We start from the raw sequence: 56796 nt of genomic DNA, 5'->3' as shown, positions 1-56796 counted from the left end.
GACCCGGCGGCGGTCGACATGTACTACTTCGCTCCACAGAAGTGCTTCGCGGCCGACGGCGGTCTGTGGATCGCGTGCTGCTCACCGGCGGCGGTGGAACGGATCGAACAGATCGCGGCGTCGGACCGTTGGATCCCCGCCGGGCTGGACCTGGGGATCGCACTGGAGAACTCACGCAAGAACCAGACCTACAACACACCGGCGCTCGCGACGATCTTCCTGACCGTGAACCAGATCGAGTGGATGCTCGACAACGGTGGGCTCGAGTTCGCGACCGGTCGCTGTGACGCCTCGGCCGCGAACCTCTACGGCTGGGCGGAACGGACCGCCTACGCGACCCCGTTCGTCACGGATCCGACGAGCCGCAGCCACGTCGTCGGCACCATCGACTTCGACGACTCGGTGGACGCCGCCACGGTCGCCGCGGTGTTGCGGGCCAACGGTGTCGTCGACACCGAGCCGTACCGCAAGCTCGGTCGCAACCAGCTGCGCATCGCGATGTTCCCTGCGATCGACCCCGATGACGTCGCCGCTCTGTGCGCCTGCGTCGACCACATCGTCGCCGAGCTGTGAGCGGCGAGGGGGACCTGCGCGGACGCCTCCTCGTCGCGACCCCGCTCATCGCGGATCCGAACTTCGCACGGACGGTCGTCCTGGTGCTCGAACATGACGCCGCCGACGGCGCGATCGCGGTCGTGGTCAACAGACCCAGTGACCTGGAGGTGGCCGAGGCACTCGCCGACTGGCGAGACGTCGTCACCGAGCCCCGGGTCGTCTTCTTCGGCGGACCCGTGTCGCAGGGCTCGGCCATCGCGCTCGCGGAGGCTCCCGGTGTGCACGCCGACTGGTTCAGCCCGGTGGTCGGCCCGCTCGGAATGGTCGACCTCGACGTCGAACCAACCGTGGTCGGACCCTCCGTGACCCGGGCACGGGTCTTCTCGGGCTACGCCGGCTGGGGCACAGGCCAGCTCGAAGCCGAGATCGACGAGGGCTCGTGGTTCGTGGTCGACCCGTCCCCGGACGACGCCCTGGGCACGCGGCGCGACGGGTTGTGGCACGAGGTGCTGCGGCGCCAGCGCGGACGCGTCGCGTGGTTCAGCCAATACCCCGACGACGTCTCGGCCAACTGACGCTGACTTCGAGGCGCGCTAGACGCCTGTTCCCACCGCTGTGCCTATCGCATAGGTCACGACGGCGGCGCCGGAGGCGATCAGGACCTGGCGGCCCGACGACCAGAAGACCGAGCGGCCGGTGAAACGTGCCAGGGCGGCGCCTACCCCGGCGGCGCCGATCACGGCGAGCACGATCGACGCGACGACCGCACCGCCACCACCGCCGAAGAACCACGGGAACAGCGGCAGGAGCGCTCCGACGCAGAAGGCCAGGAACGACGAGACGGCGGCGAGCCACGGCGAGCCGAGTTCGTTGGGGTCGATGCCCATCTCCTCGCGCGCATGGACCTCGAGCGCCTGTTCGGGATCCTCCATCAGGCCTTCGGCCATCTCCCGGGCGACGTCGGCGTCGACGCCTCGCTGCTCGTAGGTCTTCGCGAGCTCCGCGATCTCGTGGTGGGGGTTCCGGCGGTGCTCGCGGCGTTCGACTTCGAGCTCACGTTCGACGAGCTCGCGCTGGGCCCTCATGGACACGTACTCACCCGCGGCCATCGAGACCGCACCGGCGATCAGCCCGGCGACCCCGGCGAGGCGCACGAATCCCTGTGCATCGTCCGCGCCGGCGATTCCCAGCACGAGCGAGGCGTTGGAGACCAACCCGTCGGACACCCCGAACACGGCGGCACGCGCCATCCCCGAGTTGAGGTTGCGGTGGTCGTCGTGGTGGACGTGCGCGCCCTGTCCCTCACCTGCGCCTCCTGCTGCGGCCTGATCCCGGGTCTCGTCGCTCATCGTGTGACAAACCTACCCAGCCCCGCCGACGGTCGGCGGACCGGCGGGTCCGCCAGTGCCGGCCTCAGACGAGGAGCTCGATGCGCGCGACTGTCACCGCCGATCCGACGAGCTCCACCCGTTCCCCCAGCTCACGCACCAGGAGACGCCCACCGCGGGCCGATGCCTGGTGGGCCCGGATCTCCCCCCGCCCCAGACGGCGCGCCCAGAACGGACCTATGACGCAGTGCGCCGAACCGGTGACCGGATCCTCGTCCACGCCGACCGCCGGCCCGAAGAAGCGCGACGTCACGTCGGCCTCGACGCCACCCTCGGCGGAGACGATGACGCCACGCGGTACGCGGCCCGCCACGGTGAGGCGGCCGAGGGCTGCGATGTCGGGGGCGAGAGCCGTGACCGTCGAGGCGTCGGCGAGGACGACGAAGAGATCGTCACCACCGGTGTGGACCTCTACAGGGTCCACGCCGAGCGCATCGACGAGACCCGCCGGTGGTTCGATCTCCACCGCAGGAAGCGCGGGGAAGTCCAGGACGATCCCTGCCGCCTCGCGCCGGGCCCTCAGCTCGCCGCTGCGGGTGGCGAATCGCAAGGTGTCGGCGTCGTGGCCGAGCTCGTTCCACAGCACATGGGCCGCGGCGAGCGTGGCGTGTCCACAGAGGTCCACCTCGGTCGCAGGCGTGAACCACCGCAGCGAGGCGACCCCGTCAGCGGCCGTGCCCGGCACCACGAAAGCCGTCTCCGAGAGATTCATCTCCGAGGCGATCGCCTGTCGCATCACGTCATCGACGTCGAGAGCTCCGACGGCCACCGCCGCCGGGTTCCCCGCGAAAGGTCGGTCACAGAACGCGTCGACCTGCCAGAGTTCGATCATCGCCTCATTGTGGCCGGTCAGCGACGACGGTGGCGGGGGGTTCTTCTCCGACGCCGGCCGCGGCCGGCCTCACGGTCACGTTCGACGATCGCCTCGGCCTGTTCGGCGAGTTCATCGCGCAGAGCCCGGAACCGGTCGACCCTGCCGGCGTCGAGTTCGCCGGACTCGACCGCGGCGCGCACGGCGCACCCGGGTTCGGTCTCGTGGCCGCAGTCGCGGAAGCGACACGCGGCGGCCACCCCGCTGACATCGTCGTAGACGGTGTGGAGAGCCGCCTCGGCGTCCCAGAGGCCCACGGCACGGATCCCGGGCGTATCGACCACGACACCACCCGACGGCACCACCACGAGATCACGCGTCGTCGTGGTGTGGCGGCCCTTGGCATCGACATCGCGGACGTCAGCCGTGTCCTGGATGTCCTCGCCGACGAGGCGGTTCACCAGGGTCGACTTCCCCACGCCGGAGGGGCCCAGCAGCGCCATCGTGCGCGCCGGGGCGAGGAGACGGTGCAACTGCTCCAACCCCCCGTCGTGGCCCTGACCCACGGCGATGACGGTGTCCGCCACCCCCTCGAGGGACGCCACGAGCGACTCGAGGTCGTCGACGAGGTCGGTCTTGGTCAACACGACCATCTGCTCGGCGTCGGCATCGGCCGCGATGACGAGGAAACGTTCGATGCGCCCCAGGCTGATGGGACGGTCGAGGCCGTGCACCACTCCGACGACGTCGACGTTCGCGGCGAGAACCTGCTCGGTCACGGCCTCAGCCGGGTCCCGCCGCACCAGTGCCCTGCGGCGGGGCAGGATGGTGTCGACCACGGCGCCCATGTCGGGATCGTCGCTGACGATCACCCAGTCCCCTGTCACGGGCGCGACCGCATCCTGGGAGCGCAACTCGTCCGACGCCGCCGTGACGGTGCCACCCTGTGTCACGACCACGCACTCGCCGCGCTCGACCCGACCGACCCGCCCGACCGTGCCCGACCCGTCACCGTGGGAGGCGGCGAGAGCCGCCCACTCGTCGTCATAGCCGAGGGTGGTGAGGTCGATCGGCGTCATCGCCCTGCGACGGTAGTCGGGAACCTCGCGACGGTGGTCGGGAACCATGCGGCCGTCCCCGGCGTTGATCCACTACGAACCACACCACGGTCGTGCGCCCCGCGACGGCCGATCCGACACCGGGACCCACCAGATGACCACCGTCACCGCACAACCGACCGACACCGAACCTGGCGCCTCGCCCCCGCCGAGCAGACTCGACCGGCCGCTCGCGGCCGTCGCCGGGATTCTCGGTGCGGGCGTCGCACTCTCCGTCGGTGAGCTGTTCTCGGGGTTCTCGGAGAGCGTGCCGTCGCTCGTGGTCGGTGTGGCAGAGGCCGTGGTGGACTCGAAGAACGTCCCCACCTGGGTCCGCCGGTGGAGTATCGACACTCTCGGGACCTCTCAGAAGCCGGCGCTGATCGCAGGCGTGACGGTGGTCTCGGTCCTGCTCGGCGCGGTGGTCGGCATCCTCGCCCGGAAACCGGCACGCCGCTGGATCGTGCCCGTCGTCTTCGCCCTGTTCGCGCTCATCGGCGCGATCGCGTCGTCGGACAACCCGCTCATCTCCGACGGGTGGGCCTGGACCACTGCGATCGTCGCCGCCGTGGCGGGGGCAGCCACCCTGCACCTGCTCCTCGAGGCCCTCGCCCGGCGCTCCCCCACGTGGGGCGACACGAAGGGCATCGCGGCGGCCGTGTCGGAACGCCGCTGGTTCCTGGGCCTCGCCGGGGGCACCGCCCTCACCGCCCTGTTCGCCTCCGGCCTCGGCTCACTGCTGCGCGGACGTGGCGATGTCGGCGCCGCCCGCCAGGAGGTCGCCGCCCGACTCGGTTCGTCCACCGACGTCGCATCCGCACCGCTGCCCGGAAGCTTCGACGACCTCGACGGGATCTCGACGCTCGTAACCCCCAACGACGACTTCTACCGGATCGACACGGCACTGAGCGTGCCGCAGGTCGACCCGGCCAACTGGCGTCTGTCGATCACAGGGATGGTGGAGGAGCCCTTCGAGATCAGCTTCGACGAGCTGGTGGCGATGGACTTCGTGACGGAACCGGTGACCCTGTCGTGCGTCTCGAACGAGGTGGGCGGTCGCCTCGTCGGGAACGCCGTGTGGCAGGGCGTCCCCCTGGCGGACCTCTTGGACCGCGCCGGCGTCCGCGACGGGGCCACGCAGGTGGTCGGGCGGTCGGTGGACGGCTGGACCGCCGGGTTCCCGACGGAGGTCGCCACCGACGGACGGGTCGCGATGGTCGCTGTGACCATGAACGGCGAACCCCTCCCCGTGAAGCACGGGTTCCCGGCCCGCCTCGTCGTCGCAGGGCTCTACGGCTACGTCTCGGCGACGAAGTGGCTGAGCGAGATCGAACTGACGACCCTCGAGGACTTCGACGGCTACTGGGTGCCACGCGGCTGGTCCAAGTTCGGGCCGATCAAGACCCAGTCACGGATCGACGTGCCCCGCAACGGGCGCGATCTCGTGGCCGGGGCCCAGCCGATCGCCGGTGTGGCCTGGGCGCCGAGTCGCTCCGTCGAGAAGGTCGAGGTCCAGGTGGACGACGGGCCGTGGCGCGAGGCGGAACTGTCCGAAGAGCTGTCGGACAACTCGTGGCGCCAGTGGATGCTGGCCTGGGACGCGACGCCGGGCGACCACCGCATCCGGGTGCGCGCCACCGACGGCGACGGCGACACCCAGATCGAGGATCGTTCCAGCCCCGCCCCGGACGGCGCGACCGGCTGGCACACCGTCTCGGTCAGCGTCGCCTGAGCGCCGGTCAGTCCCCCAGGTCCACCTCGACGTCGAGGGTGATGGAGATCGCGTTGCCCACCACGACGGCGCCGGCGGTGCCCGGAGCCGGGACCTGGTACTGATCGACACCGAAGTCACGGCGGTCGACAGTGGCGGTCGCCTCGAAGGTCGCCTTGCGCATCCCACCGAAGGGGTGCTCTGCGGCACCGACGAACCGCGTGGCCAGGTCCACCGGCCGCGTCACGCCCCGGATGGTGAGGTCACCGGTGATCGTCCAAAGGTCCGCCTCCCCGGGCGCCACCGCCGTGGACGTGAACGTGATGGTCGGGAAGTCCTCGACACCGAGCATCTCCCGGGCCGCCTCGTCGGTCCCCGGATGGCCGGTGCGAACGGTGGCCGCCGGAATGGTGATGGTGGCGCTCGACCCGGTGGGATCCTCGGCGATGACGACGGTGCCCTCCACGTCGGCGAAGTCGCCCCGCATCCGGGTCAACAGCCGCCGCACCACGAAGGCCACACGCGTGAAACCGGGATCTATCTCCCACCGACCGGGCGCGGGTACCGGCCGGCCGTCGACCACTCTCGTGAGGGCGGCCTCGTCGCTCATTTGGGTGGAAACCGCAGAGCCGCGTCCAGACGGATGCACTCGCCGTTGAGATAGGCGTTCTCCGCGATCTGGCGCACGAGCAGACCGTACTCAGCAGGCTCCCCGAAGCGCTTCGGGTGCACGACGTTGGCCACGAGTCCGGCCCGCACTTCTTCGCTCGCGGTCATCATGAGATCGGTGTTCATGATCCCCGGCGCGATGCAGTTGACCCTGATCCCGATCGGCGCCAGATCCCGGGCCATCGGCAGGCTCATCCCGATGATCGCCGCCTTGGACGACGAGTAGGCGATCTGACCGGTCTGGCCCTCGTAGCCCGCCACCGACGCCGTATTGACGATGACGCCGCGTTCGCCACCGTCGTCGGGGTCGTTGGCCGCCATGCGGGCCGCGCCGAGACGTGCGACGTTGAAGGTTCCGATCTGGTTCACCTCGATCACCTGGCGGTAGCGATCGAGGTCGTGGGGGTGACCGTCGCGGTTCACGGTCCGCTCGGCCCAGCCGATGCCCACGACGTTCACGACCAGCGAGAGCGTCCCCAGCGCCTCGGCCGCGTCGCACGCGGCGCCCACATCTTCGTCGGCGCCGACGTCTCCGGCCACGGCGACCGCAGCGGACCCGATCTCGGAGACCAGGGCCGCGGACCGCTCCGTGTCACGGTCGAAGACCACGACGGACATCCCGGCCGAGACGAGTTCACGAACCGCGGCGGCGCCGAGACCGCCTGCGCCACCCGAGACCAGCGCGCTGCGCCCTGCGAGTTCCATCCCCGATCACACCCCTCTCCGCACCGCGTCCCGGTGCGACCTTCGTGGGTGCAGAGTGTGGCAGGTCAGCGGATGTGGCTGCTCATCAGCCGCACCTCGGAACCCTTGCCCCACCGGCGGCGGATGGCGACCAGACTGCGCAACATGGCCATGCCGTCGCGCACGGGGCGTACCTTCGACTCACCCCGGTGGTGCCACGTGACCGGGACCTCGATCACCTTGTGGCCATAGAGTTCCGCGACCCGCAGGACCTCGACGTCGAACGCGAAACCTTCTGACTTGACGTGCGGGAATATCTGGGCTGCCGCCATCCGCCGGAAGATCTTCATCCCACACTGCGTGTCACTCATGGACGCGAGGCCCATCGACCGGGCGGCGAGGTTGAAGCATCGGCCGAGGGTGCGGCGTAGCACGGGCTGGGGGTCGGGAAGTTCGGAGTCGGGGTGGCGACGTGAACCGACCGCTATCGGCGCTCCTGCGGACTCCATCATCGACATCGCGCGGGCGAGGTCCTCGAAGGTGACCGCGAGGTCCGCGTCGAGAAACGCGACGAAGTCGCCGGTCGCCTGACGCATCCCCGTCGCAACGGCGGCGCCCTTCCCACGGTTGTGATCATGGGAGATGACGCGGTGTGGCACCTCGCAGTCGACAAGGCCACCGTCGAGCATGCGGACCGTGCGGTCCGTGGAGCCGTCATCGACGAGGATCAGTTCGGCCGCACCGAAGGGGGTGTCCCAACGACGGGCCGCGTCGCAGAGCGCGGGAACCCTGCGCTCCTCGTTGTACAGCGGGACCACGACGCTCAGCGCCGGGGCCACCGGACGTTTCGCCGGCGGCGGTGTCAGGCTCTCGTCCCCGGTGGAGACCGGCCAGTCGAGCGGCAGCGTCATCGCCATAGTTCTCAATCGGCATCGTGCCGCCCGCATTTAGTGCCCATGAGTCGCCCGACTCAACTTGAATCGCGGGGCCGTGGGGCCGATTGGAGCGTCATGACGACGACGAGTCTTCCCGTGAAGACGCGCCCCGCACTCACCGCGCAGAGACTCGGCGCCTTTGCGATCGGCACCCTCGTGGTCGGGATGTCGCTGCGCCCCACGGTCGACCCCGACCTCTGGTGGCATCTCCCGACGGGAGAGCTGATCCTCTCGGGCGGCTGGCCCGACAGCGACGTCTTCTCCCACAGCGTGCCCGGCCGCGAATGGGTCACCCACGAATGGCTGTCGCAGGTCGTGATGGAACTCGTGCACCGCGCGGGGGGATTCGTCGGGCTGATGGTCTTCTTCGGCATCATCGGCCTTGCGATCTGCGGCATCGTCTACCGCACGAGCCGCATGGTCGGGGCGGGGCCGCTCATGGCGGCGGCGTTCACCTACCTCGTCGCCCGCACCTCGCTGGTCGCCTGGGGGGCCCGTCCGCAGTTGTTCAACGTGTTGCTCGCCGCCACGACGGTGTGGTTGATCGAGTCGGTACGGCGTGGGCGCGTGCCCGCTTCGCGGCTGACGCTGCTCGTCCCGCTCGCCGTCGTCTGGGCGAATCTCCACAGCGGCTTCTACGCCGGCGTGGCGATCGTGGGCACGTACGCCATCGGGGATCTCATCGACGCGCGCTTCGCCGCCACGGGCTCCCGATTCGACATAGCGACAGCGAAACGTCTGCTCGGCATCGCCGGGGCCATGCTCGTCGTCGCCGTCGTCAATCCCAGCGGTCCGCGTCTGTGGCTCTACCCGTTCGAGACGCTCGGGAGCGACGCTCAGCAGGAACTGATCAGGGAGTGGCTCGCGCCAGACCTCGGCGAGAGAATGTGGTGGCCCTTCGCGCTGATGCTCGTGGCCGGACTCGTCGGCTTCGCCTACAGCAGCCTGCGGGTGACGGCGACCGACCTGTTCCTCTTCGTCGGGACGGCCGCCGCGGGCCTCACCTCGCTGCGCCACATCTCGCTGTTCGCAGTGATCGCGGCACCAGCCGTCCTGCGGCACCTCGTGTCGGCGCTGGAACGGACCCCCGCCGGCCCGACGGCGACAGGCGAGCGCGACCTCACCTTCCGGTCGCGGGGTCTCGTCGTCATCCTGGTGGCCGGATTGTGCGCCGCGACGGCCATCTCCGTCGTCCGGAACGTCGCAGCCAACGACGACGCCATCGACGCCAACCTTCCGGTGACCGCCGTGGACGTCGCCGTCGCCACCGGACTCGACTCGGGCAACGTCTTCAACACCTACAGCTACGGCGGATACCTCGTGTGGCGCGACATCGACGTCTTCATCGACGGCCGGGCCGACGTGTACGGGGCCGACATGTTGAGGGCCCACCACGAGGTGTCCGCCGGCGGGTCCTCGTGGGCCACGATCCTCGACGACTTCGACATCTCGTGGACCCTCGTGAAACCCGACACCGCCGTCGTCAGTCTGCTGGACCTCTCCGGAGACTGGGAACGCGTCTACACCGACGACATCGCCGTCATCCACCAGCGGGTGGACTGATCCCCGCCGCGGGTCGGGCCTGCGCTCTCACGGCCCCCGGTCTTCGAGGTCCTCGATCGTCGTCGGCCAGTCGTCCTTCAACAGCCGTGAGAGCGACCGGTCGGCGAGGATCCGCCCCTCGGTCTGACACGCCGGGCAGTAGTTGACCTCGTTGCTGGCGTAGACGATCCGCTGGACCGTCGTCCCGCACAGCCCGCACGGCTCACCGTGACGACCGTGGACCGCCATCTCGGGTCGGAAGGCGGTCACCTTCGAGGGGAAACCCTCGCCGACCTCGGCGCGCAGGCGATCGGTCCACTCCTCGAGGGTGGCGACCACCGCGCCGTGGAGCCGGGCAGCCTCGGCGTCGTCGAGTTGACCCGTGCGACGCACCGGTGACAGGCCGGCCCGCACGAGGATCTCGTCGGAGTAGGCGTTGCCTATCCCCGAGAAGATCGTCGGATCGGTCAGAGCCCGCTTCAGGGTGCGGTTCCGGGCACGGAGCACCTCTGCGAACGTCGTCGCGTCGACCTCGAGTGGCTCTGCGCCGCCCCGGTCGTGGTCCGCGGCGAGCTGGTCGGATCCGGCCACGACCCAGATCGACGCCCGCTTCTTCTTCGACGCCTCCGTCAGGACGAGTGACCCCGTGGCGAAGTCGAACACGGCGAGGCCGTTGCGGCCGGCCTTCGCGCCCCTGTCCCGCCAGTGGAGGCGACCCGAGACCATGAGATGGATGACACAGAAGAGGTCGTCACCGAAGTCGAACACGAGCCGCTTCCCCAACCGACGGGTCCCCGCGACGACCCGGCCCTCGATGGCTCCCAACGGCGGATCGAAGGACTTCAGAGCCGAGATGCCGCTCACCCGCACCTTGTCCAGGGTGTGCCCGACGACATGGCGCTCGAGGGCTTCCAGGTAGACGACGACGTCGGGCAGTTCGGGCACCGCCCCATTGTCGCAGCGATCGGCGATGCGCCCCGACGCCGCGGAGCGGACTAGATGGCAGCGCCGCCGGCGAGGGCCGTACGGGCCGCCTCGATGGCCATGGGTACGACGCTGTCGACGAGAACCGAGGTCGCAACGGCGTCGGTCGTCAGCACGCGCATCGCGACGACCATCCGGTCGATGAGAATCCGTACCTCGGCGACCGAGTCGACAAGGTGGATCTCGCCGTCGATCCGGCCGGGGGTGTCGGAGCGGAAGACGGCGATCTCGACGTCGTCAGGAACCGCGACCCCGACCTCGGCGCGGGTCAGGACCACGTCGTCGTACACGAGACCCTCGATCTGGGCTTCGTCGATCTCATAGGTGACGAGGTAGAGATTGCGCACACACGTCATCGCCGTGGCGCTCGACTCGGTCACGAACCAGGCCGCCGCCGCGGTGGGCGTGTCGAAGAGTCGGGTCCAGATCTGCACGTTGGACGTCTGGCGCTGGTCGCCGTACCAGGCACCCGCGAGGGCCACATGGTCGCTCTCCTTGGTGAGGTCGACGAGCACCCGACACGACCTGATGGTGTCGTAGCTCCGGACGGTGCCGTCCACCTCTGACGCGGGGTCGAACGACGACGTCCACCAGTCCTCGCCCAGATCGACGGCGGCCGGGAGGGCCGTGGCGACGATGCTCCCGTCGCGAAGGGCCCGCTGCTGTTCGGTGAGGTCGTCCGTCCCGTCGCGCGATGTGCCGTCGACCGCTGCGTCCCCGAGGCCGTCGACGGAATCGTCACCCGTCGGTCCCGAGCCGCGGTCGCCCTCGGCGGGCGCGGCGATGCCGTTCGCCTCGAGAACGGCCTGGCGCCGCTCGTGGCTGTCGCTGAACGACGCGAGTTGTTCGTCGAGGTCGTCGGGGTATCCCCCCGAGCACGCCGCGGCCGCGATGGCGACGACCAGCGCCACCACGACAGCCGTCCTGGATCTGGTCGAGCTGGTCCTCACCTTGTCAACTGTCGGCCGATTCGGGTCGGTCTTTGAGCGATTCCTGCCTCCGACGGCCGTCATGGGGGACCTCGGACCGGTTCGCGACTCACGGTTCGGGCGAAGTTGCCGATACTGCAGAGGTGACTCGAAGTCGCCGGATGTTCCTGTCGGTCGCGATCGTCGCCGTGGCGGCGGCGTACTCCGTCCTCGCGCTCCAACTCCTGGGCGACGACTCCCCCGGCGCCGAGATCCCGTACTCGGTGTTCCGTGAGGAGGTTGCCAGCGGCAACGTGGTTCGCGTCGAGACCAGCGGCGACAGCGTCAGCGGCGTATTCGTCTCGCCCGTCGACGCCGGGGACGACGGGACGGTCCTCGAGTTCACCACCGTGCGTCCCAGCTTCGCCGACGACGACCTCCTGGGTGATCTGGTGGACCAGGGCGTCGAGGTCGAGGCCCGGGTTCCCTCGAACCGCAACCCCCTGTGGCAACAGCTCCTGTTGACGCTCGTCCCCGTCGTTCTGCTCGTGTCCGTGCTCGTCTGGATCTTCAGCCGCTCCTCGATGGGGATGCGCTTCGGGCGATCCGACGCCCAGGCATGGGACGGACGCGGCCGATCCACCACGTTCGACGACGTCGCCGGCATCGACGAGGCGAAGGCCGAGCTCGTAGAGCTCGTCGACTTCCTCCGCAACCCTGAGCGCTACAGCCGGCTCGGCGCCGACGTCCCGCGTGGGGTGCTGCTGTCGGGCCCACCTGGCACCGGCAAGACCCTCCTCGCGCGTGCCGTCGCAGGCGAGGCCGGCGTGCCCTTCTTCTCGATGTCCGCGTCGGAGTTCACCGAGATGCTGGTCGGCGTGGGAGCGAGCCGGGTCCGCAGCCTGTTCCGAAAGGCCAAGGAGGCTGCTCCGGCGATCATCTTCATCGACGAACTCGACGCCATCGGCCGCGCCCGCGCGGCCCAGGGCTCCTCCGGTGAACGTGAGGGTGAGACGACGCTCAACCAGATCCTGACCGAGATGGACGGCTTCTCGAACACCGACGGCGTGATCGTCATCGGCGCCACGAACCGTCCCGACGTGCTGGACAGCGCGTTGCGGCGGCCCGGCCGCTTCGATCGCCACGTCGTCGTCAGCCCACCGGACCTCGCCGGGCGCAGGGCGATTCTCGAGCTCCACACCCGCGAGGTGCCACTGGCCGCCGACGTGGATCTCCAACGTGTCGCAGCGACGACCCCCGGCATGGCGGGGGCCGATCTGCGCAATCTCGTGAACGAGGCTGCCATCACCGCGGCCCGCGACGACCGCGACCGGGTCCGCGGCGACGACTTCCTGCGCTCCCTCGAGAAGATCGTCCTCGGTACCGAACGCGCCGTGGTCATCACCCCCGTGGAACGACGCCGCACCGCCTACCACGAGGCCGGGCACGCCCTCGTGGGGATGCTGCAACCGGGTGCCGACCCCGTCCGCAAGATCTCCATCATCCCCCGCGGTCGCTCCCTGGGAGTGACCTACCAGAGCCCCGACAGCGACCGCTACGTCTTCACGGAGGCCTACCTCCGCGGTCGGATGATGGGCCTCCTCGGTGGGCGGGCGGCCGAGCAACTCGTCTTCGACGAGGTGACGACCGGCGCCGAGGACGATCTCGAACACGTCACCCGTCTCGCCCGGATGATGGTGGCACGGTGGGGCATGTCGAGTGAGATCGGGCCGGTCAGCCACCCGGTCGACGCGGAGCTCTCCGACCCGGCCACGGCTGCCGTGAGGCGCATCATCACCGAGTGCTACGAGGCGGCCCATGGCCTGTTGGCGCGGAACCGCGACCGCCTCGACCGGCTGGCTGAAGCTCTCCTCGCGGCGGAGACCCTCGACCAGGACGCCGCCTACGAGGTGGCCGGCGTGGTCGACGAGATCCCCGACGATGCGATGGTCGTCGTCGTCGACCCCTGACCCGCTGGCGACGATTGCCCTCTCGGTACCGCGTGGCTCCCGTTAGGGTGCGGGTGTGATCAGTGAAGAACGACTTGCCGTGTACCTCGACTACGAGAACCTCGCGATCGGTGCGCGCGAGAACCTCGGCCGTGCTTTCGACTACGGGCCCGTGGCCGACGCGATGGCCGAACGTGGCCGGGTGGTGGTGCGGCGGGCCTACGCCGACTGGTCCTATTTCAGCGAGGACCGCCGGGCGCTGACCCGCCAGCACGTCGAACTGCTCGAGATCCCCCAGAAGATGGGTGGCGCCCGCAAGAACGCCGCCGACATCAAGCTCGCGGTGGATGCCCTCGAGCTGGCATTCGAGCGTTCCTACGTGACCACCTTCGTGATCGGCACCGGCGACAGCGACTTCACCCCCCTGGTGCACAAGCTGCGTGAGCTCGACAAGCGGGTGATCGGCTTCGGCATCTCGGGTTCGACCTCGAAACTGCTTCCACCGGCGTGTGACGAGTTCCTGTTCTACGAGCGCCTGATAGGCGACGACGGCGGCGGCCGCGAACGCGCCAGCCGGTCCAAGGACCAGGGCGACGGCGAGGAGACGACGACCCGGGCCGAGCCGGCCGACGTCGCGGTGCAGGTCGTCCGCACCCTCACGGGTCTGGTCCAGGCGAGCGACGGCAGCACCATCCGGTCCTCCTCGCTCAAGCGTGCGCTCCTCCGCAAGGACCCGACGTTCTCCGAGGCCGACCACGGGTACCGGGCGTTCGGCGAGCTCCTGCGCGCGCTCGAGAGCGAGGGCGTGGTCGAACTCGACGGCTCCGGGGACCCGCTCGTTCGTCTGCCCGACACCAGCGACGCGGAGGCCTCGGCGATGGCTCTCCTCGCCGAGGTGGTCGCGGAGTCCGGGTCGGCGCAGCTCTCGGGACTCAAGGACATCCTCAAGAGCCGGGACCGCAGCTTCGACGAGCGCCGGCTCGGCTACGGGGGCTTCCTGCAGTTCACCAAGGCGGCCCGCTCCCGTGGGCTGATCGAGCTCGAGTGGGACGACGACGCGTCGGACTACATCCTCACGGTCAACGGCTGACCGGGGACGCGGCGCCGTCCCGTCGGCTCAGAAGATCAGCGACTGCACCGACGCCGACGCGGCGACCGCACCGGTACCCGTGTCGATGCGTTCGACCCAGATCTCGCCGGACCGGGACCCCTCTCCCGTCACCTCGTAGCGGGTGACGTCGAGCCACAGGGCATCAGGGTCGGTCAGGATGAAGCTGGCGTCCTCGCACTCGAGCGGAGGCGCACACGGCTCGTAGGTGACCGCCACCTCGCCCGACGCGGGGTCGACCCGCAACAGTGCGCCGTTGTCCTGGCGGTCGACGATCCACACGGCACCGTCGAAGGCCGCGATCTCGGAGTCGCCGACGTCGACGCTGTTCTCCTCGAAAAAGTAGTCACCGTCGCCGATCGTGGGGATCACCGCGGTCACGGTTCCGTCGGTGACGTCGAAGCCGACCAGCGCCTCAGCCAGCACCGTGTCGCCCGCCGACGTCGACAACACGCCGTCGATGCTCACCCAGAACACGCCGTCACCGAGGGTCGTGCCGTTGATGGAACCCCCGTCGACGGCGAGGCTGCGGGCGACGAAGTCCAGATCCTCCGCCGCCGGTGCGGCCCCGGAGCGGCTGATGACCAGCGACCCCAGGTCGACATCCGGTGCGGCTTCGGCGATGACGACACCGGTCGGCACTAGGACCGACGTGGAACCGGTCGCGGGGTCGATCACGGTGAGGCCCGACTCGGTCCAGACGTAGATCATCTCGCCGTCGGTGTGCAGCGCCTGCGGGCGCGACAGCGTCACGCTCGCGACCGGGCCGTCCGGTGAGTCGGGGGACAGACGCAGCAATTCGCCGGTCGACTCGCCGAAGACCTGCGAGTAGACCCATACCTCTCCGTCGATCGCGACCATCGGCCCGTACTCGGTCAGCTCCTCGGCGTCATCGGACTCACGGTCCACCCCGATGCGGGCGACGGTCGAGGTCTCGCCCGTCGCGAGATCGACGCGACCGACGAACGCCTCCGCAGCGAACGACTGGCCTTCCAGAGTCCGGAAGGTCAACACGTATGCCCCTTCACCGTCGGTCACCGGTTCGGTGCCCACGCTCACGCCGTCCATGTCGGCGAACTCGATGGGCGTCCCCTCCGTGGCGTCGGCGCTGACGCCGTACGATCCGAGCCCCGAGACGATGATGACCGCCCCGTCGACAGCTCCGCCGGACGCACCGTCGCCGGCTCCCTGTCCCTGCGTGGACCCGTCGTCGTCGCCGGCCGCGACGTCACCATCGACACCGTCGGCACCGGCGTCGGCTGTGCCGTCGGCCCCTTCTGGTTCGGCGTCGTCGTCGCCCCCACCGCATGCGGCGGCGACGAGGGCCACAGCGAGGAGCATGGCTGTCAGAATTCGGGTCATCGGGGGTCTCCTTGTTCCGGTCGCGGGGCCTGGTCGGGGCGCACGGCCATCGTCATCAGTGTGACGGCACACAGCCGTCCCTCGTCGTCGCTCATGTCGACGTTCCACACGAGGGTAGTTCGCCCACGGTGTCGCAGGGTCCCCAACGCATGTATCGATCCGACAGATATCGGCCGCAGGAGGTTCGTGCTGTAGCCCGCACCGAAGGCATGCAGACCATCGGGATACACCAACCGGGCGGTGGCGACCGACGCGACCGTCTCGGCGATGAGTCCGTACACCCCACCGTGTACGAGTGCCATCGGTTGGCGGATCCGGTCGGTCACCGGCACGACGGCGCGGATCGTCTCGTCGTCGACGGGCTCGAGTTCGATCCCCAGGACCGAAAGGATCGACTTCTCCGGATCCAGCCGCGGCGCCATGTGGCCGAGGCCGAGCGCGTTCCAGTCATCGGTGTTCACGGTGATCGATCCTGCCACAGCGTCGGAGCATCCTCGGACGCGGGAGAGGGGAAGGGCTCGGGGAACCGCGTGCTCTCCGAATACCAGGTCCGGCGCGGCATGTTGACCGGTCGCCGCGCCACCAACCTCACGACGAGTGCAGTCATGCCCTCGAGAAGCCAGAACAGCCCCAGGAAGACCGCCGTCGCCAGCGCCACGGGGAGCACGAAGGCGAAGGTCGGCACGGCGATGACCACGAAGGCCAGCGCAGACGCCGGCCCGCATCGCAGCGGTTCGGTCCAGCGCACTCTGACCCCGCCGAGTCGCACGGCCGCCCACATGATCCAGCGTTGCAGGAAGGGCACACCCAACTCGTTCATCGATCGGCGGAAGATGCCGTCCGCGTCACAGCGGCTGATCCGGCCGGCGTCGGCGAGACCCCAGAGGTGGTCGTGGAGCACGGTCGAACGGGTGAACCGGCCATAGCGGGGGACGAGCCACCACAGCGGCCTCGGAACCGACGCGAAGTCGGTCGTGAATCCGGCGGGGACGCGGAAGGTGTCTGACCGACCGTGGTAGACGAGCTCACGCTCGAGTCGCCAACGGTTGTCATCGACCTGGCTGACGGTGAGTCGGGTGTCGTCGTCGAAGGGCACGGGCCGCCTCCTCGGTCGGGTTCCCACAGTTTCCCCCGACGACGACGGGGGTACGATCCGCGCGTCGCGACACGTGTCGCGTCCGCCGAGTCGACCCGGGCCCCGCAGCCTGGCAACCTGGTCGAACGGAGACGTCAACGACGAGGAGGTCACGTCTTGGGATCGGAAGGTCTGCACGAAGAGCGTTCCGGGCTCCCCGAGACCGTGATCGATCGCCACCGGGCGATCGTTTCACTCATGGAGGAACTCGAGGCGGTCGACTGGTACGACCAGCGGGTCGCCGCCACCGCGGACCCCGCTCTGGCCGAGATCCTCGCCCACAACCGTGACGAGGAGAAGGAACACGCCGCGATGAACCTCGAGTGGCTGCGGCGCAACGATGCCGGCTTCGACGAGGTCCTCCGCACGTATCTGTTCACCGATCGCCCCGTCACCGAGGTCGAGGACCACGCCACCGGCGGCGCTGACGCTGACGGCGACGGTGACGGCGACGGACATGACGAGGCAGACGCACCCCGCGCTGACCTCGGTATCGGAAGCCTGCGAGGAGAGGAGTCACTGTGAACTGGCTGCTACGAGAGAGAGCCCCCATCGACGACGAGGCCTGGGGGGCGGTCGACGAAGAAGTGAGTTCGGCTCTGAGGCTCTTCCTCAGCGCCCGCCGCCTCGTCTCGTTCTCGGGCCCACACGGCTGGGACCACGCCGCCGTCGGCACCGGTCGGGTCTCGCCGCTGGGCGGATCGCCGGTGGAGGGCGTGACCGTTTCGTCGCGCGACGTCCAACGGATGGTCGAGCTACGCGCCGCATTCAGCCTCCAGCTCACCGAGCTCGAAGCCATCTCCCGGGGAGCGATCGCGCCGGATCTGGCCCCGGCCCAGAAGGCCGCCCGACTGATCGCAGAGGCCGAAGACCGGCTCGTCTACGACGGATCCGACGACGCGGGCATCGCCGGTCTGGTCACCGCTTCACCCCACGAGCCCATCACCCTCGACGACGACTTCGGGGCATACCCGAACAAGGTCGCCCTGGCCGTGGCCGCAATGCGTGAGGCCGGCGTCGACGGCCCCTACGGCATCGCACTCGGCCCGCGCTGTCACCGCGGCGTGATCGCAACGACCCAGCACGGCGGCTATCCGGTGCTCGAACACATCAAGTTGATCCTCGGCGGCCCGGTCGTGTGGGCCCCGATGGTCGACGGCGCGGTGGTCGTCGCGATGGACGGCGACCAGAAGATCGTCTGCGGCCAGGACCATTCGGTCGGCTTCGGTGGGCACACGTCCGACAGCGTCGAGCTGTACATCACCGAGTCCCTCACCGTCGTCAACCCCGCACCGGAGCAGGCGATCGCCCTGCGCTACGACGACTGAAATGCCGGCGTCGACCGCTCGCGAGGTGGTGGACCGGTTTCTCGGGGCCGTGGAGTCGCGCGACGTGGACGCGGTGGCGGAGTGCTTCGCCCCCGACGCGACGTACCAGAACGTCCCCCATCCGCCCTACGAGGGCCGTGAGGCCATCCGCGAGCTATTCGGCCGCGCGCTCGGCCGGTGCGACAAGGTCCGCTGGGACATCGTCACCGAATCCGACGGCGAGGACCGGGTGTGGCTCGAACGCGTCGACCGGTTCTGGGTGGCCGGGGTCGAGTACGCGATCGAGTGCAACGGCGTGTGGGATGTCGACGTCGCCACGTCGTCGATCACAGCGGTGCGCGACTACCTCGACTACCACGTGTGGCTCGAGCGATCCGCTCCGATGCGCAACGCCTGAAGTCGCCGGGGCTCAGCTGAACAGGACCGGGTAGCGCCCCCACCACTTGCGGGTGGTGGTCTCGTCCTGGGTGGGAGGATCCTGAGGATCACGGCGCGCACCGCGCTGCAACAGCCCTTCGACGATGAGGGCGACGCTGCCCAACAGGACCGACTTGGCACCGTCGGGGTCCGGCGGAATCCCGCCGTCGAGCTCCATGCCGATGCAGGCGTGACGCCCACCGCCGAAGCTGTGACCCCACGGCTGCACGTCATCACGGAAGCTCCGGTCGGGGTTGAACGCCGCAGCGTCCTCACCGAACACCGCTGTGTCGCGATTCCCCGACATCAGGTCCAGGGTCACCGTGTCCCCCGGCTCGAGGTGCAGTCCCCACGAGAAGTCGATGGGCTCGATCGCCTCACGCATCGCGACCGGGCTGGCCGGATGGAGCCGCATGGACTCGTGCACGCACCGTTGCAGCAGCAACTCGTCGCCGAGGAGCTGGTCGGCCCGCCCGGGATCGGCATCGAGCCACTCGAAGATCTCGTGGACGGCGTGGGTCGAGGCGGCCGCAGTGGAATGCATCCCGGCCAGCATGTAGAACGCGACCTCGCGGCGGATCACGTCACGGCTCAGGTCGAGGTTGTCCTGATTGCGCATCAGGATCATCAACACGTCCGGCGGCAGATCGCTCTCCGCCACCTCGCCGGCCTCCAGGCCCTCCAGCAGGCGCTCGCGCCGGGCTATCGACGGCGCCAGGAACTCCTCGTCCCACGCCTCGAGTGCGGTCGCGACCTCGGCTGTGAGCTCCTCGGGGTCCCGGGTGCTGTGAACCGCGGTGGCCCCCTCGGAGAACTTCACCGCATACCGGAAGATCCGGTCGGTCTCTTCGGGCGTACCCTCCACCCGGTCCACTCCGGCCGCCATCGCCGTCAGGTTCACGACGATCCGTCGGGAGAGCGGCACGACGTCTCCTTCACCCTGGGCCTGCGCGGGATCGAGCACCTCCTTGATCGCGCCGGGCATGAGCTCGCTCTCGTAGAACTCGAACGTCTCACGCCGGAACAGGCGATTCTCGAGGCGCCGGCGCTGCCGGTGGTCGTCGCCCCACAGCGTGAGGAGCGTGTCGGCCATCACCACGCCCCCGGCGTCGTAGAGCGCCTGCTTCAGGGCCTTCTGGCGGTAGGCCTCGCGGATGTGGTCGTACTCGGTGAGAACATGGTCGGCCATCGGTCTCTCCCCCAGGTCGGCCCGGTCGACCTAGCGTTGCACAGCGCAACACGTCGAAGGTCCGTCTCCATCTTGGCAGAGGACAGCGACGACCGACAGACCGCGACGACCGACAGACAGCGAACCCAGGAGGCACCAGTGCTCGATCCGACCGGCCGGGTGGCGATGATCTCGGGCGCGAACCGGGGGCTCGGGTTGGCAATCAGCCGCCGTCTGTCAGCCGAGGGCTACCTCCTCAGCCTGGGAGCCCGGGACCTCGACGCGTTGGCGGCGGCGACAGCCGATTTCGACGACGAACGCACGATCCGGCACCGCTACGACGCCCACGACCGCTCGTGTCCCGCGAGCTGGGTCGCGGCGACCGTGGACCGCTTCGGGAGCCTCTCGGCGGTCGTCAACAACGCCGGCGCCGCGGTGGTCGCGCCCCTGGAGGAGACGACGGAGGACCAGCTCGACGAGATGTGGGAAGTGAACGTGAAGGCGCCGCTGCGCACGATCCAGGCGGCGCTCCCCCACCTGCGCGCCGACGGTGAGGGTCGGATCGTGAACGTCGCCTCGATGTCGGGGAAGCGGGTGAAGTCCGGGCGCGCGACCGCCTACGAGATGTCGAAGTTCGCCATGATGGCCCTGTCCGCTTCGGCGCGGTTCGCGGGCTGGGACGACGGCGTCCGCGTGACGGCCCTGTGCCCTTCGTGGATGGCGACGGGAATGGGTGAGGGCTTCGGCATCGACCCCGCGACGATGAGCCAGCCCGAAGACGTCTCCGCGCTGGTGGCGACGGTTCTCAGCCTGCCCAACACCTCCACCGTCCCCGAACTCCTGGTCAACTGCCGCCTGGAACCCTGAGGCCGGACCGTGAGGTCCCAGCACCCGACCGACTGATAGCGTCGCCTCGTGACCACGGGGGATCCAACGGGCTCAGCACTGCGTATCGCGGCGCTCGTCGAGCACGCGCCCGAGGTGGACCAGAACCTGGGAGCATTCCGCGCCGCGGCGACGGCGACGGTTCCGCGGCGGATCGCCGAGCTCTGTCGCCTCCGCATCGCCATGCTCCACGACTGCGCCGCTGAACTCGCCGCCGGCTCCGACGCCGTCTCCTCCGACGAGATGGCCGCGCTCGGCGACTGGCCCGGCTCGGATCACTTCGACGAACGCGACCGGGCCTGTCTCGCCCTAGCCGAGCAGTTCGTGATCGACGTATCGACGACCAACGACGATCAGGTGGCCGCTGTGGCAGCACACATGAACCCCGGTGAGCTCTACGGGTTCATCCACGCACTACTCGCACTCGACGAGTCCCAGAGGCTCCGGGTCGCCACGGAACGCCTCTTCGGGCCCGACCCGGCCACCTCCGGAGGTCCCCCATGACCAGCGCCCGCATCCCTGTCCCCGAGGGTTTCTCGAAACGGACCCTGGGCGCCGCGTACCAACCCGAGATGACCGAGGCGCTCGACCACTACCAGGCGGCGGTCGTGCGCCTACGCGCCATCGACCCCGCGATGACCGAGCTCGTCCGCCTGCGCTGCGCCCGTTATCACGACTGTCACCTCTGAATGTCCATCCGCCTGGCGGTCGCCAGGCACAGCGGACTGAGCGAGGACGAGGTCGCGACGGTGCAGCGTCGCGGTGAGTCCGGCCTCGACGCACGCACAGACGTCGCGCTACGTCTCGCCGACCGGTTCCTCAGCCGACCGGCGGACATCGACGACGAACTGCGAGCGGAGGTGTTCGGCCACTTCACTCCGGCCGAGGTGGTCGAGCTGCTCTGTGACATCGCCAAGTGGAGCACGCAGAAGGCCCACGTCACCCTGCGCGTCGACGACGATCTCTCCCGCGACGGCGAACCGATCTTCTTCGACTTCGACGACGACGGCGAGGTCGCCTGGATGGCTCCCGAGCTCCGCTGACCGGCCCACGACCCCGCCGGGCACATGCGCCGGAGGGCACCGGCGCGTCGGTAGCCTCAGCCTGTGTCCGATGACCCTCACGCCCCGGGCGGCGGCGTGACCCGAGCCGAGCCGGAACCCGGCACGTGGTACAAGCGGCGGTTCACCTGGGAGTGGCTCGGCGAGCTGTGGGCCGCACGCCCGCTGACAGGTTCGCTGGTACGCCGCGAGTTCCAGTCCCGCTACCACCAGACCCGGCTCGGGCTCCTGTGGGCCGTCATCACCCCGGTCCTGCTCCTCGTCGTGTTCGTCTTCGTGTTCAACCGGGTCACGGGCCTAGGCGGGGACTCCGACGCCGACTACGCCGTCTCGACCTACCTCGGACTGCTTCCGTGGACGTTCTTCGCCTCGTCGGTCTCCCGCGGCGGTCAGTCACTCGTCCTCGAGGCGGCGTCGGTCAACAAGGTGCGGGCTCCCCGCGAAGTGTTCCCCCTCACCTACATCGCCATCGCGCTCGTCGACTTCGCGATCGCAGTGGCCCTGCTGCCACTCCTGTTCATCCTGAGCGGCAACTCCCCCGCTCCGGAGAGCTACTGGGTGCTCGTCGCACTGGTCGTCCAGATCGTCTTCACGGTCGGAGTCACCCTGATCGTCGCCGGGGTGGTCGTCTTCATCCGCGACCTCGGTCAGGCACTTCCGCTCATCATCCAGATGGGCCTGTTCGCGACGCCGGTCGCCTACCCGATCGACCTGTCACCGGGCTGGGAGAAGGTCTATTCCGCGGTGAATCCCCTGGTTGCCGTAATCGATACCTATCGTGCCGCCGTCCTCGGAGGCGAAGCCCCGGACTGGGGCCTCCTGTCGATTGCGTCCGCATCGTCGCTGATCCTTCTCACCGGCGGGTACCTCATCTTCAAGCGCCTCGAGCCGGAGATGGCCGATGTCGCGTGAGGGCACGGTACGCATCGACCGACTGTGGAAACGGTTTCGCAAGGATCGACGGTCCGGCAGCCTCATCTACGAGGGCCTCGGCGCCATCCGCGACGCCCGCGGCCGGGGTTACCGCTGGGCGCTGCGCGACATCGACCTCACGTTCGAACCCGGTGAGTCGGTAGGCCTCATCGGACCGAACGGCTCGGGAAAGTCGACCCTGCTCAAGATCATCCACGGTTCGATGTTCCCGACCGCGGGGACCGCGAGGATGTGGGGTCGACCGGGGGCGCTGATCGAGATCCATGCGGGTATCCATCCCCATCTGACCGGACGGGACAACATCTACTTCGCCGGCGCCCTGGTCGGAATGCGCCGCCAGGAGGTCGCGTCGCGTTTCGACGAGATCGTCGAGTTCGCCCAGATCGGCGATGCCCTGGATCGATTCACCAAGCACTACTCCTCGGGCATGCGCATGCGTCTCGGTTTCGCCGCCGCCACCGCGCTTCAGCCTGATGTCCTCCTCGTCGACGAGGTTCTGGCCGTCGGCGACGAGTGGTTCCAACGCCGCAGCATCGACCGCATGCGACGGATGCACAGAGACGGCACGACGATCGTCTACGTGAGCCACGACCTCGACTCCGTCGCCCGCTTCTGCGATCGCACGATTCGACTCGGCGACGGTGTGGTCGTCGACGACGGCCCAACCACCGATGTCATCGAGCGCTACCGCCACGAGGTGTCCGCGGCGGATGCGTCCCCGGTGGACGGTGAAGGCGTGGCAAATGTGACCGTCTCGATCGCGTCGCTCGACGGCGCGCCGCCTCGCTCGAACGGCGCGGCGGTCATGAGGGTCACGATGGTCTCCGACATGGCCCGAGACGCTGCTCTCACGATCGGCTTCGGTCGCGGTGGATCGGAACCGACCGTGGCCCTGAACCACATGGTCCGTCTCGATGCGGGCGACAACGTGCTCACGGCCACCATCGCCTCGCTCCCGCTGGCGGGCGGCGACTACTCGGTCTGGGTCGCCGTCAGTGCCGACGACGAACCCCTACTCACCGGGCGGCCCGTCGGCTGGGTCGGCGTCACCGGGGACCCACCGGTGCAGATGCTCAACGCTCAACCGGCGCCCGTGTCGATCGACGTCCACTGGGACGACGGGAGATGACGACACCGCCCCGGTGACCTCGACTGAACGACAGCGGCCCGCCTCTGTCGAGACGGGCCGGTGTCATGGTGTGCAGAAGGTCAGTGCGGGTCCGTAGGACCCGGCGGACTACTCGTTGCGGTTGACCGCCGCGAGCTGGTAGCGACGGGCGCCGAGGGCGAGCACCGCACCGAAGGCGATGAGCACGACTGCGATCAGCGCAGTCGGGAGGCTGTCGGAACCGGTGAACGCGAGATCCGGTGCGACCTGCACGGACAGCACCACTGCGAGGACGTCGCCGCAGCCGGTGACGAGAACGGTGGCGTCACCTTCGATGCCGGCCGGCACGTTGAAGACGATCTCGCCGGTGCCGTCGGAGTCGGCGGTTGCTGTGCCGACCTCGGAACCGTCGATGGTCGCCACGAGCGTGGCACCGGCCTCACAGCCCGTGACCGTGATCGTCACGGGATCTCCGGCACCGGGGGTGGAATCATCCACGGTGATCGTCGAGTCGGTCACATAGTCACCGTCGGTCTGAGCAGACGCCGGGGCAACGGCCAAGAGGCCGAGCGCCATCACCGTCGCCGCCACGATTGCGATGATCTTCTTCACAAGTATCTCCTGCCACCTGATTGACCGTCCGAACAACGGTAACAGTATCGGACTCTCACTTCAGAACCTTGAATATGAACACTATCACCATCCGCGGGCGGCGCCAGTACCGATCAGTAGGCGCCACGGCCCCGCAGAACGGCTCCGACGGTGCGGATCATGATCTGGGCGTCGAGAACCGGGGTCCAGTTTTCGACATAGGTGAGGTCGAGGCGAACCGACTGCTCCCATGTGAGATCCGACCGACCCGAGACCTGCCACAGCCCGGTCATTCCGGGCTTGACGAGGAGTCGACGGTGCACGCCCTCGTCGGCGCCCTCCTCGGTGAGCTGTTCCACCTCGCGCGGGAGCTGGGGACGCGGCCCCACCAGCGACATCGAACCGGTGAGCACGTTCACGAGCTGCGGCAACTCGTCGAGCGAGAAACGCCGCAACACCCGCCCCACACGCGTGACGCGCGGATCATCCCGGACCTTGAACAACACCCCCGCACCCTCGTCGTGTGCCTCCAACTCGTCGCGTCGCTGGTCAGCGTCGACGACCATCGTGCGGAACTTCACCATCGTGAACTCCCGACCGAGGAGGCCCACCCGCCTCTGGCGGTAGAAGACCGGACCACCGCTCGAGAATGCGACTGCGACGCTGATCGCAAGCAGTACGGGAGCGGCCGCCGCGATGAAGAAGGCCGCAAGAAGGCGGTCATAGGCGGCCTTGGTCACGGCAGCGGCACCGACGAAGGCCGGTTCGTCCACATAGAGCATGGGCAGACCGGCCACGGGTGTGACAGAGATCCGTGGCCCCGCGACGTCGGTGACCGACGGCGCCACCAACATCTCGATACCGGTCCCCTCGAGTTGCCAACCGAGGTGCCGCATCGACTTGTCGCCTAGGACGTCCGCGTCGACGACGGCGATTGTGTCGGCCCCGTACTCCTCGACGGCCTCCAGTAGGTCGGTCGGCATCGGTCGAACCGGGTGGGAACGGTCACCGACCATGACGTCGCCGGCTACAGCCTCGGCTTCGGGTACCACAGCTGCGACGACGAGGTACCCGACGTAGGGCGTCGCCGCGAAGTGCCCGATGAGACGTTCGACCCCGGCGCGGGTCCCCACGAGAAGTATCCGGCGGTTGAACCGGCCGTCGACGCGCCGTCGGTGGACCCACTTCCGCGCGAGGTGGCGCACAACAAGCGACAGTCCCGCCGCCAGGACGAACACGAGCACGATCGCCAACCGGTCGATGTTCCGCCTGAAGAAGAAGGCACCGGTCGACGTCGCCGCCACCGACACCAACACGGCGCCGCCGACGGCCGCGTACTCGCGGGTTCCGACACCGACCGTGCGGCGGTGATAGCCCCCGAGCCAGGCGACGGCCACCACCCAGACGAGGACGAGCCCCAGGCCTGTACCCGCCTGCTCGACGTTGCTCACCGCCTGGTAGTGGAAGTCACGAAGGAGCGAGACGACGATGAGGGCGATCCCTGCGACGACGTAGTCCGTCAGGAAAAGTCCCGCGCTGTATGTGCGTTCCCACACGGGCCGCTCGACGTTACGCATCCGCGCGATTGCAGCCGAAGGCCCGCGACATGTCCAACAGTGGACCCCTGGGCCCCACAACCGCCCAACTAGGATCACAGTGATGGCGTGCCCGATCGACCCGACCGGCCCCGGTCGACCTGGTTGCTGATGGTCGACCGTGAGGCTCGCTGCGAGACCGCCGAACCGCAGGCGCCGGAGGGCGGGGCACCACGTGTCGTCGCGATCGGCGCCGACGCATTCACCGACCGCCCGGGCGGCCTGGGCCGCTACGCACAGGACCTCACCGCCGCCAGTTCGACCATCACGCTGATCGTTCTCGGGCGGGGAGACCCGCCCGCGGGAATCATCGGCGTCTCGAGGCCCGACGCGCCCCTCGTGGACCGGATCACTCGAGTGACGCGCGAAGTCCTGCGCGCCGATCCCGACGTCGTCGACGTCCACTTCGCCCTCTACGGGCTGCTGCCCGTCCTGTTGAGACCGCGACGGCCTGTCGTCGCACATCACCAGGGACCGTGGGCCGAGGAGAGCCACTCCGGACGCGGCTCCCCCTCCAGATACGGCGCACGCGACCTGATCGAACGGTTCGTCCTGCGTCGGGCCCACACGGTGGTGACGCTGAGCGACGCGTTCAGGGACCACGTCATCGACCGGCACGGACTGTTTCCCGCGCGGGTGGTCACAGTCCCCCCGGGCGTGACATGCCCGCCGGCCGGGGATCCCCACCGCGCGCGCAGCCTCATCGGCGTCGACGACGGGACCCCCGTCGTCGTCGTCGCACGCCGCCTGGTCGCGCGCACGGGAGTCGACATCCTCCTGCGGGCGTGGGTCGGCGTCGTCGAGAGCGAGCCGGCGGCGCACCTCGTCGTGGTGGGTGAGGGGCCCGAGGAGAAGTCGCTGCGCGACCTCGCTGCCGAGCTGGGCGTGGAGGCCACGGTGACCTTCGCAGGCCGGGTCAGTGACGCGGTGCTGGCCGATCTCTGGGCCGCCGCCGAGGTGGCAGTCGTACCGACACGAGCACTCGAAGGCTTCGGGCTCGTGCTCCTCGAGGCGGGCTGCCACGGCACCGCGTCCGTCGTGACCGACGTCGGCGGACTGCCCGAGGTGGTCGGTCGGCTCAGTCCCGATCTCGTCGTCCGCGCGGACCCCCGGTCCCTGGCCGTGCGCCTGCGTGGCGTCCTCGACGGTTCGTCCCCACCACCCGAACGCGGAATCGTCCGGGCGTGGGCACGGTCCTATGACTGGAGCAGCGTCGCCCTTCGACATTCCGAGATCTACCGCCAGGCTGTGAATCCAACCGCCAGGCCGAGGGCTGTCATCGTAAGCCATTCCGCGGCAGCCGGAGGTGCCGAGATCGCTCTGTCCCGGACCTTGGCGGCCGTGCGCGCGAATGGCCTGCCCCTCGACGTGCATGTGATCGCCTTCGAAGACGGCCCCCTCCTCCGTTCACTCGACGCCATGGGCATCTCCAACGAAGTCGTCGAGGTCGAGCGACGAGCTCTGGACCTGGATCGCAGCGCGGCGGATTCGGCCACAGCGGCGGCTCTGGGGCCCGCCCTCGCGACGGGAGGACTCCGCCTACTCCGTCGCCTCCGCTCCCTATGCCCCGATGTCGTCGCAGCGAACGGCTTCAAGTCCGGGGGCCTCGTGATTCCTGCTGCGGCGCTGATGCGCCTCCCCGTCGTGTGGCACCTCCACGTCGATCTCGAGGACCCCTCGATGCACCCCACAGGTCGCCGCGTCCTGCGCTCGCTCGCCGCGCTCACCACGGCCACCATCGCGAACTCGGATTTCACGCGAATGTCCTGGGGACTCGATCGCGACGTCGACGTTGTCGTGCACCCGGTCCACGGGCGGACCCGGTCAGCCGTGCCCGAACCGATCGGGCGGCCGACCATCGCGATGGTCGGCCGGATATCTCCGTGGAAGGGTCAACTCGTCCTCCTCGAGGCCCTCGCTCGCGCCTTCCCCCGCGACGACGGCGAGGGACCTCGCGCCGCGATCGTAGGAGCGCCGCTGTTCGGAGAGGACCCCTACCTCGACGCAGTCCGCGCACGCGCATCGGAACCGGATCTTGCCGGGCGCGTCACGATCACGGGCTTCGTAGACGACGTCGACGCCGTCTACGACGCAGCTTCGATCGTCGTCCACGCATCCACCGACCCGGAGCCCTTCGGTCAGGTGGTCATCGAGGCGATGGCCGCCCGACGTGCAGTGATATCGACTGCCCACGGAGGCGTTCCGGAGATCATCACCGACGGCATCGACGGGACCCTCGTCGACCCCGGAGATGTCAACGCACTGGCAGACGCCCTGCGTCGCCTCGTCAACGACCAGCAACTGCGAATGCGCCTAGCCGCCGCCGGCGAGCGGCGAGCGGCCGACTTCGCGCCCGGCTCGAACGCGGGCGCTGTCGTCGAGGTCTACCGGCGCGCTGCGGAGTCGAGAAGACGACGGTAGAGATCGGCTGTCGCGTCGGCCATCGCCGTGTGGTCGAAGCGGTTCTGGAACCTCACCACACCGGCAGCTCCCATCCGGGTCCGCTGCGCTGGGCTCGACAAAAGGCCGGCTACCACCTCCGACAGCCGGTCGACGTCACCGGGGAGGACGAGAACACCCGTCTCGCCGTCGACGACGACCTCGGGAATCCCCTCCACCGCGTAAGCCGCCACGGGCTTGCCGGCGGCCATCGCTTCGACCCCTACTAAACCGAAGGCCTCCCATCGCGACGGTATGACGACGACGTCGACGGCGCCCATGAGTCGACGCGCGTCACGGCGCCACCCGAGAAAATGAACGCGGGAGCCGGCACCCAGGCTCGCGACCGCATGCCTCAACTCCCCCATCTCGGACCCATCACCTACCACGAGCAACTCGACGTCTGGCACCTCCTCGGCGATCCCGGCGATCATCGGGGCCAAATCCTCCACGCCCTTCTGGGGCACCAGGCGGCCGAAGAAGCCGACGAGGGGCACATCGACCCCGATCCCGACCTCACGGCGCAGGAGCTCTACCGGGTCGTCGTCCGTCGGCGCGGACCGGAGGCCGTGGGGGATGACGTCGACACGGTCGGGACGCAGGACGCCACTCTCGACGCCGAGATCGCGCATGGCGCGACTCGGCACGATCGTGTGGTCAGTCAGGCGTTCCAGTACCCGCTCGGCCAATCCGAGCGGCACGCGCCGGTAGGCGGGTTGGTGACGGTGACCGGCGAACGCGTGGACCGTATTGACGACGACGGTGTCCGGCACCGTCCGGGCCGCCAGCCTCCCGAGCGCGGCGGCGACGGCGGTGTGGGTGTGAACGATGTCGGGGCGGGTGCTCGCGATCAGGCGCCGCAGCCGAAGGAGCTGGGTAGCGAGAGTGAGCGGGGAGCCGAAGGACTGTGTGAAGGCCGGCCGCCGGTCGAGAACCGAGTAGTCGAATCGGGCGATGCCGAGCCCCTCTACGAGGGGGTCGTCGTGTCCTGACGACACGAATGCAATGGCGAGGTCGAATGCCTCCGTCCCGAGCGCGCGGAGCAACGTCTCGAGGTGCACAGCGATACCTCCGACGTTGATCCCGGTCACGTGCAACACACGGGGGCGGCGATCGTCAGGGGTTCGCGGCCAGCTGACCGGGTCGTGTCCCAGCCGCCGGACACCGGGACCCGTGACGTCTCCCTCGACTCGAGCGGCGGACACACGACGACGCTACCGACAATCGGACCGTCGGCCCCGCCGGTCCGTGCGAGCTGCCACACTTGGACCCGATGGAACCAGATCCAGGCGGCGGCCTGCCATGTGATCTTCTGTGGAGGACGAGGCTCGCCGGTCTCCCGGGCGAACATGTCCTGCCAAGAAACGCCGAAGCCGTGTCACCCGACGCCCTCAACACAGCCATCCGAGGCCTCGTCGACGGGTTGACGCGGTGACAGACACGGGCGGCGCCGCCGGGGCCAACTCGCAGTCCGACGAACTCCTCCCCCGGCTGCGGGTCTGGCCCGAGCCGTGGCAGGAGGACCTAATCCGCGCGGTGGTGGCCCACAGCGACGACGACGCCGTGGCCGCATGGCGGAGGGTCCGCGCCCGGCACAGCCTCCGCGAGCTCCAGGGATCGTCCTCGCGGCTGTTGTCGATGATCGGCCGACGACTCGCCCGGCTAGCCCCCGACGATGAGGATGTTGCGACGCTCCGCACTCTGCACCGCGCGACATGGGCGGCCAACGTGCGGATGCTGGGCGTCACGCTGCCCCATGTGATGGCGCTGGCCGACGCCGGGATGGAGCCACTCGTCCTCAAGGGCGCCGTCCTTCTCGAGGCCTACCACGGCGACCTGGGGGCACGATCGTCGGTCGATGTCGACATCCTGGTGCGTCGGCGGGACTTCATGCGTGCCCTGGACCTGCTCGCTGCCCGCGGACTCGACACCGACGAGGACACGGCGATGCTCTTGCGCATGGGCCACGGCGTCGGCGTGACCGACGGTGCCGCTTCGCTCGACGTCCACCACCTCATGTCATCGTGGCTCGACCTCGACGAGGACGGACTGTGGAGCCACAGCGAGACCATCTCGATCCTCGGGAATCAGGTGCACGTCCCGTCGCCCACCGACCTCCTCACCCATGTCGTGGTGCACGGGATACGCCCCGCCTGGCCGGTGAACCTGCGCTGGATCGTCGATGCGCTCGCGATTCTGCGCGAACGCGGCGGTGACGTCGACTGGGATCGCCTGGTCGCGGGTCTCGACGGGCCGGCGATCCCGTTGGTCGACGCCGGACTGAGCTATCTCGCGGAGACCTTCGACGCGCCCGTTCCCGGCGCAGTCTTCGATGGACTTGCCGCGCGCCACGTGGGTCTGCGTGCCCGTCTGCTGTACCGGGTGTCGATGACCTCATACCTCGGGCCGACCTTCGGCAATGTGCCCGGGCTCGTGTCGCACTTCGCGCGGACCAGGCGCGGGCAGGGCACACGCGCCCTACCCGGCGACCTGTCGGAGTTCCTCACCATGATGCTCGGTGTCGAGCGCCTCGGCGAACTACCGGGCGTAGTGAGAGCCAGATGGCGGCGCCATCGCCGCCGACTCAAGTCCGGCGGCCGGCCGTCGGCCACCGGTGGCTGAGCGAGGCAACTTTACTGCACGCCCGCGAGCGAGGAGCGCTCGTCGGTCCGCCCAGCCCAGACCCAGCCACAGCAGAGCCGACATCGCCCAGTGCTGACCGTTGAAGGTGAACCGCAACGAGACGATGGTGAATCCGAGGATGAGGATGCAGATGAGCGGCGCCGGGTCGGTGGGACCACGCGCCGGAAGGGCCCGTGCGCGCCAGGCCGTCCACGGACCGGCGATCACGCCCGCGGTGAAGACGAAGAAGCCGATGACACCGAACGCCACAGCGGCGTTGGCGATGTCCGTCTCGAAGTTCAGTCCGGGGCCCCCGAAGCGGTCGCCGGCCAGCCCGACCGATCCCGGTCCCCGACCGAGGGGGTCTGTGAAACCGCGCTCGACACCATCGGAGAGCAGGCGGAGGTGCTGGTCCGTGGTGTTCTCGTAGTACTGATCGTCGGTCGGGTGGCCGAACGCGATGACGATGCGTCGCAGGTTCCCCTCGACACCGTCTCGATCCAGCGACAACGGGTCGATCTGATTCATTGCGAGGCCGGCGAACAGACCGATCACGACGACGGCGAGGACCGGCTTCAGCAGCGACCAGCCCTTGACTGCACTGACGACCACGATCATCGCCGGAATCACGACGATCATCACCGTCCTGGTGCCGTTGAGCACCAGGGCCGTGCCCGCCAGACCGGCCACGACCGTCCAGGCCGCGGCCGGTCTCGTGTGGAGGGTCTTCTGAGACCTCACCGCGGCCGCCACGGCACCGGTGACGGTGAGGCCCATGAGAACCGCGAAACCGGACGCTGACGTGGACATGCCGAACGGCCTGATGGTGTCCGGTCCGACGTACAGCGATGCGTAGGCGTTGTCCGTGCCACGGTCACGTAGTTCGAGCCACGCGAGGTCCCAGGGCGGCAGACCGACGAAGTACTGCCAGATGCCGTATCCGGCAGCGACGACTCCCACGCCAGCCACGACGCGGGCGATCTTCACGGCGTGCGCGTCGTCGAGCTCGCGCCCGATCCAGAAGTAGAGCAGCGGCCCTCCCCACAGCACCACGCCCGCCACTGCGGAACCCGCGGACGGCTGGCGGGGATTCAGCGCCGCCACCGCGACCACACCCATCGTGAGCGCGGTCAGACCTGCGAGCGGTGTGAGCCGCCGCATCCCACCGGTTGCAACGGCGCGTATCGCGAGCAACACCGCGATCGCGGGTGCCGCCGCGAGGAGGGGGTCACGCAACGGGTCGAGCTGGACCAGGGACACTACGCGACGCGTGGTTCCCAACACCAGAAGCCAGGCAATCAGCCAGACAACGGCTTCACGGCGATCGCGCACTGCCACCACCGAGAGTCCTGCGACCACCCCGACGAGTACCAGGGAGCGCCCGGCCATGGAATCACCGACGAAAGCCGCCAGGAGGAACCCGGCAACCATGATCTCCCCGACGACGATCCGCAGCGAGGTCGACATCCCGTCCCCCTGCAGCGACACGATCCTGGACTCGATGGGCTCGAGTCCCTTCTCGATCATCGACACGAGCCGCTCCCAGAAGGCGAAGAGCGGCGACTGGCTCCGATCCGCGAAGGCCCTCAAGGGTCGACCCCGCGGACGCACCTCTCGTACAGCGCGAGGGTCTCCGCCGCAGCCACGTCCCAGGACAGGAGTCGCGCCGATTCCCGCAAGGCCCGGCCCACCGTCCGGGCATCAGCCGGATCCACGGCGACGCGGCGCAGGGCCGTCGAAACACTCGTCACAGTCCCGTCCACCAGGAGCCATCCTGGCAGGGCGTCGACGATCACGTCGGGCGCAACACTGCGTCCCGTGATGATGGGTAGACCGCTGGCTGCCGCTTCGGCCACGACCATTCCGAACGTCTCGTACCTGCTCACATGCACGAGGACGTCAGCGGCTGCGTAGACGCGCTGGATGTCGGGACGAAAGCCGAGGGCACGGACCCGCCCACTACAACCTGCCTCGTCAGCCAGTGCCGCTGCCACCGCCGGGTCGCCTCGCCCCGCGATCCACAGTTCAGCCGGCGGGCCGTCGCCGTCATCGAAACGAGCGAACGCCCCGATGAGGACGTCGAGCCCCTTGGCGAGCCAGTCCCCCCCCACGAACAGCACGACAAGAGTGCCATCGGCGACACCCATCTCATTGCGCAGCCCCGCACGGGCCACAGGGTCGGGCAAGAAGTGGTCGACGTCCACACCGTCGGGGACCACGACCACCTCCGGTACCTCATGGTGGGACCGCACGGCCTGCGCTGTCCGCTCGGAGACGGCCGCTGCAAACCGCACACGCCCCGGACGAAGGGCACGGCGCTCCGCGGAGAGTGCCACCGAGGCAGTTAACCGTTGCACGCATCTGCGGAGACGCCCAGCTGCCGCCGGCCGGGCTCCCTGTGCCTCGGCTTCGGCCCAGCAGTAGTGAATCGAACACACGTCTATCGGTCCCGGCACAACGGCACCGACCGTATGGACGAGGACCGACCGCCGCCGCAGGCGCCGCACGACGACGCCGGCGGCCACCGCGAACCAGACATATCGGATCAAGAAAGGGCCCGGGGGCATTCGCACCCGGTGCCAATCGACAGCCCCGACAAGATCCGGGGCAAGTGTCCCTGCGACGACCTGATAGTCCACGTCGCCGCAGGTACGACGAATGATCTCTGCTGTCGCCCGCTCCTGCCCACCGGAGTCATCGATACCGTGACCCACCACCACGACCGCGGGCCGCGGCCGCCGAGAGTCGGCGCGCAACTCGGCCGCCGCGACGAGACGGCGACGCGGACGGGCCACCATGGCGAGCCCGGAGACGACCCCGCGCGCCGTGGCCGTGAGAAGCCCTGCCGTGTCGGTGTCACGCGTGATCTTCGCAAGTGCTGTCCGCCCGAATCCCGGAGTGGCCCGAGACCCCATCAACAGGAGATACAGCGCCGCAGCCACAGCGCGCCACCGGGCAACGATTGCCCTCGCAACGATCTGGTGCACCACGTCATCTGACACTGCAGGGCCGTCAGGCTCCCCTCGGGCGACGCCGACCCTGCGGGCGGGAGCGTGGTCCACCACCAGGCCGGGGTCATACACGACGCGTAGACCTGCAGCCCGTACGGCGGCTCCGGTGACGAGCTCCCATCCCGGTTGTGCGCCGCGGCTGCGCAGTCCGTCGCCGCGTCCGACCGTCAAGACGTCGGCCCGCACCGCCATGTTCACGCCCTTCAGGAAATCGACGTCGCGGGTTGGTCCCGCTCCCCGGTGATGATTACCGACGGCTCGCACCCCACCGCGGGTCCACCGTCCGACCACCAGGTCGGCATCGGGTCGGTCGGCACCCGGAATCCGGTCCCGGCCACCGACCGCGCCCACCGACGGATCAGAGAACATGTCCATCATCCGGGCGATCCAGTCGGGACCCGCCACGGCGTCGTCGTCGATGAAAGCGACGACGTCGGCGGTCGTCGCCGCGACACCGGCCCGGAGCGCGACGTCAAGGCCCGGCCTGTGGACGACCACGACTTCGAGCCGCTCGTCGGACCGGGCGCCCAGTAGCGCACGGGTCGCGTCGTCGTCGTCGCGGGTGACCACGACGAGCTTTCGGTACGGCCGGGTCTGTGCTGCGAGCCCGTCGAGACACGCCGAGAGCGCCTCCGGCCGTCGAAGGGTCGCTATCACGACGTCGATGGCGCACACACCCCCGGAGGCTACCGGCCCTCCCCGCGGCGGAGGGCGGATCGGCGGTACATTCGCCTGCGTCCCACCCCCCTCGACGAGCGAGCGGATGCCCACGAGTTCCGAACAGCCGGGCGGCCTCCACGCAAAGGGGTCATGACATGACCCCCCGCGTGTCCGTTGTGATCAGGACCCACGGCCGGGCGCGGTTGTTCCGCGCAGCGCTGGCTTCGGCGCGAGCCCAGACACTACGCGACATCGAGATCGTGGTCGTCGAGGACGGTGGCCCCGAATACGCCGCGGACATCGCCGCGGAGATCGGCGACGCCAGGATCCGCGTCCTGCGCAACGAGGTCAGCTGCGGGGTCGGGCCAGCCACGTTGCGCGGTGCCGAAGCGGCCCGAAGTCGATTCCTCGCCTTCCTCGACGACGACGACCTGTGGGACCCGACCTTCCTCGCGACACTCGTCGAACCGCTCTCCCGCGATGAAGGGGTCGTGGTCGCCTTCTGCCGTCGCCGGATCATCGACGTCGACGGCGCCACGATCGGCGTCGGCGATCCCCGGAACTGGGAGGACCGGCTGCGCTGGCCGGAGGCACGGGGAGCCATCGAGCCCTTCGTCCACGAGGCCCTCGTCGACCCCGTGATCAGCGTCGCTCAGTCAGCGGTCGTGGACACACGCGACGTCGACTGGTCGTTCCTGAAGACCGCCGGACCCTGCTGGGACAACAGGCTCGCACACCAGCTGTGCCGACGCCCCGGTGCGGCCTGGTACGAGCCCACCGCTCTGTCCTCCTACCGGATCCACGACGTGGCCATGAGCGCTGAGACACCGACGCTGTCATCGCGTGTGTCGACCTACCGCTCCTATCTGAGGGACGAGCAGCTGTCGCCATGGCACGACGGCCTGTCGAGACGCCTCGCCCGCCAACTGGAGAGCCGCGCACTGGCCTTCTCGAACGAGACCGAGCTCCGCCAGGCGCGCCGTGACATGCGTGAAGCCGTCCGACTCGACCCGACGTTCCGGTCCCTGCGGGCTCTCGTGGTCCTGCAACTGCCGGCCTCTCCGGCCCGCCGGCTCGTCGACGGCTACCAGAGAGCTCACGCGGCTACGCGGCGCCGGCGGAGCACCCGCTTCTCCGCCACCGACTGAAACCGGGCGCCGGCTCACACCCTCGGACGTAGTTCGACGATCTGGTGGTACGACCGCCGGCGGATGGCCGGAATCCGGCCGAGGACGCGCCACGGCTCGCCAATCAGACAGCCAGGTGGCCCTCGCCACAGCCGAGGTCCAGCACGCGCGTGCCGGCCACGTCGCCGATGACCTCCGGTAGACCCTGCTCGAGACGGGTCCCTGCGAGGTCTGTCCCTTCGCCGCCATCGGAGTAGACCTCTTCCCAGTAGCGCGCCGACGGACGTTCGGGCGACCCCTGCATCGACCTGCCCTCCATTGGACCCGGAGCGGCCAATATGGGGGCCGGTCACGTCGCCACCTGGATCACGAGAGTCACGGCCGAGACGACGAGCACCGCCATGACGAGCACCTGGAAGGCTTCCAGCGGGATCCGACGCCGCAGGCGCGCGCCGAGCGGCAGCGTCACCAACACCACGACGATGCCCGCGAGGGTGGCCGTGATACGGCCACGGTCGTAGCTCCCGTCGGCGACGATGCCGATGATCTGACCGAGGCCCGAGGCGGCGAACATCGCCGTAACCGATGCGACGAATGCATCCCGTGGCAGTCGGTAGACGGTCGTCCAGGTCACGACGAGCGGACCGGACACCCCGGTCGCACCCTGCGCGACCCCGGCGACCGCGCCGACGACCGGGGAGCCCCTGCGGGCGGCGCGGCGGGGCAGCGTGAAGTCGGGCGTGACGAAGATCGTGACGACGTAGACGATCACCATGGCCGCGAGCGCGAGTGTGAGCGGCGCCGAGGGCACGCGGGTCAACAGGAACGTCCCGGACACACCGCCGGCCAGCGACGTGACGACGAGTACGGGCAGGTCCGGATTCGCGCCGTGGTGATCGCGTTCGCGGAACGTGAGGACCAGGTTCGCGACCAGGTTCGGCAGGGCGATCACGACCACGGCGGCCTCGATCGACGTGAACGCGGCGATGACCGGCACCGCCAGCAACGGGAATCCGACACCCGTCACGGCCTTCACCAGCGCTCCGGCGACGATCGCTGCCAGCGCGAGGATGATCTCGCCGGTGCTCAACGTGCGACGCCACTGGACACGGCCGGAACCGTATCCCCCGCACCCCGGGCCTCCGGCGAACCACCTCGCGAGGTCGCCGGCGTCGGGGCCCCCAGCGGCGGACGGGTCAGGTGCGCCTCAGGGCCGAGACGGAGTCGGGTAGCACCAGGATGGTGTCGGGATCCTCGTGGGCCCTGGCGAGGAGCATCAGGCCCTCCATCTGGGCCAGAACCCGTCCCGCCTCGCGTTCGATGTCGATGTCGGATCGCAACTCTCCCGACTCGACGCCGTCTCGCAGGGCGTTCGCGAACCAGAGCTTCATCTCGTCGAGAACCTCGACGAGCTTCGCCCGTATCGCGGGGTGTGACGAGGAGATCTCGGCGGCGAAGTTGCCGAACCGGCAACCCGGCACGACACCGATCGCTTCGATCCCGTTGCGGCGGAGGTCCTCGGCCATCGCCTCGGCGTACACCGTGAAGCGTTCGACGACGGGGCGGGTGCGGTCCGAGAACGCCGCCTCGAAGGTCGTGTCACGACGACGCCGCCACGCACGGTCGAGCATGGCGATCGCAAGCACTTCCTTCGATCCGAAGTAGTGGTAGAAGCTGCCCTTTCGGGCATCGGCCACCCGGCAGATCTCCGCGAGACCCACCGCCTCGTACCCCCGTGCCCGCATGAGGTCGTCCGCGGCGTCGAGGAGTCGCTCTTCGGTGTTCGTCACGACCTCACCATAGTTGACCAGTCGTCTAGCGGCGTCGCCCCCACCGGGCTGCCCCGACCGGGTCGTTCCCGGCGGGCCGACTCGACGACTCCGTTCAGAGAGTGCGCCGGACCTCGACGATCTCGTTGCGCTGGGTGACGTCGAACCGCTTCTTGAGCGCGGCGATCCGATCGGGAGCGAAGGGCACGGCCGGATTGGCCGGGCGGTTCACATAGAACACCCCGCGGCCGTCTGCGCCGAGTAGGCCGGCGAGCGCGTCGACGAACAGGTCGAAGGGTTCGACCGTCTCGAGGACGAACCGGCCGACGACGAGGTCGAACAGCGAATCGAGACGGTCCAGGTCCGCCGCCGCGAGGACCCTGGGGTCCACCAGCTCGCCGACGCCGGACATCGCGGCGTTGCGGCCCGTGACCTCGACCGACGAGGAGGAGCGGTCGACGGCCACCACCGACGCGCCGTGTCGTGCGAGCCAGATGGCGAGATCGCCCTCGCCGCAACCGATGTCGAGGACGTGGCGGCCATCGACGTCGCCCAGGGCTTCGACGAGTCCCGCCGGCAGGTCGGCCGGCACGGGCCGTACACCGGTCCCCTGCTCGGCGTAGCCGCCGTCCCAGTAGTCCTCCGAGGGCGGCCGGCCCCCTGTGTCATCGCGTGCCATTGTGTCTCCAGTCCTCGATGACCCCCACGAAGCCTTCACGGTACGTCGGGTGGATCAACTCGTAGTCGATCCCGTGCAGAAGCGTGTTGTCGCACCGCTTGTTCGCACGCCCCACGGTGGCATCGGTGCGGCGCCCCGGGGACGCAGCCCCGATCTCGGCGGCGAGCCAGTCGAGCACCTCGCACCGTGGAGCGGGTTCGTCGTCCACGCCGACCAGAACCGGCGGTGCCTCTTCGAGATCGGCGACGTGGGCGAGCAGGCCTGCGCAGTCGTCGCGATGGATCCGGTTCGTCCACTCCGGCGGATCGGCGCGGCACGTCGCCCGACCCTCGACGAGTGACTCGATCAGGCGGAAACGACCGGGTCCGTAGATACCGGCGAATCGCACCGAACACGACGACGCGGACGACTCCGCGACGAGTCGCTCGCCTTCGAGGAGCGCCTCACCCCGGTGATCGGCCGGCTCGGTGGGACTCGACTCGTCCACGAACCCACCGTCGGCCTGCCCGTACACGGCCGTGGAGGAGACGAACACGAACCGACGCGGACTCGCGCCCGCCGCGCTGAGCGCGGCCAGGGTGTTGGCGACCCCGGTGACGTAGGCGCGCCGGTACAGCTCGGGATCCCGGCCACCGGCGGCAACCAGATAGTGGACGACGTCGACGTCGCCGGGGAGCGGCGGAATGCCGGCGGGATCGGCTACGTCGCCGGCGAGCGCCTCGATGGGCGCCGGGATCCGCGCGGCGTCGCGTCGCAATCCCACGACACGGTGCCCTGCAGCGACCAGGAGCCGACCGAGAGCGGTCCCCACATCGCCGATCCCGACTATCAGGTGCGTCTCGCCGGCCGATGGGTTCGCGTCGGTCACGCGTCGTCCATGCGTCCGGCGTAGTCCCACGTGGAGACCTCGAGATCGGTGATCTCGATGGCGACCTCGGTGGCCGCACGCGACAGGAGCCAGGCGCCCAGTCCGGTCCCGGTGTCGATGTCATAGCGCGCCAGGAGGCGTCGCAGAACGGGGAGCCCGTGTTCGGGGTCGATGTGGGCCGTGCCGGTGCCTCGCACGCCCCGGTACGGCATCGTGTCGGCGCCGATCTCGAAGGCGACCCTGGGGTCCTGACGGATCCGGGAGCTCACGACCGCGTCGGCCTGCGTCGCACACCAGATCCGGTCCCCGTCGCTCCCGCCCACGTCGGCGACGAACCACAGCGACTGCACGAGCGGTGCGCCGTCACCTCCGACGGTGGCGAGACGGATCGGGATGGTCACGGAGCGACAGAAGTCGGCGATCGTGGCGGCGTCCCAGGGCCCGGAGCGGATCGTCATGGCGGTAGTCACCCGACCGAGTCTTCCAGACGGGTCGATCGCGGGGAATACCGACCATCGTCCCTGTTGCAGCGCCTCCATGCCGTTGCACCCTGTAGTCCAGCGCACCACACCGACGGGGAGGACCCGCGATCGGCATCGTCTGGTCCCCACGGAGGTGGCACGCTCGCGGGACGGCTGTCCATGGGGGTGGCGGCCGTCCCGCTCGCGCGCCTGGATCCTGATGCGCCGCCGCCCCGTCAGGCGTAGGGTCGCGACATCACGAGGAGGGTTCGAGATGAGCGACGGACAGGTAGTCAAGAGCGGTCAGGGCACGACCTACACGCTCCAGGGTGACGACTGGGTGTTCAAGGCCGTCGGCGATCAGACCGGGGGTCAGTTCGACTTCATCGAAGGGACGGTCAGCTACGCGCAGGGCGCGCCGCTGCACGTCCACCACGAGCAGTCCGACACCTTCTACGTCCTCGAGGGGACGCTCACCGTGCAGATCGGCGACGAGGTGATCGAGCTCGCGCCGGGCGACTTCGCGACGGCCCCGCCGGGGACACCCCACACCTACACGAACGCCGATCCCGACCAGCCACCGGTGCGGGTTATCAACGTCGTGACGCCGGGCGGGTTCGACAAGGTGCTGGCCGAGGTGGTGGGGATCCCACCGGGGCCTCCCGACCCCGAAATGCTCGCTGAGCTCTCGGAGCGCCACAAGATGGCCTTCGTCGGCCCTCCGCTTGCCCTCACCCTCGGCCTCACCGACGGCCATTGATGGCCGTTCCGACGATCACCGGCGCAAGCCACGTCGCATTCACGGTGACAGACCTCGAACAGTCCCTGTGGTGGTACCGCGAGGTGCTCGGTGCGGAGATGTACCTCGATGAGCGACCGGGCGGACGTGACGCCGTGATCCTCTCGCTCTCGGGTACTTCTCTGCTCGTGGCCCTCACCACCCACGAGACCGGCGAGGCCGGCGCCTTCGACCCGGCCCGCACGGGACTCGACCACTTCGCGTTCTCCGTCGCGGATCGCGACGACCTCGACGACTGGGCCGCCCATCTCGAGGCGAACGGCGTCGAGCACTCCGGGGCCATCGACGTGCCACCGGGAACGATCCTGAACTTCAAGGACCCGGACGGCATCGCGCTCGCCCTATTCTGGCACCGCTGAGCCGACCTCCCCGCTATCTGTAAGGATCGGGGCCATGGACACACCCACGCCCGGAGAATGGAAGGTCGACGCCGCCGCGAGCCGCCTCGGCTTCACCGCCCGCCTGCTGGGCGTCATCAAGGTGACGGGGAGCTTCGGGGAGTTCGGCGGGTCCGCGCACATCGCCGCGGATGTGACCCGTTCCTCGGCATCGGGGACGATCGCCTCCTCCTCGGTCACAACCGGCCACGACGCGCGGGACCGCCACCTGCGTTCCCGGCAGTTCCTGTCCGCACGGCGGCACCCGTCGATCTCGTTCCGCACCTCGTCGGTCGGTTCGACGGCGTCGGCCGGCCGGTGGGCGGTCGGTGGCGAACTCACCGTCCGGGGTGTCACCCAGCCGATCGTCGTCAACGTGACCGTCGACGCCGCCGACACCTCCCGTGTGCGGCTCGCCGGTGAGGCGTCGATCGACCGCTCCCTGTTCGGTGTCGGGCGGGCGATGCCAATCGTCGGCCGGACCGTGAAGATCGATCTCGACGTCACGCTCATCCCCGCCTGAACCCGCCGCCGGCCAGCGGCGGGCGGCGCAGATCTCGGCCAGCGGCGCGTGACGACCCCGGCCTCCCGAGGTGGGCGGTAGAGAGACCGGGGTCGAACTGTGGCGCCACGGAGGCGCACGGACTCTTCAGGTTCAGGCCGGCTGGAGGATCTCCTGCCAGGCGCCGTAGCCGCCGACGATGTCGGACACGTCAACGAAGCCGGCCTGGCGCAGCACGCTCGCCGCGACCGAGGAGCGGTAGCCGCCGGCGCAGAAGACGACCGTCGGCGCATCGCGGTCCAGTTCGTCGAGGCGGGCCGGTAGCTGACCGACGGGGACCGACACGGCGTCGGGGATCGAACCCAGCGCGAACTCTCCCGGGTTGCGGACGTCCACAACCTGGAGGCCGTCGACCTCACCTCGGCGTTCCTCGAACTCCGACGCTGTCAACCGCGAGCCGATCTGCACCTGGTCGGGATGCTCCGCGAGGACGGTGAGCGGGTACTCGACGTAGCCGAGGACGCGGTCGAAACCGATACGGGCGAGGCGGTTGCGGGCCTCGGTCTCGAACCCGGGGTCCACGAACACGACGATGTCGACGTCAGCGGGGATGACGGATCCGGCGAACTCCGCGTAGCGACCTTCGAGGCCCACGTTGACGGCTCTGCGCAGGTGACCGCGGGCGAACTCCTCGGCGCTGCGGCCGTCGACGAGCATGGCTCCCGCTTCGAGCGCCCGCTGGAGTTCGTCCCAGCCCAGTGGCGTCGGCGGCTCGGTCTCGTCGAGCAGCTCCCGATCAGAGCGGTTCAACACGGCGTCGTGGATGAAGTAGGCGGGCGCGGGGGGCTGCCCCTCGGTGACGAGCTCCATGAACGTGTCACGGTCCCCGGCGAGCAGGGCGTAGTTCGTCTTCTTCTGTTCGCCGATGGTGGACGTGAGCTCCGTCGACAGGTTCTTCCCACATGCCGAGCCGGCGCCATGGGCCGGGAACACGCGCGTGGAGTCGGGAAGGGTCATCAGTTTCGTGTGCAGGGAGTCGTAGAGCAGCGTCGCGAGCTCCTCGCGCGTGTGACCGATGGAGGCCAACAGGTCCGGGCGTCCGACGTCGCCGATGAACAGCGTGTCCCCGGTGAGCACACCCCAGGGGACTTCGTCGTCCGCGTGCTCGTAGACCACGATCGACAGGGACTCCGGTGTGTGACCGGGCGTGTGACGGAACTCGAGGACCACGTCGCCGAGCTCCAGGCGTTCGCCGTCGGCGAGGGGACGGTGGTCGAACTCGGGTTGCGCGACCGAGCTGAAGCCGATCTCGGCGCCGGTGGCCTCGGCGAGCTCGAGGTGCCCGGACAGGAAGTCGGCGTGGAAGTGGGTCTCGATGACGAGCTCGATGCTCAACCCGGCGGCCGCCGCGTCGGCGACGTACTCGTCGACGTCGCGACGGGGGTCGACGACGACGGCCCGGCCGCTGGTCTCGTCACCGATGAGGTACGAGGCGTGGCTGAGACAGTCGAGGTAGTACTGCGTGAACTTCATGCGGCCTCCCCGGTGGAGTGGGTGGATGGGGAACGGGCGCCCAGGGCGTCGATCACCTCGGACACGTCGACTGCAGGCGTTCGGTTCCACGGCGCCCTGGCGAGCACCATCGCCATCCCGCAGGTGTCGGTTGCGGCGGAGAACATGAGCCCGCCGCCGATTCCGGCGGCCACGAACCTGGCTTTCGGGGCGATGGTGCTGGCGAGGACGGCGCCCAGGACGATGGAGCCGGCGCTGAAGCGCACCTGGCGTTCCATGGACCAGCGCTGACGGCCCTGCGCGACATCGCCTCCGGCGGCGGTCCACGCGTTGACGCCGCCGTCGAGGACGGTCAGACCCTCCCCGCCCGCGGCGGTGAGGCGCTCACATGCCTGACCCGCACGCCCGCCTGACTGGCAGACGAGGACGACAGGGTGCTGGAGGTGGGCGAGTTCGTCGGCGTGCTCGGCCAGCGTGTCGAGCGGGACGTTGTAGGAGCCGGGGATGTGCGCCGTCTCGAACTCTCCGCCGGTGCGCACGTCGAGCAGACGCGTGTCCGGGTCCGTTGCGAGAAGCTCGCGGAGTTCAGCAGCGGCGATGGTCGTGGTCATGGTGTCTCCGTGGTGTCGTGGGTTCCGGGGTTCTCAGGGTCGGGCCGGGTGGCGACTGGTCGTAACTCGCCGGTGGCGAGGTCATGGACGACGCCGCGAATGACGACGGCGCCGCTGCGTGCCCCACGCCCGACGGCGCCGTCATGGTCCGCGAGCGCGGCCACCGTGGCGGCGACGTTGGCTGAAACGGCCTCGTCGACGGTGTCGCAGTGTCCGCAGGCGGCGATGACCGCGGCGATCGGATCCACAACCTCGACGAGGTCGGGGTCGCGCGAACCGGCGAGGGCGGCCTCGACGGCGCCGCAACTCGTGTGGCCGAGGACCACGACGAGTTGGACACCGAGGCGCTCGACGGCGTAGTCGAGGCTGGCGACCGCCGCCGGTGAAGCCGTGTTGCCTGCGTGGCGCACCACGAACAGGGAGCCGGCCGCAGCGTCGAAGAGGACAGAGGGAGGGACCCGTGCGTCGGAGCACGCGAGCAGGGCGACCTCGGGGACGTGGGCGGGTGTCCCCACCGGGAGGTCGCGGGCCGTGACCACGTCATGGCGGGCCACCATGTCGGCCCACAGGGCCCCGGGGTCGACGCGGTCCGTTGCAGGTCGGGTGCCGTCTCCGACTCCCTCGTCGGTGAGGTTCATGGTCGTTATCACGGTGCTCTTCCTCTCCGTATGTCCGTACATTATACCCCTAGGGGTATATAGTGCAACCATGAGGTTCCCCGAAGAGCTCGACAGAGACGTCCTCACCCGATTGCGCCGCATCGAGGGCCAGGTCCGCGGCCTGCAGCGGCTGGTGACCGAAGGGGCCGAATGTCGCGACATCGTGATCCAGCTCGCCGCCACCGGCTCGGCACTCGACCGCGTGGGCTTCAAGCTCATGGCCGCCGGCCTGCGTGAGTGCGCCACCTCCGACGGCGAGGTAGATACCGCGGAGCTCGAGGAGTTGTTCCTCAAGCTCGCCTGATCCCGGTCAGGCCGCAATTGGCTTCGAGCGCGGTGGCGGTCAGGGTCTGACGGGCCATCGCGCCGCGACTAGTGTCGTCGCCACGGCCGGTCGCCCATGTCCGGCCCCCACGGCGGACCACCCGCCCGATCACAGCGGAGGAACCAACCAGATGCGCCACCTGCTCCGAACTCTTTCGATGGTGGCGATCCTGAGCCTTGTCGCGGCAGCGTGTGGCGGCGGTGACGACGGCGCCGGTGATCAGGCCACCGGCGACACGACCACGACCTCCGTCGTCGACAGCGTCCAGCCGACGCCGGATCCGACACCCGAGCCGACACCGGCCGACACGGGCGATGACGGCGGGGAGTCCCCGGACATCGCGGACCTCGAGCAGTCCGTCGTCAAGATCAAGGCCGAGGGCAGCTTCGCCCAGCCCGACGGGACGGCCGCCTTCAACATCGCCGGCGTCGGCACCGGATTCATCATCAGCTCGGACGGCATCGTCGTCACCAACAACCACGTCACCACCGGCGCGGCGCTGCTCGAGGTGTTCCTCGCGGGGGATCCCGACCCGGTGAACGCGCGACTGCTCGGTGCGAGCGAGTGCTGGGACCTGGCGGTCATCCAGCTTGTCGGCGACGGCTACACGCCGCTCGAGTTCCGCGACGAGGCGGCCACGACGGGCCTCGACGTGTTCGCCGCCGGCTACCCCTGGGTACTCGAGGCCACCCCCGAGGACGTCGACTACACCCTCACGGCCGGCATCGTCAGCTCGGTCACCGCGGACGGTGAGACCAACTGGGCCTCCATCGACGAGGTACTCGAGCACGACGCCCGGATCCGCGGTGGCAACTCCGGTGGGCCCCTCGTGGACGAAAACCTCGACGTCGTGGGCGTCAACTACGCCGGCGTCGACGGCGCCGATCAGAACTTCGCCATAGCGGCCTTCGACGCGCAGCCGATCATCGACCGCCTCGCAGCCGGCGAGAACGTAGACTTCATCGGCATCAACGGCCAGGCGCTCGGAGGCTCACAGGGCGGCATCTTCGTCTCCAGCGTTGAGAGCGGCTCGCCGGCCGACGTGGCCGGAATCGAGCCCGGCGACATCCTCGTCACCCTCGAGGACCTGCTCCTGGCCACCGACGGCACCATGAGCCAGTACTGCGACGTACTGCGGACCCAGGGGTCGGACTCGGTGATGGACTTCGAGGTCTACCGGCCTGCACTCGACGCGATCCTGACCGGGCAGATCAACGGCGCCCCGATCGCCCTGCCCGACATCAGCGACCAGGTGAACGAACAGGCCGGCGACAGCGGCGGGCCGGCACCCGACCAGGGCGGCGAGGCGTACACCTACACGTTCGTCGAGGACGACTCGGGCCTCATCTCGGTGTCCATCCCGACTGCGTGGGACGACATCGACGGCAGCGAGAACTCGAACTTCGGCCCGAGCATCTGGGCTTCGCCGGACATCGCCGGCTGGCGGGACACCTGGACCGTGCCGGGCATCATCGTCGAGTCCTCCACCCGGCCGGCCTCGGACATCCCCGTGCTGTTGGAGGAACGCAGCGGCTTCGGTGACGTCTGTGAGGACCTGGGGGCCTCTGACTACGACGATGGCTTCTACACGGGCGTTCTGCAGATCTACGGCTCGTGTGGGGGCACCGACACCTTCTATGTGATCCTCGCCGCCACACCCGTCGAGGGCGGTGACTACCTCGTGCGCGTGGAGGTACAGGCCGTGGAGCAGCGTGATCTCGAAGCCGCTGACGAGGCGCTCGCCACGTTCATCGCTCTCGTCTGACCGACGGAGCCTGCATGGACGCGGCCGGTCCTGCCCGCCCGCTGCGGGGCCGGCCACGGCGCTGTCAGCAGGCCCCGGGTGATTGTCTGTCGGGAACGCCGAAGATGCGCCAGGTGTTCCGCCCGGCCCGCTTGGCCTCGTACATGGCGTCGTCGGCGCGTTCGAGCAGGATCGTGGGCCGTACCTGTGATCCGCGACAGATGGCGACGCCGACACTCGCGGAGACCTGCACCTCGCCGGCCGACACGATGATCGGCTCACTCAGCCGCTCGACGATACGGCGGGCCGTCCGATCGGCCGTGGCGAGACCTTCCACGTCGACGAGCAGGACGACGAACTCGTCGCCACCGAAGCGCGCAGCCACATCTGCATCGCGGATGGTGTGTTCGATGCGGCGGCTGACCGCGACCAGGACCTCGTCGCCGACAGCGTGGCCGAACTGGTCGTTGACGTACTTGAAGCCGTCGAGATCGCAGAACAGCGCCGCGACCTCGATGTCATCAGCGTCGGGGCGGTCCGCAACCTCCGCCATCGCCCGGACGAGACCCTCGTGGTTGGTCAGACCCGTCAGGCCGTCGGTAGATGCGCGATAGCGCAGACGCTGCTCGCGCTGCTGTCGCTCGGCGATGTCGCTGACGACACCGACGTAGCGCTCGATACGCCCTCCTCGGCCCTTGACCGCCGACGCTCCGACGGCCACCGGACGCAGCGCGCCGCGCCGGTCACGCATCCACAGGTCGCCGTGCCACCGCCCGTGGCGGTGGATCCCGTCGCCGATCACCGAGAAGTCGATCGGCTGGCCGTCTGCATCGAGGAAACGGGGCAGTGCACCGAGCACGTCACTCTGGTGATGGCCGCCCATGTCCAGGTAGGCCTGGTTCGCGTCGACCGTCCGCCCTTCGGGGTCGGTGATCACGATCCCCTCGGAAGTGGCATCGATGACCAGGTCTGCCAGAGCCCGGTCCTGACTTGCGGCATCGTGTCGGGCCTGGCCGAGCGCGAATGCGCCGACCGCTGCCAACAGGACCCCACCGACTGGGAGCGCGACGGCGACGACCTCGCCGAGGGCACCACTACGCGCCGCCGCTATCTCCGCGGCGGGGGTGACCGACAGGATCGTCCAGCTCCCCACGTCTCCAGGAGCCGCCACGGGACGCAGCGCTGTCCCGCCCATGTCCTCTAGTTCGACCTCGAGCGCCGCGAGGATGTCGACGGTCGCCCAGGTGAACGTCCCGAGGTCGGACTCGTTGTGCCCTCCAGGCTGAGCGGACACCGCGGCCCACTCCTCGGGATGATCTTCAGCGAACGACGAGTCGGAGACCCCGAAGACCTCGACGCGGCTGAGAGCATCGAGATCGTTCAACCGCCGACCGTCCTCCCCGAGAACTGTCACGGGGCCCGCGACCCCCTTGACCGCGGCGAGCGAACGGAACAGATCCGCCGCGCGGTAGTCGACCACCACGAGACCTGTCAGTCGGTCATCAGGCCCCGTCACCGGAGCCGCGAACCGCAGCGTCGGGGTGACGATCGCCCGGTTCTGCCCGGCCTCGACCGCGATGTCGAGCGCGGACAGGAAGACTTCGTTGCGTGCCAGGCTGATGCCCGCCCTGTAGAAGGTGTCGTCGGCGCGACGGACCAGATCGGCCCGGTCGACGACCTCGGGCCCCGACGTTCCATCTTCTATCCGGACCAACTCCGCGCCGTCGGGACCGATGAGGGTGATGGCCGCGTACACACCCCTCTGTGCGATGAGCACCGAGTAGGCCTCCTGCAACGCCGCGACGCTGACCGCCTCATGGGGCGCCACCATGGACACGGCGACACCGACGTCGGCGACCACCGGGCGCAGCGCGTCGGCGAGCAGCACGGCGGCCGACTCGACGGTGGCGGCTTCTGTCGCCGCGATGTCCGCGGTCGCCTCGTCCGACTTCGCGCGGTACACGATGATGGACACGAGCACCACGAGGGCGACCGCCAGGACTGCGAGTGGCACAAAACGTCGTGCGACGTCCCGGATCGGGACACGCACAGCCTTCCCGGCCTCGGCGGGCCGGCGCCCGCTGATATTCACACTCACAGGATCGTCGCTCCCACACACGTTGGAGAGGGCCATCCGTCACTGCCGTTCGGAGCTTCCGCGGGCCGAACGGACCCGTGGCTGCGTCAGACCTCCACGTCCTCCCCGGGAGAGCCGGCGTCGAAGCGGTAGGTGGCCCTGCCCGCCCTCTTCGCTTCGTACATCGCCCGATCCGCGCGGTCGAGCAGCTCGTCGGGATCGGTCACCTCCCCCACCCCCATCGCAATACCGATGCTGGCCGACACGCAAGCGGCGCCTGCAGTCAGGTCGAAGGGTGTGCCGAGGGCGTCGATGATTCGCTCGGCGGCCCGCTCCGCCATCTCGGGAGCTGCGATGTCGGCGAGCAGGACGACGAACTCGTCCCCACCGAGGCGGGCGAGCATGTCGGCGTCACGGACCGCACTGCGGATTCGATCACCCATCGCGACGAGGAGCTCGTCGCCGGCCTTATGCCCGAGGCTGTCGTTCACCTCCTTGAAGCCGTCGAGGTCGAGGAACAGGACGCCGACACCGGCGGTCTCGCCGCCCGCCACCACGGCGGCGAGATCGAGAGCGTCGACGAGCGCGGCGCGGTTGGGTAGGCCTGTCAGCTCGTCTCGAAAGGCACGGTTGCGCAGTCTCGCTTCACGCACGTGGCGTGAGCTGATGTCGCTGACGATTCCCACGTAGCTCTGCACGGTGCCGTCGGCATCGGTGATGGGTGACACGGCGATCGATATGGGCCGCGGCTCGCCATCGGTCCCGCGCACCCAGGCGTCGCCGTGCCATTCGCCGTCTGTGGCGATGGCACCGGCGACAGCAGCGAAATCCAGCCAGGAACCATCGGCAACGAACACCTCCGGCCGCTCGCCGATGACGTCGCCGTGGACGAGCCCGGTCACCTCCTCGAAGGCACGGTTCACCCTCGTCGTGGTCCCTTCGGGAGTGGTGACGATGATGCCTTCCGATGTCGCGTCGAAGACCGCCGCCGCCTGGGAGCGCTCACGGCGGGCATCTTCGTCGCGGACGCGGCTCCGGGCGATGAACCAGGCCGCCAGCAACAGAACCAGGCCGACCGGCCCGGCCACGGCGGTCACGGTCCACGCGACATCGGCACGGATGGCGCCCATCTCCGAAGCCGGGACGACCGAAACGACCGTCCAGGTGCCGAGACCCGATGGTGAACGCACCGGCTCCAGGGTCACCCCGTCGGCTTCAGCGAGAGCATCGGCGAGCCGGTTGGTCGGATCGAAGGTGCTGAACGTCACGAAGCCCAGATCCGTCTCGAACTGCCCGCCGCCCTCACTGCCTGCGACCGCCCACTCGTCGGGGTTGACTGCCGCGAAGGTGGTGTCCGTCGCTCCCGTCATCCACCCCCACTCCAGCGCGGGGTCGGGGGCCGCGAGCCAGTAGCCCTCGCCGTCGACGAGAGCGACCTCACCGTCGGCCCGCTGGTCGAAGTCCTCGACGAGATCGAGCAGGCCGGTCGCGTCGAAGTTGATGATGACGACGCCCAGCGGATCTCCGGCGGCATCGAAGACCGGTGTGCCCGCGCGGATCATCGGCTGGTAGGGGATCTCCAGTTCCCCGCGCTCGACGTTCAGATCCAGCCGTGAGATGAACACCTCGTCCCTGTCGAGCGCCATGGTCTCCACGAAGTAGTACCTGTCGGCCTTGTTCTGAAGACCTGACCCCGCGACGACCACCGACTCCCCGTCGATGCGATCCACACGCACCCGCTCCTGGCCGTCCACGTCGAGAAAGCGGACCTGGTCGTAGCGGCCCTTGCGGTCCGAGGCGATGACGAACAGTTTCGTCACCATCTCGTCGCGCGCCTCGGCATCGATGGACATGGTCCACGGCGGCAATGACGCGAACACCCCGAGGTCGGTGACCACCGGGCTGAGCGCACCGATGACCAGCGAGTCGAGCGTCTCGACGACGGCGCCCTCGTCGGAAGCGACGCTGTCGACGCGACTGTCGACCTCGACGCGATGGAAGAACACCGCGGCGGCTGCGATGAGAACGACGATGACCGCGGCGAGTGGCACGAACCTACGCAGAGCAGCCCGACTGGAGATGGGCGCCGTCGCCGATCGGCCCGTGGCGGAACGGGCGGACCTCATGTCGTTCCATCGGCATGGACGGCGCGAGTATCAAGGCAATCTCTTCGCTTCCTCCCAGACCCGACGTTCGCCCACATAGATGTAATTACACGACATGTATTTACCTTCGCACCAACTGTCACACCCCGCTGTCATCATCAGGATCACGGCGTCGGGGTGGCGCTGCTCGTCCGACAGAGAGGACCGAAATGGAAGAGTTCGAGATCGACATGGACGAGGAGGAACTCGCCCGGTGCGTGGCCGCCATGGCAGCGGGCGACCGCGCCTTCATCGTCACCTTCGCCGAGAGGTTCGGTGCCGACGTCCGGGGCCTCGCCGCGACGCGCGGCGCAGACCTCGCCGGCGCCGGCAACCGTCTCGTGGCCGACGTGGCCGTCGAGGTGTTCGACCGGGCCGCCGGTTGGGTTGGTGGCGCACGGGAACTGGTCGAGACCACGGTGGATGACGTGGTGTCGGGTCCGGAGGGCGTCTCGGGTGGATCCCGGGCGACCTGCGGTCCCGACACGGCGTCGCAGAGCCACGTGGGATCGCAGGACCCCGGCGACATCGCAGTGGTCATGGCACACCTCGCCGGAGGCGACATCGCCTTCGTGACGACGCTGATCGACCATCACGGCGCACGCATCGCCGCGACGGTACGTCGAGTCCTGCGGGGCATCGGCCAGGCCCACATCGCCGACGACCACCGGGAAGTGACCGACATCGTCGGGGAGGTCGCCCTCGACGTCATATTCGAGAAGGCGTCGTCGTGGCGACCCGACGGTGGCGCGCTGCCGTGGGTGTGGGCCGAGAAGGCGATCCGTCAGCTCATTGTCGCCCGGATCGGTCATGCCCGCGTGCCGGTGGACGACGAGACCCTCGGGCAGATCCCCGAGCCGGACGGTCCGGTGTCACATCGCCGCGGTACAGGCGACACATGGGACATCGCCCGTGCGAACGACGAACGAATCGCACTCGTCGACCGTGCCCTCGAAGTCGTCGCGAGCGAACGCGACCGCGAGGTGTGGCGTCAGTACGTCATCCAACAGTCCAACGACGACCACTCCCCCGCCAACACCGTGGCCGCCATGACCGGCCTGTCGTCGGCCAACGTCCGAAAGATCAGCCAGCGGGTCCGTCAGGGACTGGAACACCTGGCCCGCGAAGACGAGAGGTTCACAGAGCTGCGGAGTCTGGCGATACTGAAGACATGAGCGACGACGAGCCGGCTGATCTCATGGGCCTGCTCGAGAGGGTCGCCGTCCGCCTCGCCCACGAGGGGGCACGTCACCCCGTTGCCGCCGCTACGGCGTTGACCGCCCGCGGCCACGAAGGCGTGAACCAGAGCGACTTCGCGTCGGCGCACGGGCTGGACCCGGCCGTCGTCGACGCAGCCGAGTCCGGCGCCGTGCCGCTCAACGAACTTCCGGAACCGGTGCTGGTCATCGTCGTCGACCATCCCGGCCTCGACCTCGTGCAGATCGAACGACTCGACACGCAGCTGCGACCGTTCGCATCGGGCCGACCGTTCGCAGAAGGCCTGTTGGCCCTACGCATGATGGAACTCTCCGACGACGATGATGAGCCGTGACGATCGACCCGGCTCTTCTCGTAGCTCACCATGTGGCCGTGCGGACCGACTCGGACTTCCAGGCCGAGCTGCGGCTGCGGCAGGCTCTGTGGCGCGAGGCCGCCGGGCTTCCTTGTGGTGACAACCGGGGGCGCCCGCTGGGATCACGCCTCCCGATGCCCTACGCCCGCGAGACCCTCGCCAACTACCTCACGCCTCAGATCCGTGACGTCGTGCGCCACGAGGTGCTCGACCCACAGCGGGCCCGGGGGAAGCTGTTCGGCAAGCCCCGCATCTTCGACAACCTGCTGTCGTCCCAACCGCTGTGCTTCAACCTTTTCGGCGAGTTATCTGCGGACCTGGACGCGGCGTCCGCTGTCTTCGCCAGGGCCTTTCCCGGGCGAGTTCACCGCGTGGCGAGGTTGGACTTCGAGTGGTCTCCGGGACGCGGCGACGCCCGGTATCTCGCCAACCGGTCCGCGTTCGACGTGTTCGTGCACCACTCGACCCCCGACGGCGGTCGCGGCTTCATCGGCATCGAGGTGAAGTACCACGAGGACCTCGCCGGGAAGGCGGCGCAGCACAAGGACCGCTACGACGAGGTGGCTCTCCGCTCGCGCGTGTTCGACGATCCCGCCGACGCGCTCCTGCGCCACCAACCGCTCCAGCAGATGTGGCTGGACCACCTGCTGGCCCTGTCCATGCTGGCGGCCGACGACGGCTGGGACAGCGGCCTGTTCGTGCTACTGCACCCGGCGGGCAATGAAGTCTGCGCAGCGACGGCCCTCGACTACCAGAGCCGGCTGCGCGACCGCTCCACGTTCGCCGCGTTCACCCTGGAGCGGTTCGTCGACTTCGTCGGCTGGTCCACCGACGACGGTTGGGTGGACGAGTTCCGCCGCCGCTACCTCATACCCACAGAGGAACTGCTGGAGCCTGCGTCGGGGTGCCCCCGGCACCCGGGCCTCAGGGAAGCGGTCCGCTGAAGACGCCGTATCCCGCGAGGGGCTGCGGTAGGAACAGGGTCTGGTCCGATCCGTCGGCGCGCATGAGCCAGAGGCTGGTGCTCCAGCGGTCGGAGGTGAATCCGATGCCGTTGGAGTCCGACGTCCAGTTCGGGTGCTCGTCGTCTGCGGGGTGGTTGGTCAGGTTCGTCTGGTTCGACCCGTCGAGGTCCATCACCCAGATCTCGAAGTCCCCGGTGCGGTCCGAAGTGAAGGCGATCTTCGTCCCGTCGGGCGAGAAGACCGGGTCGTAGTCGCCGCCGGGGTCGTCGGTCAGCCGCTGCGGGTCCGACCCGTCGGCGTTCATGATCCAGATGTCGGAGTTCCCCTCGACACGGGCCCGGTAGACGATCTGTGAGCCGTCGGGCGACCAGTTGGGGTTGGAGTCCCGGTCGGGGTTGTCGGTCAGCCGCACGCGGTCCGACCCGTCCGGATTCATCGACCAGACGTCGTACTCGTCGGTGCCCTCGTCGGAGATGTAGGCGATGCGGCTGCCGTCGTTGCGAATCCTCGGGATCGCCTCATCCGCGGTCGAGTCCAAGATGTTGGTCTGCTCACCGGTGAGCAGGTCGATCGACCAGATGTCGGTGTCGGTGCCCTCCTCGTCGAACGCACGACCGAACACGGCGAGGCTGGCCTCGGAGACCGACGGCGGGACGTTGTCCTCCTCTTCGGGGGTGTTGGTGATGTTGACAGGTTCCTGACCGGGGACCGCCAGGAAGAGGTCCACCTGGTCGTCGACCCGGGCGACGTAGAGAGCGACCAACTCGGGAGCCGACAGTCCGGCGCTGGCGACCGAACCGATGAGTCCCTCCACCTCGTAGACGGCGCACGTGATGCGGCGGTCACCAGCGGGCCACGTCTCCTCGTTGGGGACGATGGAGAAGTAGGGAATCGGCTGTTCCTCGAGCGTGAAGCCGGTGAACTCCTCGTAGGGGTCCACGCACACGTCCTCGTCGGCGTACTCGAACAGGACGTCGAGGCCGGGGAAGGTGTCCGAATCGGCCGGGTATTCGACCGTGTGGAAGATCTCGTTGTCATGGAGCTGGGCGCAGTCGACAGGTTCGATGATCTGCGCTCCGTAGTCGAAGTCCAACGGGTCGTCGAAGCAGGAGCCGACTTCGAGCAGGTCCCACCACAGCGGCTCGGGCTCGGGCGTCGGTTCGGGGGTGGGCTCGGGGGTCGGCTCCTCCGTGGGCTCGGGCGTCGGTTCGGGGGTGGGCTCGGGGGTCGGCTCCGGGGTCGACTCCTCGGTGGGCGTCGGCGTGGCCTCATCGGCCGACTCGTCGCCGCCACCACCACATGCGGCGGCGATCAACGCGGCCACCACCAGCAACGCCACAACACGGAACTTCAGCACGATTCGACTCCCAACCCGAGCGGAGCCAGACACTAACGCGTGGGCGGACGGCTCAGCGCCGAACCGCTCGGGCGACGACCCCGAGCATTCAGGGCGCCGGGGTGAACCAGGCGATGCGGTCCGAACGGGCCGAGCCGACCCAGAGGTCGTCGCCCACGTAGATCCCCGTCGATGCGCATCCGAAGATCTCGTGCTCGAGACGGACAAGGTCGCGCACCGCGAGCGTCTCCGGGTCGATCTCGACGACAGCAACCGGGAAGTTGCCGATATCGATGTCGGTGTAGGTCAGGAATACCTCTTCGGCGGTGCTGCGCTGCCCGGCGACGAGCAGGGTGTCATCCGCGCTCCACTTGACGTTGTCGGCGAGGAAGTCGACGTCGATGACGTCGCGCTGGACCGGCTCCATCCCACGCGAGATACGGGCGAACTGCTTGGGCGACCACGAGCACACGAAGTACCACCGGCCGTCCGGGGAGACCTCGACGCCGTTGGGGGCGCAGATCTCGCTGCCGGGAACGTCGGTCCACCCCTCCCCCGTGTGCCACTCCTTGAGGTTCCCGGTCACCTCGCCGGCGAGGACCTTGTCGGCCGCGGTCGGGTCACCCAGGTCCAGGTAGTTGGTGACGACGATCCCGCCGTCGGGCAGCGGGGCGACAGCGTTGCCCCACACGCCGGTGTCCTGAATGACAGCGCCGACCCAGGTGAGCGTGGGCTCACCGTCGCCGGAAGCGTCCACGGTGAAGACCTCGATCGACTCGCGGCCGCCATGGTTGACCACGTAGAGGGTGTGGGTACCGTCGGCGCCGGGCCGCAGGGCGACACCGTGGCCGCAGAACGTGTCGATGTCGGGGCGAGCGACGTCGCCGTAGGTCGCGACGTCGGGCTCCCAGGCGGTTCGCTCCGGGAACACCTCGCTCGCGGTCTTGGCGTCGACGTCGACCATGTAGAGGTGTCCGGCCGGATGACCGATGCTGTCCATCCCGCTGGCGATCATCCACCTGGTGTCCGGGATCGGCGCGAGATCCTCGGAGTTGTAGAGCCCTGTGATGAAGTGCGGTTCGCTCGCGAAGGTGCGCATCTGACGGTCCCCCTGGTCGGCCGGGTCCCATCCTCGCGCCATCGGGCGCAGCGGGTGTCATGCTGGGGCGATGGCCGACGACGCCCACCGCATCACGACGCTCGCCCAACTACGGGAGGTGATCCCCGAACCGGTCGAGGTGGCGGTGGCGAAGACCCGCCCGACCCTCGATGAGCACTCCCGGCGGTTCATCGCGCTGTCGCCGTTGGTGTTGATCGGAACGCAGTCCGTCGACGGTCGCGGCGACGTGAGTCCGAAGGGCGATCCGGCGGGGTTCGTGGCCGTGCTGGACGACACGACGATCGTCATCCCGGACCGGCCGGGCAACAACCGCACCGACACGTTCGCCAATGTCATAGCGAATCCATCGGTGGGTCTGTTGTTCGTCGTGCCCGGTCTGACCGAGACGCTGAGGGTGAACGGGACAGCGACGCTGACGACCGACCCCGAGCTGTTGAGAACTCTCTCCGTCAACGGTCGCGAGCCGAAGCTGGCGATGGTGGTCACGGTGACCGAGGCCTTCCTGCACTGCGGCAAGGCTCTCATCCGTTCGAAACTCTGGGACCCCGGGCGTCACGTCGACCGCTCCGCTGTGCCGTCGATCGGTCGGGTGATCGCCGACCAGCTCGCGCTCGACGACGACTTCGTCGCCGAGGCCGACGCCGCCCTGGCCGAGGACTACCGCAACGGCCTCTACTGAGGCGGGCGCCGCCGACTGGTGCTACCCCGTCGGCCGGATGACCTCGATGTCGGTGGCGGCGAAGTCGTCGCCCACGCACATGACTGCAGCGTCGGCGTCGACCGCGAGTCCGTAGGTGAAGCAGTCGCCGAAGTTCAAGGCAGCCCGATGACGGCCCTTTCCAAAGCGCCGCCAGCCGGCCAGAGCCGCCTCGGCGACCCGCCTGTCCACCGGGACGACGTCGATCTCGCCATCGCGTACGAATCGGTCGGCAAGCGCTGCCCCCGGCACTCCGAAGCGCGCCTCGAGCACGATCCCCAGCTCGACGAGACCGGCTGCGGACATGATCCGTTCGCCGGCACCCTCCAGCAGCAGCGCGAGGTCCTCACCGCCGGGCTCATCATTGATGATTGCCACCGCGGCGGATGTGTCGACCACTACCGCGGTCACGTGGGGAGCCCTGCATCGTCGTAGCCGATGATCTCATCGGCGGCCCGCCCGTCGACGACCTCCAACTCGGCGACCTCGTCGGCCAGTCGTCGAAGCCTCCGGGCGATGCCGACCCGGCTGCGGCTCCGCTCGCGGTCCAGGCGTTCACGTAGGGCGACGGTCACAGCATCGGTGAGCGTCTCGCCGGTGGCTGCGGCCAACTCCCGGGCGAGCCGGTCGGCCTCTTCGTCCTTGATGCTCAACGCCATCTCGATAGTCTATACCGCTGGCGGATTTCTAGACAACGGCCGGACATCGGCGGTGGACACCGTCGGGTGCCGTGCGCTCTCAGCCGGGTCGGCATCGCCCGGAGGCTTCGACGACTGGCCGACGAGGTCGCCGAGT

At 69.1% G+C, this 56796-nt stretch carries 59 protein-coding genes (1 of these 59 only partly in view); 27 read left to right on the top strand and 32 right to left on the bottom strand.

Features of this window, described 5'->3' with window-relative positions:
* Positions 1-573 carry the 3' portion of a phosphoserine transaminase gene (serC, locus tag RIE08_14455; GenBank protein ID MEQ8718810.1) on the top strand. Its footprint begins 540 nt before the window's first position, so the window shows 573 of its 1113 coding nt (coding positions 541-1113); its start codon lies off the left edge, out of view; it ends in the stop codon at positions 571-573.
* Positions 570-1130 (top strand): YqgE/AlgH family protein, encoded by a 561-nt coding sequence (locus tag RIE08_14450; protein ID MEQ8718809.1) that lies wholly within the window; start codon positions 570-572, stop codon positions 1128-1130. Before serC ends, RIE08_14450 begins: the two co-directional genes overlap by 4 nt.
* Positions 1131-1148: 18 nt before the next feature.
* Here RIE08_14450 and RIE08_14445 read toward each other — a convergent pair whose 3' ends face one another.
* The 3 genes from RIE08_14445 to rsgA all read right to left on the bottom strand — a co-directional run bounded on the left by RIE08_14445 (position 1149) and on the right by rsgA (position 3833).
* Positions 1149-1904, bottom strand: coding sequence for a VIT1/CCC1 transporter family protein (locus tag RIE08_14445; protein ID MEQ8718808.1), 756 nt, complete (start codon positions 1902-1904; stop codon positions 1149-1151).
* 64 nt (positions 1905-1968) lie between these two features.
* On the bottom strand, positions 1969-2775 hold the full coding sequence (locus RIE08_14440; GenBank protein MEQ8718807.1) for a PhzF family phenazine biosynthesis protein: 807 nt from the start codon (positions 2773-2775) through the stop codon (positions 1969-1971).
* A 17-nt stretch (positions 2776-2792) separates the two neighbouring features.
* A complete protein-coding gene (rsgA, locus tag RIE08_14435; protein MEQ8718806.1) occupies positions 2793-3833 on the bottom strand; it encodes a ribosome small subunit-dependent GTPase A in 1041 nt (346 codons plus the stop codon).
* Between the two features lie 133 nt (positions 3834-3966).
* Here rsgA and RIE08_14430 point away from each other — a divergent pair, with 133 nt between their 5' ends.
* Positions 3967-5583 carry a molybdopterin-dependent oxidoreductase gene (locus RIE08_14430; protein MEQ8718805.1) on the top strand — a complete coding sequence of 539 codons (1617 nt, stop codon included), beginning with the start codon at positions 3967-3969 and terminating at the stop codon, positions 5581-5583.
* A gap of 7 nt (positions 5584-5590) precedes the next feature.
* Here RIE08_14430 and RIE08_14425 read toward each other — a convergent pair whose 3' ends face one another.
* The 3 genes from RIE08_14425 to RIE08_14415 form a co-directional block, all read right to left on the bottom strand.
* A complete protein-coding gene (locus RIE08_14425; protein MEQ8718804.1) occupies positions 5591-6172 on the bottom strand; it encodes a YceI family protein in 582 nt (193 codons plus the stop codon).
* Complete coding sequence (locus tag RIE08_14420; protein MEQ8718803.1) at positions 6169-6936, bottom strand: SDR family NAD(P)-dependent oxidoreductase; 768 nt, start codon at positions 6934-6936, stop codon at positions 6169-6171. The genes RIE08_14425 and RIE08_14420 overlap by 4 nt, the downstream gene beginning before the upstream one ends.
* A gap of 65 nt (positions 6937-7001) precedes the next feature.
* On the bottom strand, positions 7002-7826 hold the full coding sequence (locus tag RIE08_14415) for a glycosyltransferase family 2 protein (GenBank protein ID MEQ8718802.1): 825 nt from the start codon (positions 7824-7826) through the stop codon (positions 7002-7004).
* Positions 7827-7946: 120 nt separating this feature from the next.
* On the opposite strand from RIE08_14415, the gene RIE08_14410 reads away from it, so the two are divergent.
* Positions 7947-9413 (top strand): hypothetical protein, encoded by a 1467-nt coding sequence (locus RIE08_14410; protein ID MEQ8718801.1) that lies wholly within the window; start codon positions 7947-7949, stop codon positions 9411-9413.
* Between the two features lie 27 nt (positions 9414-9440).
* Here the strand turns inward: RIE08_14410 and RIE08_14405 are convergent, their stop codons facing one another.
* Both RIE08_14405 and RIE08_14400 read right to left on the bottom strand, forming a co-directional pair.
* A complete protein-coding gene (locus RIE08_14405) occupies positions 9441-10337 on the bottom strand; it encodes a DNA-formamidopyrimidine glycosylase family protein (protein MEQ8718800.1) in 897 nt (298 codons plus the stop codon).
* A gap of 50 nt (positions 10338-10387) precedes the next feature.
* Complete coding sequence (locus RIE08_14400; protein ID MEQ8718799.1) at positions 10388-11326, bottom strand: hypothetical protein; 939 nt, start codon at positions 11324-11326, stop codon at positions 10388-10390.
* A 122-nt stretch (positions 11327-11448) separates the two neighbouring features.
* Between RIE08_14400 and ftsH the strand changes: the two genes are divergently transcribed.
* Entirely contained in the window at positions 11449-13254 is a 1806-nt protein-coding gene (gene ftsH / locus RIE08_14395) for an ATP-dependent zinc metalloprotease FtsH (GenBank protein MEQ8718798.1), read from the top strand.
* Between the two features lie 55 nt (positions 13255-13309).
* Positions 13310-14323, top strand: a complete 1014-nt coding sequence (locus tag RIE08_14390; GenBank protein ID MEQ8718797.1) for an NYN domain-containing protein — start codon at positions 13310-13312, stop codon at positions 14321-14323.
* A 27-nt stretch (positions 14324-14350) separates the two neighbouring features.
* On the opposite strand, the gene RIE08_14385 is transcribed toward RIE08_14390, so the two are convergent.
* Genes RIE08_14385 through RIE08_14375 form a run of 3 tightly spaced genes read right to left on the bottom strand, consistent with a single transcriptional unit; the run spans position 14351 to position 16799 of the window.
* Positions 14351-15703 (bottom strand): hypothetical protein, encoded by a 1353-nt coding sequence (locus RIE08_14385; protein ID MEQ8718796.1) that lies wholly within the window; start codon positions 15701-15703, stop codon positions 14351-14353.
* Positions 15700-16164 carry a PaaI family thioesterase gene (locus tag RIE08_14380; protein MEQ8718795.1) on the bottom strand — a complete coding sequence of 155 codons (465 nt, stop codon included), beginning with the start codon at positions 16162-16164 and terminating at the stop codon, positions 15700-15702. The genes RIE08_14385 and RIE08_14380 overlap by 4 nt, the downstream gene beginning before the upstream one ends.
* Entirely contained in the window at positions 16161-16799 is a 639-nt protein-coding gene (locus RIE08_14375; GenBank protein MEQ8718794.1) for a DUF1353 domain-containing protein, read from the bottom strand. The genes RIE08_14380 and RIE08_14375 overlap by 4 nt, the downstream gene beginning before the upstream one ends.
* Before the next feature lie 156 nt (positions 16800-16955).
* On the opposite strand from RIE08_14375, the gene RIE08_14370 reads away from it, so the two are divergent.
* From RIE08_14370 to RIE08_14360, 3 genes are read left to right on the top strand one after another with little or no spacing between them, the layout of a single operon-like run.
* Positions 16956-17363, top strand: a complete 408-nt coding sequence (locus tag RIE08_14370; GenBank protein ID MEQ8718793.1) for a ferritin-like domain-containing protein — start codon at positions 16956-16958, stop codon at positions 17361-17363.
* Positions 17360-18166, top strand: a complete 807-nt coding sequence (locus RIE08_14365) for a family 1 encapsulin nanocompartment shell protein (protein MEQ8718792.1) — start codon at positions 17360-17362, stop codon at positions 18164-18166. The genes RIE08_14370 and RIE08_14365 overlap by 4 nt, the downstream gene beginning before the upstream one ends.
* A 1-nt stretch (position 18167) precedes the next feature.
* Positions 18168-18563, top strand: coding sequence for a nuclear transport factor 2 family protein (locus tag RIE08_14360; GenBank protein MEQ8718791.1), 396 nt, complete (start codon positions 18168-18170; stop codon positions 18561-18563).
* A 12-nt stretch (positions 18564-18575) separates the two neighbouring features.
* Here RIE08_14360 and RIE08_14355 read toward each other — a convergent pair whose 3' ends face one another.
* Positions 18576-19772 carry a cytochrome P450 gene (locus RIE08_14355; protein MEQ8718790.1) on the bottom strand — a complete coding sequence of 399 codons (1197 nt, stop codon included), beginning with the start codon at positions 19770-19772 and terminating at the stop codon, positions 18576-18578.
* A 138-nt stretch (positions 19773-19910) separates the two neighbouring features.
* Here RIE08_14355 and RIE08_14350 point away from each other — a divergent pair, with 138 nt between their 5' ends.
* The 6 genes from RIE08_14350 (at position 19911) to RIE08_14325 (ending at position 23759) form a co-directional block, all read left to right on the top strand.
* Complete coding sequence (locus RIE08_14350) at positions 19911-20618, top strand: SDR family NAD(P)-dependent oxidoreductase (GenBank protein MEQ8718789.1); 708 nt, start codon at positions 19911-19913, stop codon at positions 20616-20618.
* Between the two features lie 48 nt (positions 20619-20666).
* Entirely contained in the window at positions 20667-21140 is a 474-nt protein-coding gene (locus RIE08_14345; protein ID MEQ8718788.1) for a hypothetical protein, read from the top strand.
* On the top strand, positions 21137-21325 hold the full coding sequence (locus tag RIE08_14340) for a hypothetical protein (GenBank protein MEQ8718787.1): 189 nt from the start codon (positions 21137-21139) through the stop codon (positions 21323-21325). Before RIE08_14345 ends, RIE08_14340 begins: the two co-directional genes overlap by 4 nt.
* Positions 21326-21679: a hypothetical protein gene (locus RIE08_14335; GenBank protein ID MEQ8718786.1), complete on the top strand. Its 354-nt coding sequence runs from the start codon at positions 21326-21328 to the stop codon at positions 21677-21679.
* Between the two features lie 63 nt (positions 21680-21742).
* Positions 21743-22609 (top strand): ABC transporter permease, encoded by an 867-nt coding sequence (locus tag RIE08_14330; GenBank protein ID MEQ8718785.1) that lies wholly within the window; start codon positions 21743-21745, stop codon positions 22607-22609.
* A complete protein-coding gene (locus RIE08_14325) occupies positions 22599-23759 on the top strand; it encodes an ABC transporter ATP-binding protein (protein ID MEQ8718784.1) in 1161 nt (386 codons plus the stop codon). Before RIE08_14330 ends, RIE08_14325 begins: the two co-directional genes overlap by 11 nt.
* 108 nt (positions 23760-23867) lie before the next feature.
* Here RIE08_14325 and RIE08_14320 read toward each other — a convergent pair whose 3' ends face one another.
* Both RIE08_14320 and RIE08_14315 read right to left on the bottom strand, forming a co-directional pair.
* On the bottom strand, positions 23868-24350 hold the full coding sequence (locus RIE08_14320; GenBank protein ID MEQ8718783.1) for a hypothetical protein: 483 nt from the start codon (positions 24348-24350) through the stop codon (positions 23868-23870).
* A 113-nt stretch (positions 24351-24463) separates the two neighbouring features.
* Positions 24464-25906, bottom strand: coding sequence for a sugar transferase (locus RIE08_14315; GenBank protein ID MEQ8718782.1), 1443 nt, complete (start codon positions 25904-25906; stop codon positions 24464-24466).
* An 87-nt stretch (positions 25907-25993) separates the two neighbouring features.
* Between RIE08_14315 and RIE08_14310 the strand changes: the two genes are divergently transcribed.
* Positions 25994-28345 (top strand): glycosyltransferase family 4 protein, encoded by a 2352-nt coding sequence (locus RIE08_14310; GenBank protein ID MEQ8718781.1) that lies wholly within the window; start codon positions 25994-25996, stop codon positions 28343-28345.
* On the opposite strand, the gene RIE08_14305 is transcribed toward RIE08_14310, so the two are convergent.
* Entirely contained in the window at positions 28309-29568 is a 1260-nt protein-coding gene (locus RIE08_14305; protein MEQ8718780.1) for a glycosyltransferase, read from the bottom strand. The two genes, RIE08_14310 and RIE08_14305, sit on opposite strands and share 37 nt — an antisense overlap.
* Before the next feature lie 226 nt (positions 29569-29794).
* Here RIE08_14305 and RIE08_14300 point away from each other — a divergent pair, with 226 nt between their 5' ends.
* A complete protein-coding gene (locus RIE08_14300; protein ID MEQ8718779.1) occupies positions 29795-30985 on the top strand; it encodes a nucleotidyltransferase family protein in 1191 nt (396 codons plus the stop codon).
* Here RIE08_14300 and RIE08_14295 read toward each other — a convergent pair.
* Entirely contained in the window at positions 30902-32575 is a 1674-nt protein-coding gene (locus RIE08_14295) for a hypothetical protein (GenBank protein MEQ8718778.1), read from the bottom strand. The genes RIE08_14300 and RIE08_14295 overlap by 84 nt on opposite strands.
* Complete coding sequence (locus RIE08_14290; GenBank protein ID MEQ8718777.1) at positions 32572-34671, bottom strand: glycosyltransferase; 2100 nt, start codon at positions 34669-34671, stop codon at positions 32572-32574. The genes RIE08_14295 and RIE08_14290 overlap by 4 nt, the downstream gene beginning before the upstream one ends.
* 140 nt (positions 34672-34811) lie before the next feature.
* On the opposite strand from RIE08_14290, the gene RIE08_14285 reads away from it, so the two are divergent.
* Positions 34812-35804, top strand: a complete 993-nt coding sequence (locus RIE08_14285; GenBank protein MEQ8718776.1) for a glycosyltransferase — start codon at positions 34812-34814, stop codon at positions 35802-35804.
* A 103-nt stretch (positions 35805-35907) separates the two neighbouring features.
* Here RIE08_14285 and RIE08_14280 read toward each other — a convergent pair whose 3' ends face one another.
* From RIE08_14280 to RIE08_14255, 6 genes are all read right to left on the bottom strand, one after another.
* Positions 35908-36087: a hypothetical protein gene (locus tag RIE08_14280; protein ID MEQ8718775.1), complete on the bottom strand. Its 180-nt coding sequence runs from the start codon at positions 36085-36087 to the stop codon at positions 35908-35910.
* A gap of 45 nt (positions 36088-36132) precedes the next feature.
* Complete coding sequence (locus RIE08_14275) at positions 36133-36873, bottom strand: sulfite exporter TauE/SafE family protein (GenBank protein ID MEQ8718774.1); 741 nt, start codon at positions 36871-36873, stop codon at positions 36133-36135.
* A 106-nt stretch (positions 36874-36979) separates the two neighbouring features.
* Entirely contained in the window at positions 36980-37573 is a 594-nt protein-coding gene (locus RIE08_14270; protein MEQ8718773.1) for a TetR/AcrR family transcriptional regulator, read from the bottom strand.
* Between the two features lie 94 nt (positions 37574-37667).
* The gene (locus RIE08_14265) at positions 37668-38231 is read right to left on the bottom strand and encodes a methyltransferase domain-containing protein (protein MEQ8718772.1); all 564 of its coding nucleotides are present in this window, start codon (positions 38229-38231) and stop codon (positions 37668-37670) included.
* Positions 38218-39099, bottom strand: a complete 882-nt coding sequence (locus RIE08_14260; protein ID MEQ8718771.1) for an NAD(P)H-binding protein — start codon at positions 39097-39099, stop codon at positions 38218-38220. The genes RIE08_14265 and RIE08_14260 overlap by 14 nt, the downstream gene beginning before the upstream one ends.
* Positions 39096-39569 (bottom strand): pyridoxamine 5'-phosphate oxidase family protein, encoded by a 474-nt coding sequence (locus RIE08_14255; protein MEQ8718770.1) that lies wholly within the window; start codon positions 39567-39569, stop codon positions 39096-39098. Before RIE08_14255 ends, RIE08_14260 begins: the two co-directional genes overlap by 4 nt.
* A gap of 265 nt (positions 39570-39834) precedes the next feature.
* Between RIE08_14255 and RIE08_14250 the strand changes: the two genes are divergently transcribed.
* The 3 genes from RIE08_14250 to RIE08_14240 are packed head-to-tail and all read left to right on the top strand — an operon-like array spanning position 39835 to position 41259.
* Positions 39835-40320 carry a cupin domain-containing protein gene (locus RIE08_14250; protein ID MEQ8718769.1) on the top strand — a complete coding sequence of 162 codons (486 nt, stop codon included), beginning with the start codon at positions 39835-39837 and terminating at the stop codon, positions 40318-40320.
* Entirely contained in the window at positions 40320-40718 is a 399-nt protein-coding gene (locus RIE08_14245) for a VOC family protein (GenBank protein MEQ8718768.1), read from the top strand. Before RIE08_14250 ends, RIE08_14245 begins: the two co-directional genes overlap by 1 nt.
* 34 nt (positions 40719-40752) lie before the next feature.
* Positions 40753-41259, top strand: coding sequence for a YceI family protein (locus tag RIE08_14240; GenBank protein ID MEQ8718767.1), 507 nt, complete (start codon positions 40753-40755; stop codon positions 41257-41259).
* Positions 41260-41391: 132 nt separating this feature from the next.
* Here RIE08_14240 and RIE08_14235 read toward each other — a convergent pair whose 3' ends face one another.
* From RIE08_14235 to RIE08_14225, 3 genes are read right to left on the bottom strand one after another with little or no spacing between them, the layout of a single operon-like run.
* The gene (locus RIE08_14235; GenBank protein ID MEQ8718766.1) at positions 41392-42771 is read right to left on the bottom strand and encodes a rhodanese-like domain-containing protein; all 1380 of its coding nucleotides are present in this window, start codon (positions 42769-42771) and stop codon (positions 41392-41394) included.
* Positions 42768-43361, bottom strand: coding sequence for a rhodanese-like domain-containing protein (locus RIE08_14230; protein MEQ8718765.1), 594 nt, complete (start codon positions 43359-43361; stop codon positions 42768-42770). Before RIE08_14230 ends, RIE08_14235 begins: the two co-directional genes overlap by 4 nt.
* Positions 43358-44011 (bottom strand): carbonic anhydrase, encoded by a 654-nt coding sequence (locus tag RIE08_14225; protein ID MEQ8718764.1) that lies wholly within the window; start codon positions 44009-44011, stop codon positions 43358-43360. The genes RIE08_14230 and RIE08_14225 overlap by 4 nt, the downstream gene beginning before the upstream one ends.
* Before the next feature lie 58 nt (positions 44012-44069).
* Here RIE08_14225 and RIE08_14220 point away from each other — a divergent pair, with 58 nt between their 5' ends.
* Positions 44070-44324 (top strand): metal-sensitive transcriptional regulator, encoded by a 255-nt coding sequence (locus RIE08_14220; GenBank protein ID MEQ8718763.1) that lies wholly within the window; start codon positions 44070-44072, stop codon positions 44322-44324.
* A 151-nt stretch (positions 44325-44475) separates the two neighbouring features.
* Complete coding sequence (locus RIE08_14215) at positions 44476-46110, top strand: trypsin-like peptidase domain-containing protein (protein MEQ8718762.1); 1635 nt, start codon at positions 44476-44478, stop codon at positions 46108-46110.
* A gap of 64 nt (positions 46111-46174) precedes the next feature.
* On the opposite strand, the gene RIE08_14210 is transcribed toward RIE08_14215, so the two are convergent.
* Entirely contained in the window at positions 46175-48103 is a 1929-nt protein-coding gene (locus RIE08_14210; protein ID MEQ8718761.1) for a diguanylate cyclase, read from the bottom strand.
* A 170-nt stretch (positions 48104-48273) separates the two neighbouring features.
* Positions 48274-50292 (bottom strand): diguanylate cyclase, encoded by a 2019-nt coding sequence (locus tag RIE08_14205; protein MEQ8718760.1) that lies wholly within the window; start codon positions 50290-50292, stop codon positions 48274-48276.
* 188 nt (positions 50293-50480) lie between these two features.
* On the opposite strand from RIE08_14205, the gene RIE08_14200 reads away from it, so the two are divergent.
* The 3 genes from RIE08_14200 to RIE08_14190 are packed head-to-tail and all read left to right on the top strand — an operon-like array spanning position 50481 to position 52827.
* Positions 50481-51485: a hypothetical protein gene (locus RIE08_14200; GenBank protein MEQ8718759.1), complete on the top strand. Its 1005-nt coding sequence runs from the start codon at positions 50481-50483 to the stop codon at positions 51483-51485.
* Positions 51482-51862 (top strand): hypothetical protein, encoded by a 381-nt coding sequence (locus tag RIE08_14195; GenBank protein MEQ8718758.1) that lies wholly within the window; start codon positions 51482-51484, stop codon positions 51860-51862. Before RIE08_14200 ends, RIE08_14195 begins: the two co-directional genes overlap by 4 nt.
* A complete protein-coding gene (locus RIE08_14190; GenBank protein MEQ8718757.1) occupies positions 51859-52827 on the top strand; it encodes a hypothetical protein in 969 nt (322 codons plus the stop codon). The genes RIE08_14195 and RIE08_14190 overlap by 4 nt, the downstream gene beginning before the upstream one ends.
* Here RIE08_14190 and RIE08_14185 read toward each other — a convergent pair.
* Together RIE08_14185 and RIE08_14180 are read right to left on the bottom strand one after the other, a co-directional pair.
* Entirely contained in the window at positions 52808-54205 is a 1398-nt protein-coding gene (locus RIE08_14185) for a septum formation family protein (GenBank protein MEQ8718756.1), read from the bottom strand. The genes RIE08_14190 and RIE08_14185 overlap by 20 nt on opposite strands.
* 88 nt (positions 54206-54293) lie before the next feature.
* Positions 54294-55325 (bottom strand): hypothetical protein, encoded by a 1032-nt coding sequence (locus tag RIE08_14180; GenBank protein MEQ8718755.1) that lies wholly within the window; start codon positions 55323-55325, stop codon positions 54294-54296.
* 28 nt (positions 55326-55353) lie between these two features.
* Between RIE08_14180 and RIE08_14175 the strand changes: the two genes are divergently transcribed.
* Positions 55354-55983, top strand: coding sequence for a pyridoxamine 5'-phosphate oxidase family protein (locus RIE08_14175; protein MEQ8718754.1), 630 nt, complete (start codon positions 55354-55356; stop codon positions 55981-55983).
* 21 nt (positions 55984-56004) lie between these two features.
* Here the strand turns inward: RIE08_14175 and RIE08_14170 are convergent, their stop codons facing one another.
* Together RIE08_14170 and RIE08_14165 are read right to left on the bottom strand one after the other, a co-directional pair.
* Entirely contained in the window at positions 56005-56412 is a 408-nt protein-coding gene (locus RIE08_14170) for a type II toxin-antitoxin system VapC family toxin (protein MEQ8718753.1), read from the bottom strand.
* Entirely contained in the window at positions 56409-56660 is a 252-nt protein-coding gene (locus tag RIE08_14165; protein ID MEQ8718752.1) for a type II toxin-antitoxin system VapB family antitoxin, read from the bottom strand. The genes RIE08_14170 and RIE08_14165 overlap by 4 nt, the downstream gene beginning before the upstream one ends.
* Positions 56661-56796 lie beyond the last annotated feature (136 nt).

This window comes from Acidimicrobiales bacterium (genome assembly GCA_040219085.1).
Lineage (GTDB): Bacteria > Actinomycetota > Acidimicrobiia > Acidimicrobiales > JAVJTC01 > JAVJTC01.
Note: the sequence above shows the minus strand (reverse complement) of the source record. Positions and strands in the feature narration are given on the sequence as shown.

What these genes read in the sequence shown, in the direction of transcription:
- RIE08_14445 (MEQ8718808.1), bottom strand. Translation starts at nt 1,904, where the DNA reads ATGAGCGACGAGACCCGGGATCAGGCCGCAGCAGGAGGCGCAGGTGAG.
- RIE08_14440 (MEQ8718807.1), bottom strand. Translation starts at nt 2,775, where the DNA reads ATGATCGAACTCTGGCAGGTCGACGCGTTCTGTGACCGACCTTTCGCG.
- rsgA (MEQ8718806.1), bottom strand. Translation starts at nt 3,833, where the DNA reads ATGACGCCGATCGACCTCACCACCCTCGGCTATGACGACGAGTGGGCG.
- RIE08_14430 (MEQ8718805.1), top strand. Translation starts at nt 3,967, where the DNA reads ATGACCACCGTCACCGCACAACCGACCGACACCGAACCTGGCGCCTCG.
- RIE08_14425 (MEQ8718804.1), bottom strand. Translation starts at nt 6,172, where the DNA reads ATGAGCGACGAGGCCGCCCTCACGAGAGTGGTCGACGGCCGGCCGGTA.
- RIE08_14420 (MEQ8718803.1), bottom strand. Translation starts at nt 6,936, where the DNA reads ATGGAACTCGCAGGGCGCAGCGCGCTGGTCTCGGGTGGCGCAGGCGGT.
- RIE08_14415 (MEQ8718802.1), bottom strand. Translation starts at nt 7,826, where the DNA reads ATGACGCTGCCGCTCGACTGGCCGGTCTCCACCGGGGACGAGAGCCTG.
- RIE08_14385 (MEQ8718796.1), bottom strand. Translation starts at nt 15,703, where the DNA reads ATGACCCGAATTCTGACAGCCATGCTCCTCGCTGTGGCCCTCGTCGCC.
- RIE08_14360 (MEQ8718791.1), top strand. Translation starts at nt 18,168, where the DNA reads ATGCCGGCGTCGACCGCTCGCGAGGTGGTGGACCGGTTTCTCGGGGCC.
- RIE08_14355 (MEQ8718790.1), bottom strand. Translation starts at nt 19,772, where the DNA reads ATGGCCGACCATGTTCTCACCGAGTACGACCACATCCGCGAGGCCTAC.
- RIE08_14340 (MEQ8718787.1), top strand. Translation starts at nt 21,137, where the DNA reads ATGACCAGCGCCCGCATCCCTGTCCCCGAGGGTTTCTCGAAACGGACC.
- RIE08_14335 (MEQ8718786.1), top strand. Translation starts at nt 21,326, where the DNA reads ATGTCCATCCGCCTGGCGGTCGCCAGGCACAGCGGACTGAGCGAGGAC.
- RIE08_14325 (MEQ8718784.1), top strand. Translation starts at nt 22,599, where the DNA reads ATGTCGCGTGAGGGCACGGTACGCATCGACCGACTGTGGAAACGGTTT.
- RIE08_14315 (MEQ8718782.1), bottom strand. Translation starts at nt 25,906, where the DNA reads ATGCGTAACGTCGAGCGGCCCGTGTGGGAACGCACATACAGCGCGGGA.
- RIE08_14285 (MEQ8718776.1), top strand. Translation starts at nt 34,812, where the DNA reads ATGACCCCCCGCGTGTCCGTTGTGATCAGGACCCACGGCCGGGCGCGG.
- RIE08_14280 (MEQ8718775.1), bottom strand. Translation starts at nt 36,087, where the DNA reads ATGCAGGGGTCGCCCGAACGTCCGTCGGCGCGCTACTGGGAAGAGGTC.
- RIE08_14265 (MEQ8718772.1), bottom strand. Translation starts at nt 38,231, where the DNA reads ATGGCACGCGATGACACAGGGGGCCGGCCGCCCTCGGAGGACTACTGG.
- RIE08_14250 (MEQ8718769.1), top strand. Translation starts at nt 39,835, where the DNA reads ATGAGCGACGGACAGGTAGTCAAGAGCGGTCAGGGCACGACCTACACG.
- RIE08_14245 (MEQ8718768.1), top strand. Translation starts at nt 40,320, where the DNA reads ATGGCCGTTCCGACGATCACCGGCGCAAGCCACGTCGCATTCACGGTG.
- RIE08_14240 (MEQ8718767.1), top strand. Translation starts at nt 40,753, where the DNA reads ATGGACACACCCACGCCCGGAGAATGGAAGGTCGACGCCGCCGCGAGC.
- RIE08_14235 (MEQ8718766.1), bottom strand. Translation starts at nt 42,771, where the DNA reads ATGAAGTTCACGCAGTACTACCTCGACTGTCTCAGCCACGCCTCGTAC.
- RIE08_14230 (MEQ8718765.1), bottom strand. Translation starts at nt 43,361, where the DNA reads ATGACCACGACCATCGCCGCTGCTGAACTCCGCGAGCTTCTCGCAACG.
- RIE08_14220 (MEQ8718763.1), top strand. Translation starts at nt 44,070, where the DNA reads ATGAGGTTCCCCGAAGAGCTCGACAGAGACGTCCTCACCCGATTGCGC.
- RIE08_14215 (MEQ8718762.1), top strand. Translation starts at nt 44,476, where the DNA reads ATGCGCCACCTGCTCCGAACTCTTTCGATGGTGGCGATCCTGAGCCTT.
- RIE08_14205 (MEQ8718760.1), bottom strand. Translation starts at nt 50,292, where the DNA reads ATGAGGTCCGCCCGTTCCGCCACGGGCCGATCGGCGACGGCGCCCATC.
- RIE08_14200 (MEQ8718759.1), top strand. Translation starts at nt 50,481, where the DNA reads ATGGAAGAGTTCGAGATCGACATGGACGAGGAGGAACTCGCCCGGTGC.
- RIE08_14195 (MEQ8718758.1), top strand. Translation starts at nt 51,482, where the DNA reads ATGAGCGACGACGAGCCGGCTGATCTCATGGGCCTGCTCGAGAGGGTC.
- RIE08_14180 (MEQ8718755.1), bottom strand. Translation starts at nt 55,325, where the DNA reads ATGGCGCGAGGATGGGACCCGGCCGACCAGGGGGACCGTCAGATGCGC.
- RIE08_14175 (MEQ8718754.1), top strand. Translation starts at nt 55,354, where the DNA reads ATGGCCGACGACGCCCACCGCATCACGACGCTCGCCCAACTACGGGAG.
- RIE08_14165 (MEQ8718752.1), bottom strand. Translation starts at nt 56,660, where the DNA reads ATGGCGTTGAGCATCAAGGACGAAGAGGCCGACCGGCTCGCCCGGGAG.